Annotated in this window: 49 protein-coding genes, 5 tRNA genes and 3 pseudogenes (2 of these 57 only partly in view); 38 read left to right on the top strand and 19 right to left on the bottom strand. The window is 61.0% G+C overall.

Going from position 1 to position 57385, the window contains the following annotated elements:
* From QF043_RS24800 to cysN, 3 genes are all read left to right on the top strand, one after another.
* Positions 1-446 carry the 3' portion of a Nif3-like dinuclear metal center hexameric protein gene (locus QF043_RS24800; RefSeq protein WP_307420515.1) on the top strand. It extends 313 nt beyond the left edge of the window, so the window shows 446 of its 759 coding nt (coding positions 314-759); its start codon lies off the left edge, out of view; the stop codon is at positions 444-446.
* Between the two features lie 255 nt (positions 447-701).
* Complete coding sequence (gene cysD, locus QF043_RS24795) at positions 702-1619, top strand: sulfate adenylyltransferase subunit CysD (protein WP_003171640.1); 918 nt, start codon at positions 702-704, stop codon at positions 1617-1619.
* 9 nt (positions 1620-1628) lie between these two features.
* Entirely contained in the window at positions 1629-3527 is a 1899-nt protein-coding gene (gene cysN / locus QF043_RS24790; protein ID WP_122257411.1) for a sulfate adenylyltransferase subunit CysN, read from the top strand.
* Between the two features lie 176 nt (positions 3528-3703).
* Here cysN and QF043_RS24785 read toward each other — a convergent pair whose 3' ends face one another.
* The 3 genes and pseudogenes from QF043_RS24785 to QF043_RS30895 all read right to left on the bottom strand — a co-directional run bounded on the left by QF043_RS24785 (position 3704) and on the right by QF043_RS30895 (position 7074).
* The gene (locus tag QF043_RS24785; RefSeq protein ID WP_307420514.1) at positions 3704-4603 is read right to left on the bottom strand and encodes an acyltransferase; all 900 of its coding nucleotides are present in this window, start codon (positions 4601-4603) and stop codon (positions 3704-3706) included.
* A pseudogene (gene pta / locus QF043_RS24780) lies at positions 4604-6704 on the bottom strand (phosphate acetyltransferase). It lies immediately after the preceding gene.
* A 79-nt stretch (positions 6705-6783) separates the two neighbouring features.
* Positions 6784-7074 (bottom strand): DUF3565 domain-containing protein, encoded by a 291-nt coding sequence (locus QF043_RS30895; protein ID WP_370694348.1) that lies wholly within the window; start codon positions 7072-7074, stop codon positions 6784-6786.
* On the opposite strand from QF043_RS30895, the gene QF043_RS24770 reads away from it, so the two are divergent.
* Positions 7073-7558: a peptidylprolyl isomerase gene (locus tag QF043_RS24770; RefSeq protein WP_307420513.1), complete on the top strand. Its 486-nt coding sequence runs from the start codon at positions 7073-7075 to the stop codon at positions 7556-7558. The genes QF043_RS30895 and QF043_RS24770 overlap by 2 nt on opposite strands.
* 286 nt (positions 7559-7844) lie before the next feature.
* Here QF043_RS24770 and rpsT read toward each other — a convergent pair whose 3' ends face one another.
* Complete coding sequence (gene rpsT, locus QF043_RS24765) at positions 7845-8123, bottom strand: 30S ribosomal protein S20 (protein ID WP_003171647.1); 279 nt, start codon at positions 8121-8123, stop codon at positions 7845-7847.
* A gap of 253 nt (positions 8124-8376) precedes the next feature.
* Between rpsT and murJ the strand changes: the two genes are divergently transcribed.
* The 6 genes from murJ (at position 8377) to ispH (ending at position 15918) form a co-directional block, all read left to right on the top strand.
* A complete protein-coding gene (murJ, locus tag QF043_RS24760; protein WP_307420512.1) occupies positions 8377-9915 on the top strand; it encodes a murein biosynthesis integral membrane protein MurJ in 1539 nt (512 codons plus the stop codon).
* Positions 9916-10034: 119 nt separating this feature from the next.
* Positions 10035-10973: a bifunctional riboflavin kinase/FAD synthetase gene (gene ribF / locus QF043_RS24755; RefSeq protein WP_016971190.1), complete on the top strand. Its 939-nt coding sequence runs from the start codon at positions 10035-10037 to the stop codon at positions 10971-10973.
* Positions 10974-10987: 14 nt separating this feature from the next.
* Positions 10988-13819 (top strand): isoleucine--tRNA ligase, encoded by a 2832-nt coding sequence (gene ileS / locus QF043_RS24750; RefSeq protein WP_307420511.1) that lies wholly within the window; start codon positions 10988-10990, stop codon positions 13817-13819.
* Positions 13812-14321 (top strand): signal peptidase II, encoded by a 510-nt coding sequence (lspA, locus tag QF043_RS24745; RefSeq protein ID WP_307420510.1) that lies wholly within the window; start codon positions 13812-13814, stop codon positions 14319-14321. Before ileS ends, lspA begins: the two co-directional genes overlap by 8 nt.
* 7 nt (positions 14322-14328) lie before the next feature.
* Positions 14329-14766 carry an FKBP-type peptidyl-prolyl cis-trans isomerase gene (gene fkpB, locus QF043_RS24740; RefSeq protein ID WP_307421511.1) on the top strand — a complete coding sequence of 146 codons (438 nt, stop codon included), beginning with the start codon at positions 14329-14331 and terminating at the stop codon, positions 14764-14766.
* 204 nt (positions 14767-14970) lie between these two features.
* Positions 14971-15918 (top strand): 4-hydroxy-3-methylbut-2-enyl diphosphate reductase, encoded by a 948-nt coding sequence (ispH, locus tag QF043_RS24735; RefSeq protein WP_017137605.1) that lies wholly within the window; start codon positions 14971-14973, stop codon positions 15916-15918.
* Here the strand turns inward: ispH and QF043_RS24730 are convergent.
* Entirely contained in the window at positions 15872-16447 is a 576-nt protein-coding gene (locus tag QF043_RS24730; RefSeq protein WP_307420509.1) for a GspH/FimT family protein, read from the bottom strand. The two genes, ispH and QF043_RS24730, sit on opposite strands and share 47 nt — an antisense overlap.
* 204 nt (positions 16448-16651) lie before the next feature.
* On the opposite strand from QF043_RS24730, the gene pilV reads away from it, so the two are divergent.
* The 5 genes and pseudogenes from pilV (at position 16652) to thiO (ending at position 19960) form a co-directional block, all read left to right on the top strand.
* Positions 16652-17137, top strand: a complete 486-nt coding sequence (gene pilV, locus QF043_RS24725; protein ID WP_307420508.1) for a type IV pilus modification protein PilV — start codon at positions 16652-16654, stop codon at positions 17135-17137.
* On the top strand, positions 17134-17841 hold the full coding sequence (locus tag QF043_RS24720) for a prepilin-type N-terminal cleavage/methylation domain-containing protein (RefSeq protein WP_307420507.1): 708 nt from the start codon (positions 17134-17136) through the stop codon (positions 17839-17841). The genes pilV and QF043_RS24720 overlap by 4 nt, the downstream gene beginning before the upstream one ends.
* 5 nt (positions 17842-17846) lie before the next feature.
* The gene (locus QF043_RS24715; protein ID WP_305457665.1) at positions 17847-18371 is read left to right on the top strand and encodes a PilX N-terminal domain-containing pilus assembly protein; all 525 of its coding nucleotides are present in this window, start codon (positions 17847-17849) and stop codon (positions 18369-18371) included.
* Positions 18372-18385: 14 nt separating this feature from the next.
* Entirely contained in the window at positions 18386-18787 is a 402-nt protein-coding gene (locus QF043_RS24710) for a type IV pilin protein (protein ID WP_307420506.1), read from the top strand.
* Positions 18788-18849: 62 nt separating this feature from the next.
* Positions 18850-19960: pseudogene (gene thiO / locus QF043_RS24705) on the top strand (glycine oxidase ThiO).
* On the opposite strand, the gene QF043_RS24700 reads toward thiO, so the two are convergent.
* Together QF043_RS24700 and QF043_RS24695 are read right to left on the bottom strand one after the other, a co-directional pair.
* On the bottom strand, positions 19947-20180 hold the full coding sequence (locus QF043_RS24700) for a PP0621 family protein (protein WP_307420505.1): 234 nt from the start codon (positions 20178-20180) through the stop codon (positions 19947-19949). The pseudogene thiO and the gene QF043_RS24700 sit on opposite strands and share 14 nt — an antisense overlap.
* Before the next feature lie 126 nt (positions 20181-20306).
* Entirely contained in the window at positions 20307-21332 is a 1026-nt protein-coding gene (locus QF043_RS24695) for an outer membrane protein assembly factor BamD (RefSeq protein WP_307420504.1), read from the bottom strand.
* 149 nt (positions 21333-21481) lie between these two features.
* On the opposite strand from QF043_RS24695, the gene rluD reads away from it, so the two are divergent.
* The 7 genes from rluD to QF043_RS24660 all read left to right on the top strand — a co-directional run bounded on the left by rluD (position 21482) and on the right by QF043_RS24660 (position 26598).
* Positions 21482-22444: a 23S rRNA pseudouridine(1911/1915/1917) synthase RluD gene (rluD, locus tag QF043_RS24690; protein ID WP_017137596.1), complete on the top strand. Its 963-nt coding sequence runs from the start codon at positions 21482-21484 to the stop codon at positions 22442-22444.
* Entirely contained in the window at positions 22441-23166 is a 726-nt protein-coding gene (gene pgeF / locus QF043_RS24685) for a peptidoglycan editing factor PgeF (protein WP_307420502.1), read from the top strand. Before rluD ends, pgeF begins: the two co-directional genes overlap by 4 nt.
* Positions 23167-23315: 149 nt before the next feature.
* Positions 23316-25880 (top strand): ATP-dependent chaperone ClpB, encoded by a 2565-nt coding sequence (gene clpB / locus QF043_RS24680; protein WP_307420501.1) that lies wholly within the window; start codon positions 23316-23318, stop codon positions 25878-25880.
* Positions 25881-26183: 303 nt separating this feature from the next.
* Positions 26184-26259: transfer RNA gene (locus QF043_RS24675), tRNA-Asn, on the top strand.
* Between the two features lie 10 nt (positions 26260-26269).
* Positions 26270-26346 (top strand) — tRNA-Pro (locus QF043_RS24670).
* 5 nt (positions 26347-26351) lie between these two features.
* Positions 26352-26427: transfer RNA gene (locus tag QF043_RS24665), tRNA-Lys, on the top strand.
* Between the two features lie 94 nt (positions 26428-26521).
* Positions 26522-26598 (top strand) — tRNA-Pro (locus QF043_RS24660).
* Positions 26599-26791: 193 nt separating this feature from the next.
* On the opposite strand, the gene QF043_RS24655 is transcribed toward QF043_RS24660, so the two are convergent.
* The 3 genes from QF043_RS24655 to QF043_RS24645 form a co-directional block, all read right to left on the bottom strand.
* Positions 26792-28090, bottom strand: coding sequence for an NAD(P)/FAD-dependent oxidoreductase (locus QF043_RS24655; RefSeq protein ID WP_307420500.1), 1299 nt, complete (start codon positions 28088-28090; stop codon positions 26792-26794).
* A 60-nt stretch (positions 28091-28150) separates the two neighbouring features.
* Positions 28151-28324 carry a DUF3094 family protein gene (locus QF043_RS24650; protein ID WP_017134503.1) on the bottom strand — a complete coding sequence of 58 codons (174 nt, stop codon included), beginning with the start codon at positions 28322-28324 and terminating at the stop codon, positions 28151-28153.
* 89 nt (positions 28325-28413) lie between these two features.
* Positions 28414-29043, bottom strand: a complete 630-nt coding sequence (locus QF043_RS24645; RefSeq protein WP_053254334.1) for a DUF1780 domain-containing protein — start codon at positions 29041-29043, stop codon at positions 28414-28416.
* 129 nt (positions 29044-29172) lie between these two features.
* On the opposite strand from QF043_RS24645, the gene QF043_RS24640 reads away from it, so the two are divergent.
* Both QF043_RS24640 and QF043_RS24635 read left to right on the top strand, forming a co-directional pair.
* Complete coding sequence (locus QF043_RS24640; protein ID WP_307420499.1) at positions 29173-29862, top strand: energy-coupling factor ABC transporter permease; 690 nt, start codon at positions 29173-29175, stop codon at positions 29860-29862.
* Between the two features lie 74 nt (positions 29863-29936).
* Positions 29937-30152 carry a hypothetical protein gene (locus tag QF043_RS24635; RefSeq protein ID WP_003171680.1) on the top strand — a complete coding sequence of 72 codons (216 nt, stop codon included), beginning with the start codon at positions 29937-29939 and terminating at the stop codon, positions 30150-30152.
* Here QF043_RS24635 and yacG read toward each other — a convergent pair.
* From yacG to QF043_RS24615, 4 genes are read right to left on the bottom strand one after another with little or no spacing between them, the layout of a single operon-like run.
* The gene (gene yacG / locus QF043_RS24630; RefSeq protein ID WP_307420498.1) at positions 30149-30349 is read right to left on the bottom strand and encodes a DNA gyrase inhibitor YacG; all 201 of its coding nucleotides are present in this window, start codon (positions 30347-30349) and stop codon (positions 30149-30151) included. The genes QF043_RS24635 and yacG overlap by 4 nt on opposite strands.
* The gene (gene coaE / locus QF043_RS24625) at positions 30346-30969 is read right to left on the bottom strand and encodes a dephospho-CoA kinase (protein ID WP_200432636.1); all 624 of its coding nucleotides are present in this window, start codon (positions 30967-30969) and stop codon (positions 30346-30348) included. Before coaE ends, yacG begins: the two co-directional genes overlap by 4 nt.
* Positions 30966-31832, bottom strand: coding sequence for an A24 family peptidase (locus tag QF043_RS24620; RefSeq protein ID WP_307420497.1), 867 nt, complete (start codon positions 31830-31832; stop codon positions 30966-30968). Before QF043_RS24620 ends, coaE begins: the two co-directional genes overlap by 4 nt.
* The gene (locus tag QF043_RS24615) at positions 31829-33037 is read right to left on the bottom strand and encodes a type II secretion system F family protein (RefSeq protein WP_307420496.1); all 1209 of its coding nucleotides are present in this window, start codon (positions 33035-33037) and stop codon (positions 31829-31831) included. The genes QF043_RS24620 and QF043_RS24615 overlap by 4 nt, the downstream gene beginning before the upstream one ends.
* Before the next feature lie 202 nt (positions 33038-33239).
* Here QF043_RS24615 and QF043_RS24610 point away from each other — a divergent pair, with 202 nt between their 5' ends.
* The 3 genes from QF043_RS24610 to QF043_RS24600 all read left to right on the top strand — a co-directional run bounded on the left by QF043_RS24610 (position 33240) and on the right by QF043_RS24600 (position 34262).
* Positions 33240-33653, top strand: coding sequence for a pilin (locus QF043_RS24610; RefSeq protein WP_307421509.1), 414 nt, complete (start codon positions 33240-33242; stop codon positions 33651-33653).
* Between the two features lie 64 nt (positions 33654-33717).
* Positions 33718-33790: transfer RNA gene (locus QF043_RS24605), tRNA-Thr, on the top strand.
* 166 nt (positions 33791-33956) lie between these two features.
* On the top strand, positions 33957-34262 hold the full coding sequence (locus QF043_RS24600) for a DUF6388 family protein (RefSeq protein WP_307420495.1): 306 nt from the start codon (positions 33957-33959) through the stop codon (positions 34260-34262).
* 54 nt (positions 34263-34316) lie between these two features.
* On the opposite strand, the gene nadC is transcribed toward QF043_RS24600, so the two are convergent.
* Positions 34317-35165, bottom strand: a complete 849-nt coding sequence (nadC, locus tag QF043_RS24595; protein WP_026013482.1) for a carboxylating nicotinate-nucleotide diphosphorylase — start codon at positions 35163-35165, stop codon at positions 34317-34319.
* Positions 35166-35408: 243 nt separating this feature from the next.
* Between nadC and QF043_RS24590 the strand changes: the two genes are divergently transcribed.
* From QF043_RS24590 to QF043_RS24570, 6 genes and pseudogenes are all read left to right on the top strand, one after another.
* Positions 35409-37565 (top strand): DUF1631 domain-containing protein, encoded by a 2157-nt coding sequence (locus tag QF043_RS24590; RefSeq protein ID WP_307420494.1) that lies wholly within the window; start codon positions 35409-35411, stop codon positions 37563-37565.
* 61 nt (positions 37566-37626) lie between these two features.
* Positions 37627-38190, top strand: coding sequence for a 1,6-anhydro-N-acetylmuramyl-L-alanine amidase AmpD (gene ampD / locus QF043_RS24585; RefSeq protein WP_307420493.1), 564 nt, complete (start codon positions 37627-37629; stop codon positions 38188-38190).
* Positions 38187-39023, top strand: coding sequence for a regulatory signaling modulator protein AmpE (gene ampE, locus QF043_RS24580; RefSeq protein WP_065911640.1), 837 nt, complete (start codon positions 38187-38189; stop codon positions 39021-39023). Before ampD ends, ampE begins: the two co-directional genes overlap by 4 nt.
* A gap of 730 nt (positions 39024-39753) precedes the next feature.
* A pseudogene (locus tag QF043_RS30890) lies at positions 39754-40893 on the top strand (HAMP domain-containing protein); the annotation flags it as partial.
* A 144-nt stretch (positions 40894-41037) separates the two neighbouring features.
* The gene (locus QF043_RS30885) at positions 41038-41751 is read left to right on the top strand and encodes a methyl-accepting chemotaxis protein (protein ID WP_373460789.1); all 714 of its coding nucleotides are present in this window, start codon (positions 41038-41040) and stop codon (positions 41749-41751) included.
* 126 nt (positions 41752-41877) lie between these two features.
* Positions 41878-42306, top strand: coding sequence for a hypothetical protein (locus QF043_RS24570; protein ID WP_307420490.1), 429 nt, complete (start codon positions 41878-41880; stop codon positions 42304-42306).
* Here the strand turns inward: QF043_RS24570 and QF043_RS24565 are convergent.
* Positions 42253-43029, bottom strand: a complete 777-nt coding sequence (locus QF043_RS24565) for a TatD family hydrolase (RefSeq protein WP_307420489.1) — start codon at positions 43027-43029, stop codon at positions 42253-42255. The genes QF043_RS24570 and QF043_RS24565 overlap by 54 nt on opposite strands.
* A gap of 2 nt (positions 43030-43031) precedes the next feature.
* Entirely contained in the window at positions 43032-44027 is a 996-nt protein-coding gene (gene cra, locus QF043_RS24560) for a catabolite repressor/activator (protein WP_058419286.1), read from the bottom strand.
* A 294-nt stretch (positions 44028-44321) separates the two neighbouring features.
* On the opposite strand from cra, the gene ptsP reads away from it, so the two are divergent.
* The 4 genes from ptsP to QF043_RS24540 all read left to right on the top strand — a co-directional run bounded on the left by ptsP (position 44322) and on the right by QF043_RS24540 (position 51754).
* Positions 44322-47180: a phosphoenolpyruvate--protein phosphotransferase gene (gene ptsP / locus QF043_RS24555; protein ID WP_307420488.1), complete on the top strand. Its 2859-nt coding sequence runs from the start codon at positions 44322-44324 to the stop codon at positions 47178-47180.
* Positions 47181-48122 (top strand): 1-phosphofructokinase, encoded by a 942-nt coding sequence (gene pfkB, locus QF043_RS24550; protein WP_307420487.1) that lies wholly within the window; start codon positions 47181-47183, stop codon positions 48120-48122.
* 11 nt (positions 48123-48133) lie between these two features.
* Positions 48134-49852, top strand: coding sequence for a PTS fructose-like transporter subunit IIB (locus QF043_RS24545; RefSeq protein WP_307420486.1), 1719 nt, complete (start codon positions 48134-48136; stop codon positions 49850-49852).
* A 360-nt stretch (positions 49853-50212) separates the two neighbouring features.
* Entirely contained in the window at positions 50213-51754 is a 1542-nt protein-coding gene (locus tag QF043_RS24540) for an alkaline phosphatase (protein ID WP_122526981.1), read from the top strand.
* A 131-nt stretch (positions 51755-51885) separates the two neighbouring features.
* Here QF043_RS24540 and QF043_RS24535 read toward each other — a convergent pair whose 3' ends face one another.
* Positions 51886-54411, bottom strand: a complete 2526-nt coding sequence (locus tag QF043_RS24535; RefSeq protein WP_307420485.1) for a sulfite reductase flavoprotein subunit alpha — start codon at positions 54409-54411, stop codon at positions 51886-51888.
* Between the two features lie 136 nt (positions 54412-54547).
* Positions 54548-56833 carry a TonB-dependent siderophore receptor gene (locus QF043_RS24530; RefSeq protein ID WP_307420484.1) on the bottom strand — a complete coding sequence of 762 codons (2286 nt, stop codon included), beginning with the start codon at positions 56831-56833 and terminating at the stop codon, positions 54548-54550.
* A 206-nt stretch (positions 56834-57039) separates the two neighbouring features.
* Here QF043_RS24530 and QF043_RS24525 point away from each other — a divergent pair, with 206 nt between their 5' ends.
* On the top strand, positions 57040-57385 hold the 5' portion of the coding sequence (locus QF043_RS24525; RefSeq protein ID WP_305457718.1) for a Fe2+-dependent dioxygenase. 335 nt of this gene lie beyond the right edge of the window; 346 of the gene's 681 nt are visible here — the first part of the coding sequence; the start codon lies at positions 57040-57042; its stop codon lies off the right edge, out of view.

Genomic DNA, 57385 nt, shown 5'->3' with positions numbered 1-57385 from the left:
ACCCGGAAGTGGGCAACAACGTGCAACTCGCCCGTCAGCTGGACATCACCGTCGAAGGCCCGCTGGACCCGAACAACCCGAAAATCGTCGGCCTGGTCGGCTCCCTCGCCGAACCCTTGTCGCCGCGTGATTTCGCCCGCCGCGTGCAGGACGTGATGGGGCGCGAGCCGCTGCTGATCGAAGGCAGCGAGATGATCCGCCGGGTGGGTTGGTGCACCGGTGGCGGGCAAGGCTACATCGACGATGCGATTGCCGCCGGCGTCGACCTCTACCTGAGCGGCGAAGCGTCCGAGCAGACCTTCCACAGTGCGCGGGAAAACGGCATCAGCTTTATTGCTGCGGGCCATCACGCAACCGAGCGTTATGGCGTGCAGGCATTGGGTGACTATTTGGCACGGCGTTTCGCGCTGGAGCATTTGTTCATCGATTGCCCTAACCCAATCTAAAGAACACCAAGGCTCAAATGTGGGAGCTGGCTTGCCTGCGATTGCATCACCTGGGTTTGCCTGAATGACCGCGGTGCCTGTATCGCAGGCAAACCAGCTCCCACACAAGCCAGCACCCACAGCCAAACTGAGGGGCATATTCATATACCGTTTCGATCTAGCTGGCTCCCTGAATAGAAGAAGGTGCTGTGCTAGCATGCCCCGCTCGAACACGGCCCGCTGGCCGTCCATAAGATCGTTTTTCCGTGAGTAGCCATGGTCGACAAACTGACGCATCTGAAACAGCTGGAGGCGGAAAGCATCCACATCATCCGCGAGGTCGCCGCCGAGTTCGACAACCCGGTGATGCTCTACTCGATCGGTAAAGACTCCGCCGTGATGCTGCATCTGGCGCGCAAGGCCTTCTTCCCGGGCAAATTGCCGTTCCCGGTGATGCACGTCGACACCCGCTGGAAGTTCCAGGAGATGTACAAGTTCCGCGACAAAATGGTCGAAGAGCTGGGCCTGGACCTGATCACCCACATCAACCCGGATGGCGTGGCGCAGAACATCAACCCGTTCACCCACGGCAGCGCCAAGCACACCGACATCATGAAGACCGAAGGCCTCAAGCAGGCCTTGGACAAGCATGGTTTCGACGCAGCCTTCGGTGGTGCCCGTCGCGATGAAGAGAAGTCCCGCGCCAAAGAGCGCGTGTACTCGTTCCGCGACAGCAAACACCGCTGGGACCCGAAGAACCAGCGCCCGGAGCTGTGGAACGTCTACAACGGCAATGTCAACAAGGGTGAGTCGATCCGTGTGTTCCCGCTGTCCAACTGGACCGAGCTGGACATCTGGCAGTACATCTACCTTGAAGGCATCCCGATTGTGCCGCTGTACTTCGCCGCCGAACGCGATGTGATCGAGAAGAACGGCACGTTGATCATGATCGACGACGACCGCATCCTCGAGCACTTGTCCGACGAAGACAAAGCCCGAATCGTCAAAAAGAAAGTACGTTTCCGTACCCTTGGCTGCTACCCGTTGACGGGCGCGGTGGAGTCCGAAGCCGAGACGCTGACGGACATCATTCAGGAAATGCTCCTGACGCGAACTTCCGAGCGCCAGGGCCGGGTCATCGACCACGATGGCGCAGGCTCCATGGAAGATAAAAAACGTCAAGGCTATTTCTAAGGGGCTGTCATGTCGCACGTATCTGATTTGATCAGCGAGGACATCCTCGCCTACCTGGGCCAGCACGAGCGCAAAGAGATGTTGCGCTTCCTGACCTGCGGCAACGTCGACGACGGCAAGAGCACCCTGATCGGGCGCCTGCTGCACGACTCCAAGATGATCTACGAAGATCACCTGGAAGCCATCACCCGTGATTCGAAAAAATCCGGCACCACCGGTGATGATATCGACCTGGCCTTGCTGGTCGACGGCCTGCAGGCCGAGCGTGAGCAAGGCATCACCATCGATGTTGCCTACCGCTACTTCTCCACCGCCAAGCGCAAATTCATCATCGCCGACACCCCCGGCCATGAGCAGTACACCCGCAACATGGCCACCGGTGCGTCCACCTGTGACCTGGCGATCATTCTGATCGACGCCCGCTACGGCGTGCAGACCCAGACCCGCCGCCACAGCTATATCGCCTCGTTGCTGGGCATCAAGCACATCGTGATTGCCGTCAACAAGATGGACATCAATGGCTTCGACCAAAGTGTGTTCGAGTCGATCAAGGCCGATTACCTGAAGTTCGCCGAAGGCATTGCGTTCAAGCCGAGCACCATGGCGTTCGTGCCGATGTCGGCGCTCAAAGGCGACAACGTGGTGAACAAGAGCGAGCGTTCGCCCTGGTACACCGGCCAGTCGCTGATGGAGATCCTCGAAACCGTCGAGATCGCCAACGACCGCAACTACACCGACCTGCGTTTCCCGGTGCAGTACGTCAACCGTCCGAACCTGAACTTCCGTGGTTTCGCCGGCACCCTGGCCAGCGGCATCGTGCACAAGGGCGATGAAGTCGTGGTGCTGCCGTCGGGCAAGAGCAGCCGCGTCAAATCCATCGTCACCTTCGAAGGTGAGCTGGAACACGCAGGCCCAGGCCAGGCCGTGACCCTGACCATGGAAGACGAAATCGATATCTCCCGTGGCGACCTGCTGGTGCATGCCGATAACGTGCCGCAAGTCACCGACGCCTTCGACGCCATGCTGGTGTGGATGGCCGAAGAGCCGATGCTGCCGGGCAAGAAATACGACATCAAGCGCGCCACCAGCTACGTGCCGGGTTCGATCACCAGCATCGTGCACCGCGTGGACGTGAACACCCTGGCCGAAGGCCCGGCAAGTTCGCTGCAACTGAACGAGATTGGCCGGGTCAAGGTCAGCCTCGACGCCGCCATTGCGTTGGACGGCTATGACAGCAACCGCACTACCGGTGCGTTTATCGTCATCGACCGTTTGACCAACGGCACCGTGGCTGCGGGCATGATCATCGCGCCGCCGGTGGGCCATGGTGGCACTGCGCAACACGGCAACCTCGCTCATGTAGCCACCGAAGAGCGCGCCCTGCGCTTCGGCCAGCAACCGGCCACCGTGTTGTTCAGCGGCTTGTCCGGCGCCGGCAAAAGCACTTTGGCCTATGCAGTTGAGCGCAAGCTGTTCGACATGGGCCGTGCGGTGTTCGTACTGGATGGCCAGAACCTGCGCCACGACCTGAACAAGGGCTTGCCGCAGGACCGCGCCGGGCGTACTGAAAACTGGCGCCGTGCCGCTCACGTGGCGCGCCAGTTCAACGAAGCCGGCCTGCTGACCCTGGCCGCGTTTGTTGCCCCGGATGCCGAAGGCCGTGAACAGGCCAAGGCGTTGATCGGCAGCGACCGCTTGCTCACCGTTTACGTGCAAGCCTCGCCGCTGGTGTGTGCCGAGCGTGATCCGCAGGGCCTGTACGCGGCGGGCGGGGATAACATCCCTGGCGAGTCCTTCCCGTACGACGTGCCGTTGAATGCCGACCTGGTAATCGACACCCAGGCCACGTCGCTGGAAGACAGCGTCAAGCAAGTGCTCGAGCTGTTGCGTCAGCGCGGCGCGATCTAAACCTCGCCGCCACAAAAAAGCCCGCCACCGATGATTCGGTGGCGGGCTTTTTCATGGACTCTTGAAAACAACTCGGTCAAATGTGGGAGCGGGCTTGCTCGCGAAAGCGGAGTGTCAGTCAATACATGTGTGGCTGACCCACCGTATTCGCGAGCAAGCCCGCTCCCACAGTTTGATCACTTGTTATCCGGGAAGTCTGTGTGCAGTTTGGCCAGCAGTTGGTCTTTGTCTTCCCACAACTGGTTGATCCACCCCTGGAACGCCAGCCGGTACTCCCCATCCTGCTCATAGTTCTTGCCGATAAACTCGGCCGGAATCTGCACTTCTTCAAAGTGCACCACCACGTCCCTCACATTCCCGCACAACAAATCCCAATACCCTGGGCGTCCGGCCGGGTAGTGGATGGTTACGTTCACCAATGACTTAAGCTGCTCGCCCATGGCATCCAGCACAAACGCAATGCCACCGGCTTTGGGCTTGAGCAGGTAACGGAACGGCGATTTCTGTTGGGCGTGCTTGCCCGGCGTAAACCGCGTGCCCTCGGCAAAGTTGAAAATACCCACAGGGTTGTCGCGAAACTTCGCACAGGTCTTACGCGTGGTTTCCAGGTCTTTGCCTTTCTTCTCCGGGTGCTTCTCCAGGTACGCCTTGGTGTAGCGCTTCATGAACGGGAAGCCCAGCGCCCACCAGGCCAGGCCGATCACCGGCACCCAGATCAGTTCTTGTTTGAGGAAGAACTTCAGCGGGCGAATGCGCCGATTGAGTACGTATTGCAACACCATGATGTCGACCCAGCTCTGGTGGTTGCTGGTCACCAGATACGAGTGCTGGTAGTCCAGGCCTTCAAGGCCGGTCAGGTGCCAGCGGGTGCGGCGTACCAGGTTCATCCAGCCCTTGTTATTGCTCACCCAGGCTTCGTGCGTATGGTTCATCAGCCATTCGCTGAAGCGTTTGGCGAATGGCAGCGCCTTGAACAGCGCGACGATAAACAGGAACGAACACAGCAGGATCGTGTTCAGCGCCAGCAACAGCGAAGCAATTACCCCGCGCACGGCGGCAGGTAGAAAATCCAGCATTTAGATATCCATAGGTCGGTTGGCGGCTTGGATCGCCGTCAGGGCGATGGTGTACACGATGTCGTCCACTTGTGCACCGCGTGGCAAGTCGTTCACCGGTTTGCGCAGGCCTTGCAACATCGGCCCCAGGCTCACGCAATCGGCGCTGCGTTGCACGGCCTTGTGCGTGGTGTTGCCGGTGTTCAGGTCCGGGAACACAAACACCGTGGCCTTGCCGGCGACCTGGCTGTTGGGCGCCAACTGCCTTGCCACGGTTTCATTGGCGGCGGCATCGTACTGCAATGGGCCGTCGATCAGCAGCGAGCTTTGCTGTTCGTGGGCGAGCAGGGTGGCTTCGCGGACTTTTTCGACTTCTTCGCCGCTGGCCGAATCACCGCTGGAATAGCTGATCATCGCCACTCGTGGCGTGATGCCGAAGGCGGCGGCGGAGTCGGCGCTTTGCAGGGCGATTTCCGCCAGCTCCACGGCGCTGGGGGTGCGGGTTCATCACGCAGTCGCCGTACACCAGCACCTGCTCGGGGAACAGCATGAAGAACACCGACGACACCAAGGTGCAGCCCGGCGCCGTTTTGATCAACTGCAGGGCAGGGCGGATGGTGTTGGCGGTGGAGTGAATCACCCCGGAGACCAGGCCGTCCACTTCATCCAGTGCGAGCATCATGGTGGCGATCACCACCGTGTCTTCCAATTGTTGCTCGGCCATCGGCGCGTTGAGGCTCTTGCTCTTGCGCAGTGCGACCATTGGCTCGACGTAGCGTTGGCGAATCAGGTCCGGGTCGAGAATCTCCAGGCCTTCGGGCAATTCGATGCCGTGGGCGCGGGCGACGGCTTCCACATCGGCAGGTTTGGCCAGCAGCACGCAACGCGCAATGCCGCGGGCCTGGCAGATGGCGGCGGCCTGCACGGTCAACGGCTCGCTGCCCTCGGGCAACACGATGCGTTTGTTGGCGGCCTGGGCGCGCTGGATCAATTGATAGCGGAACACCGCCGGCGACAGGCGCATTTCCCGTGGCGTACCGCAGCGTTGGTGCAGCCAGCGCGCATCGAGGTGGCTGGCGACGAAGTCGGTGATGATCTCGGCGCGCTCGCGGTCATCGATCGGGATTTCCTTGTTCAGGCTATTGAGCTGGTTGGCCGTGTCGTAGGAGCCGGTGCTTACCGACAACACCGGCAGCCCGGCCTGGAAGGCTCCACGGCACAAATCCATGATGCGCGGGTCGGGCAGGGTGTCGCTGGTCAGCAACAAACCGGCCAGGGGCACGCCGTTGATTGCGGCCAGGCTGACGGCGAGGATGATGTCGTCACGGTCGCCCGGCGTTACCACCAGCACGCCCGGCTTGAGCAGCTCCACGGTATTACGCATGGTGCGCGCGCAAATGATGATCTTGGTCATGCGCCGGGTTTCGTAGTCGCCGGCGTTGAGGATCTGTGCGCCCATCAGGTCGGCCACGTCGCGGGTACGCGGGGCGTTGAGTTCGGGCTGGTAAGGGATGCAGCCGAGCAGGCGGAAATCGCCACTGCGCAGCAGGGGCGAGTGCTCCTTGAGGCGCGCCGAGAAGGCTTCCATGCTTTCGTCGGTGCGCACCTTGTTGAGGATCACGCCCAGCACTTTCGGGTCTTTGGGGCCGCCAAACAGTTGGGCCTGCAATTCCACACGGCCCGAGAGCTCGGTGAGCACTTCGTTCTCCGGCGCCGACACCAGGATCACTTCGGCGTCCAGGCTCTTGGCCAGGTGCAGGTTGACCCGCGCCGCATAGCTGGCGCTGCGGGTCGGCACCATGCCTTCGACGATCAGCACGTCCTTGCCCACGGCGGCCTGCTGGTACAGGGTGATGATTTCTTCGAGCAACTCGTCGAGCTGGCCGTCGCCGAGCATGCGCTCCACATGGGCCAGGCCCAAGGGTTGTGGTGGCTTCAGGCCGTGGGTGCGCGCCACCAGTTCGGTGGAGCGCTCGGGGCCGGTGTCGCCGGGATGTGGCTGGGCAATCGGTTTGAAGAAGCCGACTTTAAGCCCGGCCCGTTCAAGAGTACGCACCAGCCCAAGGCTGATGGAGGTCAGACCCACACCAAAATCGGTGGGCGCGATAAAAAAAGTCTGCATGCGAATTCTCTGGAGGTGCATGGCTTCGGTGGCGCTCTATGGCTGAGCGCCTACCGGGAATCAGGCACCAAGGTTATCGTTATTCAGGCGCTTGCGCACACCAGCCGCACGTAAAGGGTTGGCCTATTTTTTCAAGGCGTTGCGCAGCATCCAGTACCCAGGCGCGCGACTGCCATGGCGGCTGGTGGCGCAGGTGCTGGGTGTGGCCGCAGGACAGCTCGGCTACCCAGTGGCCGTCGCCATCCTGGTGGAAGCCGATGATGAAGGATGCCGTTGATCGGCTCCGTCTGTCCGGGTTCTGTTCGCTTTCGGGCAAATCCTTGTTTAGACTTGTCCGTTCTTCATTCTTATGCAAAAGGTCTCGCCCCATGACGATCGCCGCTAACAAGGCTGTCTCCATCGACTATACCCTGACCAACGACGCTGGTGAGGTCATCGACAGCTCCGCCGGCGGCGCGCCGCTGGTTTACCTGCAAGGCGCAGGTAACATCATCCCGGGCCTGGAGAAGGCTCTGGAAGGCAAGAGTGTCGGTGACGAATTGACTGTCACCGTAGAGCCTGAAGATGCTTACGGCAAATACGCCGCAGACCTGGTCAGCACCCTGAACCGCAGCATGTTCGAAGGTGTTGATGAGCTGGAAGTGGGCATGCAGTTCCACGCATCCGCCCCGGACGGCCAGATGCAGATCGTCACCATCCGTGATCTGGACGGCGACGACGTGACTGTCGACGGCAACCACCCTCTGGCTGGCCAGCGCCTGAACTTCCAGGTGAAGATCGTTGCCATCCGCGACGCTTCCCAGGAAGAAGTGGCCCACGGCCACGTCCACGGTGAAGGCGGTCATCACCATTGATTGTGGTTTGATCAATAGGTAGCAAAAACGCCCCGACTGGTTCGGGGCGTTTTTTTTGCTCCTGAAAATACACCGCAGTTCAAGTGTGGGAGCGGGCTTGCCCGCAATGAGGGTGTCAGCCACCTTATGCATCACTGACCCACCGCAATCGCGGGCAAGCCCGCTCCCACATTTTGATCAGTGGGCGCCCCCCCTTATTGAGCACAAACAAAAATGCCCCGGACCTTTCGGTACGGGGCATTTCTTAACTGTTACGCAACCTGAGTTACGTGGCAGTTGTTACCACTTAGGCTGCTGCAGCGACGTTCAGAGCCTTGATGTGGCCATTCAGGCGGCTCTTATGACGAGCGGCTTTGTTCTTGTGGATGATGCCTTTATCGGCCATACGGTCGATAACAGGCACAGCCAGAACGTAAGCAGCTTGAGCTTTTTCAGCGTCTTTGGTGTCGATGGCTTTAACTACATTCTTGATGTAGGTACGAACCATGGAACGCAGGCTGGCGTTGTGGCTGCGACGCTTCTCAGCCTGTTTTGCACGTTTTTTGGCGGAAGGTGTGTTGGCCACCGTCGAGCTCCTCGAAAGACTTTTTAGGAAATAGCAAACAAAATAGGCCGCGAATCATGCCGATGACTTGATGGGTTGTCAAGGGCGGCTGATGCGAACTGCTGAGTGGTCGATCTGAAGAGGCGGGTGATTTATTTCCGGCGCTTGACCTGTAAACTCGCGAGCTTTGGCTCTGTGCTGTTGCAGGCGCGCAGTATCGCATAAGTGGGCGCTTTGTTCGCCTGCTCTTTATCTAAAGGCGCAAACTCTTTCAATGAATCTGCTCAAATCGCTGGCTGCCGTCAGCTCTATCACGATGATCTCCCGGGTTTTGGGGTTTGTGCGTGACACCCTGCTGGCGCGCATTTTCGGCGCCAGCATGGCCACGGATGCGTTCTTTATTGCCTTTAAACTGCCCAACCTGCTGCGGCGGATCTTCGCCGAGGGCGCATTTTCCCAGGCGTTCGTGCCGATCCTGGCCGAATACAAAACCCAGCAGGGCGAAGAAGCGACCCGTACCTTTATTGCCTATGTCTCGGGCCTGCTGACCCTGGTACTGATGCTGGTAACCCTCGTCGGCATGCTCGCCGCGCCCTGGGTGATCTGGGCCACGGCCCCCGGCTTTGCCAATACCCCGGAAAAATTCGCGCTGACCACTGACCTGCTGCGCGTGACCTTTCCTTATATATTGCTGATTTCGCTGTCATCCCTGGCCGGGGCGATCCTCAATACCTGGAACCGTTTCTCGGTACCGGCCTTCGTGCCGACATTGCTGAACGTCAGCATGATTATTTTTGCGCTGTTCCTGACGCCGTACTTCGACCCGCCTGTTATGGCCCTGGGCTGGGCGGTACTGGCCGGCGGCCTGGCGCAGTTGCTGTACCAACTGCCGCACCTGAAAAAAATCGGCATGCTGGTGCTGCCACGCCTGAACCTCAAGGACACTGGCGTATGGCGTGTAATGCGCAATATGTTGCCGGCGATCCTGGGCGTGTCGGTGAGCCAGATTTCCCTGATCATCAACACCGCGTTCGCATCCTTGCTGGTGTCCGGTTCGGTCTCCTGGATGTACTACGCCGATCGCTTGATGGAGTTGCCGTCCGGCGTACTGGGTGTGGCCTTGGGCACAATCTTGCTGCCGACGCTGTCGCGCACCTATGCCAGCAAGGACCGCCAGGAGTACTCACGCATCCTCGACTGGGGCCTGCGTCTGTGCTTTTTGCTGGTGTTGCCGTGTTCCCTGGCCCTGGGCATTCTGGCTGAGCCGTTGACCGTGTCGCTGTTCCAATACGGCCAGTTCAGCGCGTTTGATGCGTCGATGACCCAGCGCGCGTTGGTCGCCTACTCCGTCGGCCTGCTCGGCATCATCGTGATCAAAGTGCTGGCGCCGGGCTTCTACGCCCAGCAAAACATCCGCACGCCGGTCAAAATCGCAATCTTCACCCTGATCGTCACGCAACTGCTCAACCTGGTGTTTATCGGCCCATTGGCCCATGCCGGCCTGGCCCTGGCCATCAGCGCGGGTGCCTGCATCAACGCAGGCCTGCTGTTTTATCAACTGCGCAAGCAGCAGATGTATCAGCCGCAGCCGGGCTGGGGCCTGTTTGCCCTCAAGCTGCTGGTGGCGGTGGCGATGATGTCGGCGGTGTTGCTGGGCCTGATGCACGTCATGCCCGCCTGGGATCAAGGCCATATGCTCGAACGCTTCATGCGCCTGGGTGTTCTGGTCGTGGCGGGTGTAGTGGTGTACTTCGGGATGTTGCTGTTGCAAGGTTTCCGCCTGCGTGATTTCAATCGAAAGTCGCTTGGCTAGAGACTTTGCCGTGATAAAACGGTTGTTTTATCGATTCGATCCATTTGGCCTGCGCTGTTGCCTGTCGTCCGGGGCCGGGTGTGGTTATAATCGACCACTTTATGAGCAAGAAGCGCGTTATGCAGCTGGTTCGAGGTCTCCACAACCTGCGCCCCGAGCATCGGGGCTGCGTCGCCACTATTGGCAACTTTGACGGTGTTCACCGTGGCCACCAGGCTATCCTGGGCCGGCTGCGTGAACGTGCGGTCGAGTTGGGCGTGCCCAGCTGCGTGGTGATTTTCGAGCCACAGCCGCGGGAATACTTTACCCCCGAGACGGCGCCGGCCCGCTTGGCCCGCCTGCGTGACAAGCTGCAACTGCTGGCTGAAGAGGGCGTTGACCGTGTGTTGTGCCTGGCTTTCAACCAGCGCTTGCAAAGCCTCAGCGCCGCCGAGTTCGTCGACCGCATCCTGGTCGATGGCCTGGGCGTGCAGCACCTGGAGGTCGGTGACGACTTCCGTTTCGGCTGCGACCGCGTCGGCGATTTCGACTTCCTGCAACACGCCGGTGTGAATCAAGGTTTTACCGTCGAAGCCGCGCAAACCGTCGAACTGGACGGCCTGCGCGTGAGCAGTACCCAGGTGCGTAACGCCTTGGCGGCTGCCGACTTCGCCTTGGCCGAGCGTTTGCTCGGTCGCCCGTTCCGCATTGCCGGGCGGGTATTGCACGGCCAGAAGCTGGCGCGCCAACTGGGCACGCCAACCGCCAACGTGCAACTCAAGCGTCGTCGTGTGCCACTCACCGGGGTTTACCTGGTGAGTGTCGACATCGACGGCCAATCGTGGCCGGGAGTCGCCAACATAGGCGTCAGGCCCACGGTTGCAGGTGATGGCAAGGCCCACCTGGAAGTTCACCTTTTGGATTTTGCCGGTGATTTGTATGACCGGCGTTTAACGGTGGTTTTCCACCAGAAGCTGCGTGAAGAGCAGCGTTTCGCCTCCCTTGAGGCGTTGAAAACGGCGATCAATGCGGATGTCGCCGCCGCCCGTGCACTAGCCGCACCTAGCGCCCATCGCTAACCGAAGAGCCTTAAATGACCGACTATAAAGCCACGCTAAACCTTCCGGACACCGCCTTCCCAATGAAGGCCGGCCTGCCACAGCGCGAACCGCAGATCCTGCAGCGCTGGGACAGTATTGGCCTGTACGGAAAGTTGCGCGAAATTGGCAAGGATCGTCCGAAGTTCGTCCTGCACGACGGCCCTCCTTATGCCAACGGCACGATTCACATCGGTCATGCGCTGAACAAAATTCTCAAGGACATGATCCTGCGTTCGAAAACTCTTTCGGGTTTCGACGCGCCTTATGTTCCGGGCTGGGACTGCCACGGCCTGCCGATCGAGCACAAAGTCGAAGTGACCTACGGCAAGAACCTGGGCGCGGATAAAACCCGCGAACTGTGCCGTGCCTACGCCACCGAGCAGATCGAAGGGCAGAAGTCCGAATTCATCCGCCTGGGCGTGCTGGGCGAGTGGGACAACCCGTACAAGACCATGAACTTCAAGAACGAGGCCGGTGAAATCCGTGCCTTGGCCGAGATCGTCAAAGGCGGGTTCGTGTTCAAGGGCCTCAAGCCCGTGAACTGGTGCTTCGACTGCGGTTCGGCCCTGGCTGAAGCGGAAGTCGAGTACGAAGACAAGAAGTCCTCGACCATCGACGTGGCCTTCCCGATCGCCGACGACGCCAAGCTGGCCCAGGCCTTTGGCCTGTCGAGCCTGCCAAAGCCTGCAGCCATCGTGATCTGGACCACCACCCCGTGGACCATCCCGGCCAACCAGGCGCTTAACGTGCACCCGGAATTCACCTACGCCCTGGTGGACGTCGGTGATCGCCTGCTGGTGCTGGCTGAAGAAATGGTCGAAGCCTGCCTGGCGCGCTACGAGCTGCAAGGTTCGGTCATCGCCACCACCACCGGCACCGCGCTGGAGCTGATCAACTTCCGTCACCCGTTCTACGACCGTCTGTCGCCGGTTTACCTGGCTGACTACGTGGAACTGGGTTCGGGCACTGGCATTGTTCACTGCTCGCCTGCCTACGGCGTGGATGACTTTGTCATCTGCAAGAAGTACGGCCTGGTGAATGACGACATCATCAACCCGGTGCAGAGCAATGGGGTGTACGCGCCGTCGCTGGAATTCTTCGGCGGCCAGTTCATCTTCAAGGCCGACCAGGCGATCATCGACAAGCTGAGCGAAGTCGGTGCGTTGGTGAAATCCGACACCATCAAGCACAGCTACATGCACTGCTGGCGTCACAAGACCCCGTTGATCTACCGCGCTACCGCGCAGTGGTTTATCGGCATGGACAAAGAGCCGACCAGCGGCGACACCCTGCGTGTGCGCTCGCTCAAAGCCATCGAAGAAACCAAGTTCGTCCCGGCCTGGGGCCAGGCGCGCTTGCACTCGATGATCGCCAACCGCCCGGACTGGTGCATCTCCCGCCAGCGCAACTGGGGCGTGCCGATCCCGTTCTTCCTGAACAAGGAAAGCGGCGAGCTGCACCCACGCACCGTCGAGCTGATGGAAGCAGTGGCGCTGCGCGTTGAACAGGAAGGCATCGAAGCCTGGTTCAAGCTGGACGCTGCCGAGCTGTTGGGCGACGAGGCGCCGCTGTACGACAAGATCAGCGACACCCTCGACGTGTGGTTCGACTCCGGCACCACCCACTGGCACGTGCTGCGCGGTTCGCACCCGATGGGCCACGCCACCGGCCCGCGTGCCGACCTGTACCTGGAAGGCTCGGACCAGCACCGTGGCTGGTTCCACTCGTCGTTGCTGACTGGCTGCGCCATCGACAACCACGCGCCGTACCGCGAACTGCTGACCCACGGCTTCACCGTCGACGAGACGGGCCGCAAGATGTCCAAGTCGCTGAAAAACGTGATCGAGCCGAAAAAGATCAACGACACCCTGGGCGCCGACATCATGCGTCTGTGGGTCGCCTCGACCGATTACTCGGGCGAAATTGCCGTGTCGGACCAGATCCTGGCCCGCAGCGCCGATGCCTACCGCCGTATCCGTAATACCGCACGCTTCCTGCTGTCGAACCTGACCGGTTTCAACCCGGCCACCGACATCCTGCCGGCCGAGGACATGCTCGCCCTGGACCGTTGGGCCGTGGACCGTACCCTGTTGCTGCAGCGCGAGTTGCAGGAACACTACGGCGAATACCGCTTCTGGAACGTGTACTCCAAGATCCACAACTTCTGCGTGCAGGAGCTGGGTGGTTTCTACCTCGATATCATCAAGGACCGCCAGTACACCACCGGCGCCAACAGCAAGGCGCGCCGCTCGGCGCAGACCGCGCTGTACCACATCTCTGAAGCGCTGGTGCGCTGGATCGCACCGATCCTGGCCTTCACCGCCGACGAACTGTGGGAATACCTGCCGGGCGAGCGTAACGAGTCGGTGATGCTCAACACCTGGTACGAAGGCCTGACCGAATTGCCGGCCAACTTCGAACTGGGCCGCGAGTACTGGGAAGGTGTAATGGCCGTCAAGGTTGCGGTGAACAAGGAGCTGGAAGTTCAGCGCGCGGCCAAGGCTGTCGGCGGCAACCTGCAAGCCGAAGTCACCCTGTTTGCCGAGGAAGGCCTGACCGCCGACCTGGCCAAGCTGAGCAACGAACTGCGCTTCGTGCTGATCACCTCGACTGCAAGCCTGGCACCGTTTGCCCAGGCCCCTGCGGACGCAGTGGCCACCGAAGTCCCGGGCCTCAAGCTCAAAGTGGTCAAGTCGACCTTCCCCAAGTGCGCCCGTTGCTGGCACTGCCGTGAAGACGTCGGCGTAAACCCGGAGCATCCGGAAATCTGCGGTCGTTGCGTGGACAACATCAGCGGTGCTGGCGAGGTTCGCCACTATGCCTAAAACCAGCCGTTTCGGACGTCTGGGTTGGCTCGTGCTGAGCGTGCTGGTCCTGGTCATCGACCAGGTCAGCAAGGCTCATTTCGAAGGCACCCTGCAGATGTTCCAGCAAATCGTGGTCATTCCTGACTACTTCAGCTGGACCCTGGCCTACAACACCGGCGCCGCCTTCAGCTTCCTGGCTGACAGCGGCGGCTGGCAGCGCTGGCTGTTTGCCCTGATCGCCGTGGTGGTCAGTGCGGTGCTCGTGGTGTGGCTCAAGCGCCTGGGCCGCGATGACACTTGGCTGGCAATCGCCCTGGCCCTGGTGCTGGGCGGCGCGCTGGGCAACCTGTACGACCGCATTGCCCTGGGCCATGTGATCGACTTTATTCTGGTGCATTGGCAGAACCGCTGGTACTTCCCGGCGTTCAACTTTGCCGACAGCGCCATCACCGTCGGTGCAATCATGCTGGCGTTGGATATGTTCAAAAGCAAGAAAACCGGAGAGACCGTCAATGACTGATCAGGTATTGGCTGAGCAACGCATCGGCCAGAACACGGAAGTCACTTTGCATTTCGCATTGCGCCTGGAGAATGGCGACACGGTCGACAGTACGTTCGACAAAGCCCCGGCGACCTTCAAGGTCGGTGACGGCAACCTGCTGCCGGGTTTTGAAGCGGCACTGTTCGGTTTCAAGGCCGGCGACAAGCGCACCCTGCAGATCCTGCCGGAAAACGCCTTTGGCCAGCCCAACCCGCAAAACGTGCAGATCATTGCGCGCTCGCAGTTCCAGGACATGGACCTGTCGGAGGGCCTGTTGGTGATCTTCAACGATGCGGCGAACACCGAGCTGCCCGGTGTGGTTAAAACCTTTGATGACGCGCAAGTGACCATCGACTTCAACCACCCGTTGGCCGGTAAAACCTTGACGTTTGACGTTGAAATCATCGACGTTAAAGCGCTCTAACTGAAGAATTCGGCCTAATGTAGAGGCGGGCTTGTTGTGGCGAGGGAGCTTGCTCCCGCTGGAGTGCGGAGCACTCCCAAAGGGTTCTCCGAGATACACCAGATGTCTCTCGAACACCCAGGTTGGGACTGCTTCGCAGCTCAGCAGGAGCAAGCTCCCTCGCCACACAAGCGCGCTTGCACAGGGCAAGACACGAGGCACAGCATGCAAATCAAACTCGCCAACCCCCGTGGCTTCTGCGCCGGTGTGGACCGGGCGATCGAAATCGTCAATCGCGCCCTGGAAGTGTTCGGGCCGCCGATTTACGTGCGCCATGAAGTTGTCCACAACAAATTCGTGGTTGAAGACTTGCGCGCACGCGGGGCTATCTTTGTCGAAGAACTCGACCAGGTGCCGGACGACGTTATCGTCATCTTCAGTGCCCACGGCGTGTCCCAGGCAGTGCGCACCGAAGCGGCCGGCCGTGGCCTCAAGGTGTTCGACGCCACCTGCCCGCTGGTGACCAAAGTCCATATCGAAGTCGCGCGCTACAGCCGCGACGGCCGTGAATGCATCCTCATCGGCCACGCCGGTCACCCGGAAGTCGAAGGCACCATGGGCCAGTACGACGCCAGCAATGGCGGTGCTATCTACCTGGTGGAAGACGAAAAAGACGTCGCCGAGTTGCAGGTTCAAAACCCGGATCGCCTGGCCTTCGTGACTCAAACCACGCTGTCGATGGATGACACCAGCCGTGTGATCGATGCCCTGCGCACACGCTTCCCGGCGATTGGCGGCCCACGCAAGGACGACATCTGCTACGCCACGCAAAACCGTCAGGACGCGGTCAAGCAATTGGCCGACGAGTGCGATGTGGTCCTGGTGGTGGGCAGCCCCAACAGTTCCAACTCCAACCGCTTGCGCGAACTGGCGGAACGCATGGCCACGCCGGCCTACCTGATCGACGGCGCCGAAGACATGCAGCGCAGTTGGTTCGATGGCGTTGAGCGTATCGGCATCACCGCGGGTGCTTCGGCTCCAGAAGTATTGGTGCGTGGCGTGATCCAGCAATTGCAGGCCTGGGGTGCTACCGGCGCGGATGAATTGGCCGGTCGCGAAGAGAACATCACGTTCTCGATGCCCAAAGAGCTGCGGGTTCGCTCGCTGCTCTGAGTGCCACGGCGCCGGGGCCGCACAGCGCCTGCTCGGTGGCCTCACTGCGCAGGCTGATGCGCCCGCTGGGCGCCAGCACCACTTGATAGCGGCTCTGTGCCGGGTCGGTGCCGCAGATGTGCACCGTACCGGCACGGAAGCCACCCCCCGCAAACACCGGCTCACCCAGCCCGCTGAAGCGTACCTGGTTCTTGACTGGCCCATTGCCCGCCATCAGCACGCGCCCATTGCCCTGCCGTTCCAGCAGTATCGGGTTGTCGGTACCCGGCTCACCGCGCCCGCTTATATCCACGATGACTTGCCATCCTCGGCTCCAATCGTTCTCCAGCGCCTGAATGATCACTGCGCGATTGCGGGTGATTGCCTCCGTGCGCGCCAGCCGCAGGCCTTCGGCAAGCGAGTGTGCCGCGCTGCGTTGCTGCTGCGACGCAAGCAAACCCTTGAAGGCGGGCACTGCCACGGTCACCAGGATGCCACCCAGTAACAGGCCGAACAGAAGTTCGATCAGGGTGAAACCGCGTTGTTGCATAGTCTGTCCCTCCGTGGGCAAGGGTAAAAATGGGGTTGGAGACCTAGGTATAGCGCCCGGCGGCGGGGCTGGATGATGGCCTTTATGTCCAAAGTATTTCCCTTTGTTCCGATTACGGCGCGGGGCAAAAACCGGCGCTAGTCTTGGCTCGTACAGCAGTGCTGCGCTGCTTTTTTTTGGCCTTCGACACGGATGACGACGGTAATGCTTGCCTGCCCGAACAGACTTCTCCCCTGCGCACTGCCTCGACAGCAAACCGGCATGACCTTGATCGAAGTGCTGGTGGCGGTGTTGATTCTCGCCGTCGGGTTGCTGGGCGCCGCAGTGACCCAGCTCAATGCACTCAAGTACACCGACAGTGCAAGGATGACCAGCCAGGCCAGTTTCATTGCCTACGATATGCTCGATCGAATCCGCGCCAACTCCGGCGCCGACTACGCATGGGCACTCATGCAAAGCGCTCCCGCCAATACCTCGACGGCCAGCGTGCGGGACCTGGACCTGCATGACTTCGAAGCCAATATCATCGGCTTCGGCGGCGGCGACGCCAAAGGCTCGGTGGTGATCAGCGGTGGCGAGGTAACCGTGAGCATCAGTTGGGATGACTCCCGTGGGGCAAATACTCGTGGGGCGCGGCAAACCTTCACCCTCACCAGCCGCATTGCCGGCGAACCGCAGGCGCTTCAATGAGACGCTCTATGCGTGGTTTCAGCCTGGTGGAGTTGTTGCTCGCACTGGCGGTCGGGTTGCTGCTGGTATTGGGTGTCAGCCAGGTGGCGATCAGCGCTCGCGCGACTTACGCCAGCCAACAGGCCGCCATGGTGTTGCAGGATGATGCGCGGTTTGTGCTGGGCAGGATGATCCAGGATATCCGCCAGACAGGCATGTTCGGCTGCCTGGCGACAGCCTCTATCGACCACGCACCGCCAGCCTTTGATCGACCTCTCGGCTGGGATTCTGCAGGCAGCGCCTGGTCGCTGACGCTGGTCACCGCCGAGGTTGCAGGCGAGGGCGGCACGCCAGACTGGACGGTGCTCTCTGATTGCCTCGGCACGGCCCAGGCCTACGCGGGGAATTCACCGCTACCGATGCCGGGGCAGCTCCGCTTTGCGCTGCGCCAACTCACCTACACCTTTGAAACTGGGCAACTGAAGGTCAGTACCCCTGCGGCGCCGGCCAAGGCGGTGCTGTTGGACAATGTGCAGGCCTTCGACATCAGTTTCGGCGTGGCAGGCAAACCAGGTTCACCTCAGGTAGCGCGCTATGACGCCCGCCCGACGGATGAATCGCTGATCCGCAGCGTACGCCTGCGCATGACGCTGCAAGACCCGACCGGGCGTGTGAAAGATCAGGCCTACAGCGTGGTAGCAGCCTTGCGAAACCGGCTGAGGTAGGGCGCATGTTCAATCATCACGGTGTTTTTGCGCGGCAAACCGGCATGGTGTTGCTGATCAGCCTGGTGTTTCTGCTGGTGCTGTCATTGATCGGCCTGGCATCGATGCAAGGGGCGGTGTCCCAACAAAAGATTACCGGCAGCGTTTGGCATCGAAACCAGTCATTCCAAAGCGCCGAAAGTGGCCTGCGGTTGGGTGAGTCGGTGATCCGACGGGCCGGCGCGACACTGCCGGTGTGTCGGGCAATCAGCACCTGTGCGCCGCCGGTGGAGTCGGCGTGGGTCGTAGCGGCTGGCACACACCCTGTTTCGGCGGTCACTTGGGTTGCCCTGAAAGGCGGCCTGTATGGCGTGCAATCCCTGGGAATGGGCGTGGAGCTGGCGGGTTTGCCTGCCGGGACACCGGCCGCGTTGTACCGCGTGACCGCAGTTGGGAGCAGTGGCCAGGTGCGCACGGTGCTGGAGGCAGTCTATGCACAGGCAGAGGGAGGCCTGAACGTTCATAGAGTTCTATGGCGACAACTTCAATAGTAAGGAGCATATCAATGGGCAAGGATTGCCAAGGTTTTACCCTGATCGAGTTACTGGGCACGGTCGCCATCATCGCGTTTTTGGCCGGGATTGCGTACCCCGCGTATACCGGGCAGGTGAAAAAAGCCTACCGCGCGCAGATCGTTGCACTGCTGACTGAGCAGGCGCAGCACCTCGAGCGTTTTTACACGCGCCACGGCACTTTTATTGATGCAGGCGGCGCCAGTGCCGGCAATGATCACTATAGAATCAGCACTGCGTTGAGCCCCCAGGCATTCACCTTGGTCGCCTCGCCTGCGGTCGGCGCCCTTATGGCGAATGACCCTTGCGGTGAGTTCAGCTTGTCCAGCACCGGCGTGCGCAGCAATCCGGGCGCGATACCTGAAATGTCGCGCCATGCGTGCTGGGGGCAATGATGAGGGTGCTGGATGAATGGGCGCCGGGTGCGCTTTTTCCTTTTTATCGGCTGGATCAAATGATGGCTAAGCAACAGCAAGTGGTGATTGTCGGTGGCGGTGTTATCGGCTTGTTGACCGCGTTCAACCTCGCCTCCGAGGGGCAGTCCGTGGTGCTGCTGGAGCGCTCCAGGCTGGGGCAGGAGTCTTCCTGGGCGGGTGGCGGTATCGTTTCGCCGCTGTACCCATGGCGCTACAGCCCGGCGGTCACCGCACTGGCCCATTGGTCGCAGGATTTTTACCCGCAGTTGGCCGCAGCGGCTGTTTGCGGCCACCGGGGTTGATCCAGAGGTTCACACCACAGGCCTTTACTGGCTGGACCTGGAAGATGAAGCCCAGGCGTTGGCCTGGGCTGCCCGCGAAGGCCGGCCGTTGAGCAAGGTGGATGTGTCGGCCGCCCACGATGCCGTGCCGGTGCTGGGTGGTGGGTATTCCCAGGCGATCTACATGGCGGACGTGGCCAACGTACGTAACCCGCGTCTGGTCAAATCCCTCAAGGCGGCGCTGTTGGCGTTACCGGGCGTGACCCTTCATGAGCAGTGCGAAGTGGAGGGGTTCGTTATTGAAGGTGGCGACGTTGTGGGTGTGAACACCTCGGCGGGGCCGATCCTGGGCGACCAGGTGGTGCTGGCGGCGGGTGCCTGGAGCGGCGAAATACTCGGCAAGCTGGGCCTGTCGCTGCCGGTGGAGCCGGTCAAAGGCCAAATGATTTTGTACAAATGCGCGTCGGATTTTTTGTCGTGCATGGTGCTGGCCAAGGGGCGTTATGCGATTCCACGGCGTGACGGGCACATTCTGATCGGCAGCACGCTGGAGCACGAAGGGTTCGACAAGACCCCGACTGACTCGGCCCTGGAAAGCCTGAAGGCGTCGGCGGTGGAATTGATTCCCGCGCTGGCAGATGCCGAGGTCGTAGGCCACTGGGCCGGTTTGCGCCCTGGCTCACCGGAAGGTATCCCTTACATCGGTGAAGTACCCGGTTTCAAAGGGCTTTGGCTCAACTGCGGGCATTATCGCAATGGGCTGGTGCTCGCGCCGGCATCCTGCCAACTGTTTGCTGACTTGCTGCTGGGCCGTACCCCGATCATCGACCCGGCGCCGTATGCGCCCGTCGGTCGGATCAACGCTGGATAGACTTCGGCCCTTGTTCCAGGTGCGCCTGGGTGCAGTACCACGCCTGGCCTGAACTGAGTGCGCGGTCCTGCGGCAGGTGCACGCCGCAGCGGGCGCAGCGCACCATCAAGGCCGCGCCCGGCTCGGCGGAGCGTTGCTGTTTAGCCGCCGGGCTTTTGAATTTGCGCCAGAACCATACCGCGGCAGCAATGACGGCAATCCAGAACAGTAGACGAAGCATGATGGGCAGTTTCTCGACAGGGAATGCGCCAGTTTAGCCAAGCGCGTGGCTAGCGCACAGTGCAATAACCAGGCGCCCACAAAAAAGGAGCCTCGAGAGGCTCCTTCTTGATGACGCTGTGTGCAATCAGTCGAACACGCCGAAGGTCATGTAGCTGAACCACGAACGGTCTTCATTGTTGCCCAGGGCCTGCGGTGCTTCTTCTTCGATCACGTCGCCATTGGCGTCATGCGGCTTGAGCTCCGAAGGAATGGCTTCCTTGGCGTCCTGGAACTGCTTCATCACGTCCTGGTTGGCGCGGGTTTCGCCCGGCGGCAGCGGTGGACGGGAACTGATCAGGCCCAGGGTATATTTGCTCAACCAGGAACGGTTGTCTGCTTCAGCTACCCGAGGCACGAACTGGCCGTCTTTCAGATTTGGGGAGTCCGGGTAGTTGAGCTTCAGGGTTTCCAGACTGGTGGTCGCCAATGCATCCAGGTGCAATGCCTGGTAAGCCTGGGTCATGACCGCCAGGCCATCACCTACGGATGGGGTTTCCTGGAAGTTCTCAACTACATAACGGCCACGGTTGGCGGCAGCTACATACGCCTGACGGGTCAGGTAGTAGTCGGCCACGTGAATCTCGTAGGACGCCAGCAGGTTGCGCAGGTAGATCATGCGCTGCTTGGCGTCCGGCGAGTAGCGGCTGTTGGGGTAGCGGCTGGTGAGCTGGGCGAACTCGTTGAAGGAGTCGCGGGCAGCGCCAGGGTCACGCTTGGTCATGTCCAGCGGCAGGAAGCGCGCCAGCAGGCCAACGTCCTGGTCGAACGAGGTCAGGCCCTTCATGTAGTAGGCGTAGTCCACGTTCGGGTGCTGCGGGTGCAGCCGGATAAAACGCTCGGCGGCGGACTTGGCAGCTTCCGGCTCCGCGTTCTTGTAGTTGGCGTAGATCAGCTCAAGCTGTGCCTGGTCGGCGTAGCGCCCGAACGGATAGCGCGACTCCAGGGCCTTCAGCTTCGCTGTGGCACTGGTGTAGCTATTATTGTCCAAGTCTTTTTGAGCTAATTGATACAGCTCGACTTCGCTCAGGTTTTCGTCGACGACTTCCTTTGTTGACGAGCAAGCAGCAGTCATGGCGAGGATGGCGATCAGCAGCAGGTGTTTCACTTGCATGGCGGCTTGCGTCCCTATGACGGCCGCTGTCTTGGGCGGGGCCGTCCTGTTATGATGAGCGCCCCGTTGAAAGCCTCGGGGCAAAAGACGCCGTATTTAACCACAAGCGCGCAGCCGAAACCAAAGGCTGTGCCACGCCTAGTCTGAGCATGTCCGATAAAATTGAACTTCGCGCAGAGGTGCCGTCCGAATTGGGCGGCCAACGCCTCGATCAAGTCGCCGCACAATTATTCGCTGAGCACTCGCGCTCGCGCCTTTCCGCCTGGATCAAAGACGGCCGCCTGACTGTGGATGGAGCGGTTATCCGCCCGCGAGACATAGTCCATGGCGGTGCAATTCTTGAGCTGACTGCCGAGCAGGAAGCCCAGGGAGAATGGGTCGCCCAAGACATCGAGCTGGATATCGTCTATGAAGACGATGACATCCTGGTCATCAACAAACCTGCAGGCCTGGTGGTTCACCCGGCGGTCGGGCACGCTGATGGCACTTTGCTTAATGCCTTGTTGCACCACGTGCCGGACATCGTCAACGTGCCGCGCTGCGGCATCGTGCACCGCCTGGACAAGGACACCACCGGCTTGATGGTGGTGGCCAAGACCATTCAGGCGCAGACGCAGTTGGTCACACAATTGCAGGCCCGCAGTGTCAGCCGGATCTACGAATGCATCGTGATCGGCGTGGTGGTGGCGGGTGGCAAGATCAACGCCCCGATCGGCCGCCACGGCCAGCAGCGCCAGCGTATGGCGGTGATGGAAGGCGGCAAGCCGGCCGTCAGCCACTACCGTGTGCTCGAACGTTTCCGCTCCCACACGCATGTGCGGGTGAAGCTGGAAACCGGCCGCACGCACCAGATTCGCGTGCATATGGCGCACATCAACTTCCCGTTGGTCGGAGATCCGGCCTACGGTGGTCGCTTCCGTATTCCGCCAGCGGCCAGCCAGACCATGGTTGAATCGCTGAAAACCTTCCCGCGCCAGGCACTGCATGCACGTTTCCTGGAACTGGATCATCCGACGAGCGGTAAGCGGATGAGCTGGGAATCGCCTCTGCCGGACGATCTGGTCTGGTTGTTGTCGTTGCTCAAGCAGGATCGCGAGGCATTTGTCGGGTGAATGACTGGCTGATTCCTGACTGGCCCGCGCCGTCGGGAGTCAAAGCTTGCGTCACCACCCGTGCGGGCGGCGTCAGTCTGGCGCCGTTCGACAGCCTTAATCTGGGTGATCATGTTGAGGACAGTCTCAAGGCTGTTCTTGAGAATCGCCGCCGCCTCACCGATGCCTTCTCTATCCAGCCTGCCTGGTTGCGCCAGGTTCATGGGATAACCGTGGTGGAGGCTGACCCTTCGCGTATCGCTGAAGCCGATGCCAGTTGGACCAGCACGCCCGGCGTCGCCTGCACCTCAATGACCGCCGATTGCCTGCCCGCGTTGTTCTGCAACCGCGCCGGTACCCGCGTGGCGGCTGCCCATGCCGGTTGGCGCGGGCTGGCGGCCGGTGTATTGGAAGCTGCCTTCGAAAGCTTGAATGCCGAACCCGACGAAGTACTCGTCTGGCTGGGCCCGGCCATTGGCCCGCAAGCCTTTGAAGTCGGCCCCGAAGTGCGTGAAGCCTTCATGCAGCAACTGCCAGCCACGGCCGAGGCCTTTGTATCCAGCCATAACCCTGGCAAGTACATGGCCGATATCTACCAGCTGGCGCGCCTGCGCCTGGCTGCGCGCGGTGTCACTGCTGTATATGGGGGCGGTTTATGCACCGTCACCGACCCACGCTTCTTTTCCTACCGGCGCAGCCCGCGCACCGGTCGGTTCGCCTCCCTTATCTGGCTTGAGCGCTAGACTCTCCTGACTTGGATCAATGCTGATCCACATCAACGATCAGCTGCTTGAATCTTGCAGAATCCACCCCATCTATAGGGGTATCTGGCAGGTTTCTTCATTCAGGATGTGTATTTCTAGCTCCGGCCTGCTCAAAAGGAAGGTGACTAATGCGTATTGATCGTTTAACCAGCAAATTGCAGTTGGCACTCTCGGACTCCCAATCCCTGGCGGTCGGCCTCGACCACCCGGCGATTGAGCCTGCGCACTTGATGCAGGCGCTGCTCGAACAGCAAGGTGGTTCTATCAAGCCCTTGTTGATGCAGGTGGGCTTTGACGTCAACAGCCTGCGCAAGGAGTTGAGCAAAGAGCTCGACCAACTGCCGAAAATCCAAAACCCTACCGGCGACGTGAATATGTCGCAGGATCTGGCGCGCCTGCTCAACCAGGCCGATCGCCTGGCGCAACAGAAAGGTGACCAGTTCATCTCCAGCGAACTGGTGCTGCTCGCCGCGATGGACGACAACAGTAAGCTTGGCAAATTGTTGCTGGGCCAGGGCGTGAGCAAAAAAGCCCTGGAAAACGCCATTAATAACCTGCGTGGCGGCGAGGCGGTGAATGACCCCAACCATGAGGAGTCGCGCCAGGCCCTGGACAAATACACCGTCGACCTGACCAAGCGCGCCGAAGAAGGCAAGCTGGACCCGGTGATTGGCCGTGACGACGAAATTCGTCGCACCATCCAGGTGTTGCAACGTCGCACCAAGAACAACCCGGTATTGATCGGTGAGCCTGGCGTGGGTAAGACCGCGATTGCCGAAGGCCTGGCCCAGCGCATCATCAATGGTGAAGTGCCGGACGGCCTTAAAGGCAAGCGCCTGCTGTCCCTGGACATGGGGTCGCTGATCGCCGGTGCCAAGTTCCGTGGCGAGTTCGAAGAGCGCCTGAAGTCCCTGCTTAATGAACTGTCGAAGCAGGAAGGGCAGATCATTCTGTTTATCGACGAGCTGCACACCATGGTCGGCGCCGGCAAAGGCGAAGGCTCGATGGATGCCGGCAACATGCTCAAGCCGGCGTTGGCGCGCGGTGAGCTGCATTGCGTGGGTGCGACCACGCTCAACGAATACCGCCAGTACATTGAAAAGGATGCGGCCCTTGAGCGGCGCTTCCAGAAAGTACTGGTGGAAGAACCCAGCGAAGAAGACACCATCGCCATCCTGCGTGGCCTCAAAGAGCGGTATGAGGTGCACCACAAGGTGGCGATCACTGACGGCGCGATCATTGCGGCGGCCAAACTGAGCCATCGCTATATCACCGATCGTCAGTTGCCGGACAAGGCCATCGACCTGATCGACGAAGCGGCCAGCCGCATTCGCATGGAGATCGACTCCAAGCCGGAAGTGCTCGATCGTCTGGATCGGCGTCTGATTCAACTGAAAGTTGAATCCCAGGCGCTTAAGAAAGAAGAGGACGACGCAGCGAAGAAACGCCTGGAAAAACTTCAGGAAGAAATCCTGCGCCTGGAGCGCGAGTATGCGGACCTCGAAGAAATCTGGACCTCGGAAAAAGCCGAAGTGCAGGGTTCTGCGCAGATCCAGCAAAAGATCGAGCAGTCCCGCCAGGAGCTGGAAGCGGCACGTCGTAAAGGCGACCTGAACCGCATGGCCGAGTTGCAGTACGGGGTGATCCCGGACCTGGAGCGCAGCCTGCAAATGGTCGACCAGCACGGCAAGCCCGAGAACCAGCTGCTGCGCAGCAAGGTGACCGAGGAGGAAATTGCCGAAGTCGTGTCCAAGTGGACCGGCATTCCCGTGTCGAAAATGCTTGAAGGCGAGCGCGACAAGCTGCTGAAGATGGAAAGCCTGCTGCACCAGCGTGTGATTGGCCAGGAAGAGGCCGTGGTGGCAGTCTCCAACGCGGTACGGCGTTCGCGGGCGGGTTTGTCCGACCCTAATCGCCCGAGCGGTTCGTTCATGTTCCTCGGCCCAACCGGCGTAGGTAAAACCGAGCTGTGCAAGGCGTTGGCCGAGTTCCTCTTTGATACTGAAGAGGCCATGGTGCGCATCGATATGTCCGAATTCATGGAGAAACATTCGGTGGCGCGCTTGATCGGTGCTCCACCAGGCTATGTGGGCTATGAAGAAGGCGGTTACCTGACCGAAGCCGTGCGGCGCAAGCCTTACTCGGTGATCCTGCTGGATGAGGTCGAGAAGGCCCACCCGGACGTGTTCAACATCTTGCTGCAGGTGCTGGAAGATGGCCGGTTGACGGACAGCCACGGGCGTACGGTGGACTTCCGCAATACGGTGATCGTGATGACCTCCAACCTCGGCTCGGCGCAGATCCAGGAGCTGGTCGGTGATCGTGAGGCCCAGCGCGCGGCGGTGATGGACGCGCTGACCTCGCACTTCCGCCCGGAATTCATCAACCGGGTCGATGAGGTGGTGATCTTCGAGCCTCTGGCGCGGGATCAGATCGCGGGTATTACCGAGATCCAGTTGGGCCGCCTGCGTGGCCGCCTGGCCGAGCGCGAGCTTGACCTGGAGCTGAGCAGCGATGCGTTGGACAAGCTGATCGCGGTGGGCTACGACCCGGTGTATGGCGCACGGCCTCTGAAACGTGCGATTCAGCGCTGGATCGAGAACCCGCTGGCGCAGTTGATCCTGTCGGGCAGCTTCATGCCGGGGACCAGCGTGGCGGCCACGGTGGAAAACGACGAAATCGTCTTCCACTAAGCCCGGCCGGCAGCGCGATAAGAGGAGGCCCCGCATTGCGGGGCCTTTTTTTTCGATAGGGCGTTGAACTGTAAGGCAAAGGCTTGTAAAGTGCGCCCCGCAGCAACGTCAGCCCACGGGTTTCTTCTCCCCAAGAAGAAATCAGAAACAAGCGCAAATCATTGTCTTAAAAGCAATTTAAAGGGTTGACAGGGGTTTTTAAGATTGTAGAATAGCGCGCCTCAGAGACGTGAACGTAGCGATACGGACAAGCCGAAGAGAAGGTTGTAAAGCAGTAGAAGTTGTAAATTTGAAATATGTAGTTCCGTGATAGCTCAGTCGGTAGAGCAAATGACTGTTAATCATTGGGTCCCAGGTTCGAGTCCTGGTCACGGAGCCAATTTCAAAACCGGGGTATAGCGCAGTCCGGTAGCGCGCCTGCTTTGGGAGCAGGATGTCAGGAGTTCGAATCCCCTTACCCCGACCATTTTTGGGTCGTTAGCTCAGTTGGTAGAGCAGTTGGCTTTTAACCAATTGGTCGTAGGTTCGAATCCCACACGACCCACCATTTTTGAGACCAGTTAACGCTGGAATCGAATCTTAAGATCAGAGGCCAAAAGCACTGATCGAAGAAGGCGACTGAAAGGTCGCCTTTTTTTTACCGGGGTATAGCGCAGTCCGGTAGCGCGCCTGCTTTGGGAGCAGGATGTCAGGAGTTCGAATCCCCTTACCCCGACCATATTAAAAATCCTCGTATCGAAAGATACGGGGATTTTTTTTGTGCGCGAAAATCCTTGGCTCACCACAAGACAAATGTGGGAGCGGGCTTGCTCGCGAAGGCGGTGTGTCAGTCAATACATCTAATACTGAACCACCGCATTCGCGAGCAAGCCCGCTCCCACACTTACAAGGTCCCACTCAGGACCGAGTTGTTAATGCAATTTAAGCCGCGGCTCAGTCCCACGCCCAATCTTGCTGCCCAGCATCAGCATCGCCGTGCGAAAGAACCCGTACAGCGCCATCTGGTGCATGCGGTACAGCGACACATAGAACATCCGCGCCAGCCAGCCTTCGAGCATCACGCTGCCCGTCAGGTTGCCCATCAAGTTACCCACTGCCGAAAAACGCGACAGCGAAATCAGCGAACCGTAGTCGGTGTACTTGTAGCTCGGCAGGTCCTTGCCTTCGATCCGCAGTTTCAGCGACTTGGCCAACAGTGAAGCCTGCTGGTGAGCGGCCTGGGCGCGTGGCGGCACATTGCGGTCGGTGCCCGGTTGTGGGCAGGCGGCGCAGTCGCCAAAGGCGAAGATATTTTCGTCGCGAGTGGTTTGCAGGGTGGGCAGCACCTGCAATTGATTGATGCGGTTGGTTTCCAGCCCGTCAATGTCCTTGAGGAAGGCCGGTGCGCGGATACCCGCAGCCCACACCTTCAGGCTCGCTGGAATGACTTGGCCACTGCTGGTGATCAAGGCATCCGCCGTCACTTCGCTGACCGCCGAGTTGGTGAGTACCGTCACCCCAAGCTTCTCCAGGGTTTTGTGCACAGGCCCGCCGATCCGCTCCGGCAGCGCGGGCAGTACCCGTGGGCCGGCTTCGATCAGGGTGATATGCATGTTTTCCGGTTTGATGCGGTCCAGGCCATAGGCGGCCAGTTCATGGGCGGCGTTATGCAGCTCGGCGGCCAGCTCGACGCCGGTCGCGCCAGCGCCGACGATGGCGACGCTGATGTTCTCTTCCACATCGGTCTGGCCTGCGTGGGCGCGCAGATAGTGGTTGAGTAATTGTTGATGGAAGCGCTCGGCCTGTTTGCGGGTGTCGAGGAACAGGCAGTGCTGCGCCGCGCCCTCGGTGCCGAAGTCGTTGGTGGTGCTGCCAACCGCGATCACCAGGCTGTCATAACTCAGTACGCGTGCGGGCACCAGCTCACGGCCTTCTTCATCGAGGGTGGCGGCCAGTTGGATTTTTTTCTGTTCGCGGTCAAGCCCGCTCATGCGCCCCAGTTGGAACTCGAAGTGGTTCCATTTGGCCTGGGCGACATAATTGAGCTCGTCTTCCGAAGAATTCAGTGAGCCGGCGGCCACTTCGTGCAGCAGCGGTTTCCAGATATGGGTGAGGTTGGCGTCCACCAGCGTGATGTTGGCGGTGCCGCGCTTGCCCAGAGTCTTACCCAGGCGGGTAGCCAACTCCAGGCCGCCGGCGCCGCCGCCGACGATAATAATACGATGGGTCATGGGGATATCTCGCAAGGCTAAAAGAAATCGGAGCAGTTACCCTCGCGAGCGCCACGCAGCTCATAGCGTCAGGTAACTCAAAAGGCGGCTCAGCAGACCGAGCCCGATCACCACCAGCAGCACCACACCCAGGAGCAGCCACGGCCGGAAAGGCTTGCGCTCGACTCGGTTTTGGGAGAGTTGCAGGTACTCTTCGACATGCTGTTGGTCATCGGGGTTCAGGCGGCTGGTCATAAAGGCCTCGTCAGGTAGACGTTGCAAAAGGGCGCCACGTTACAGTCAGGAGATTGGCGGGCTTGCCACAAGCGTAGCCGGTGCCCGCGTCACAGGCTGATGCCCACGTCGAATACTATGCTGCGCCCCAGGTTGTTGCGCAAGAAGTCGGGTGCGTCCGGGTGGGCAAACAGCACGCGCGCAAAGGTTGGGCCTACCAGCGACAGCGAGCGCCAGCCTTGGCGCAGGTATTCGGTAGGCGGTGGGAAATGGCTGTTGAGGTCCAGCACTTCGCGTTTGAGGCTGGTGAAGGCGATCAGGTCCAGCTCGCCCAGGTCCATGCCGCGTTCTTTGTAGTTATGCGCTTTTTTGCGCAACGTCGGCGCCAGGCGCAACAAAAACTCGTGCGCGGGGATACGCCGTGGCTTGGCTTCACGCCGCACCAACTGGCTCAAGGAAAACGCACTGCGCCGGCGCAGCAACTCATCGCGCCATTCGTCGTTCAGGCGCCTACCTTCATCCAGCACGAAAAACACTTCGAAACTGGCGTCGCGAAACAACACGTCCGGCGGCTCTTGCCCGGCGGGGTGAAATTCTTCGGCACGGTAGGGCACGTTGAGGCCTTGCAGCAGGCGCTGGCAGACCCAACGCTCACGCTCCCATTTGCGGGCATTGGACAAGAACGCGTTGGCTTGTTCGGCCGCTACGGTGAGCAGGCGCAAATAATCTGAGTCATCCATATTGGCAGCTTAGCGTCCAATTGATGACCACAGGAAGTCTTGCTTTGAAACGCCGGTGTAGACTGGCCACTCAACAGCGACTCCATGGACGAGGTGTGTGGTGAGGTTTTTTGCAAAGGCATTACGCTTGTGATCAGCGCTGCAGTGTTGGCGCCGGAAACGCTCGTCATCGGCTGGCTGTTGTACGCGCCATTGGTCATGTGGGCGACCCTGCGCGCACCGTGGGTCGAGTTGTTTGCCGACCGGCGGCGCCAGCATCTGCTGTTCGGCACTGTGTTTGCGCTGTTTATGCTCTGGCTGGTACGGCGGGATTTCGACACGGGCGTGTCTTACCACTTTATCGGCATGACCGCCGTGACGCTGCTGCTGGATTGGCCCCTGGCAATCGTCGGCGGGTTGGCCGCGCAATTGGCCTTGGTGCTGCTGGGGCGCCAGGATCTTGCAGCCGTCGGGGTCAATGGCCTGCTGCTGATCAGCTTGCCGGTGCTGGTCACCGAGACCTGCGCGCTGCTGGTTGAGCGGGCGCAACCGCGAAACCCTTTTGTGTATATCTTCTGCTCCGGTTTTTTCGCCGCGGCGCTGTCAGCACTGCTGTGCCTGCTGGCGGCGTTGGGGCTGCTGTGGTTTGACGGCCGTTTTGCCATGCCGGAGTGGCTGGAGGACTTCGTCGGTTACCTGTGGCTGATCATCTTCCCCGAGGCGTTTATCAACGGCATGGTCATTAGTGCCCTGGTGGTGTTCTGCCCGGAATGGCTGGAGACCTTCAACCGCACGCGCTACCTGTCGGCGCCGTGGAAGGACGACGATTCGCGGCGTTGACCCAGATCAAATCCCAGGCGGCCGCGCAGGCCCATGCTCTGCGAAATTTTACTGAGCAGGGCGGGGCACGGACTATGAGTGTGTACGAATGGGCGCGGCAAGAGTTGCGCAGAAGCCAGGACGCGGCACAGGAAATCGGCTTTGACCCAGGCCTCACGCTGCGCGCCATGCTCAGTGCGGTGGTGCAGCAGAGCAAGGGTGTGCGCAGTTTTGAAGACCTGGCCGACGAGTTGCAATACCTTGCAGAGAACCTCGACGACCAGCAGGAGTACGCCTTTATGCGGCCTTAGTGACGCGGCGGCAGGTCTTCAGAGAACAGCTCGTCCTCGGCATCCGGGCTCACCGGAATCTTGTGTTCTTCCGCGGCCCAGGCGCCGAGGTCGATGAGTTTGCAACGGTCCGAGCAGAACGGCCGGTTGAGGTTTTCTGTTTTCCATTCCACGGGTGCGCCGCAGGTTGGGCAGTCGACGGTCAAGGGTTGGCTCATGATCGGCCTCCACGCAAAGTAAGGTAAAAGTGGTGCAGTCGCTCGACCTCGCTGTGCAGCCAGGCGAGGTCCTTGTCGTTGACCAGCACGTCATCGGCATGGTTCAGGCGGTCTTCGCGGCTGGACTGGGCCTTGAGGATTGCCTGCACCTGCTGTTCGCTGATGCCGTCGCGCTGCAGGGTACGCTGAATCTGCAGTGATTGCGGCACATCGATCACCAGGATGCGCTGGGTCATGCTGTACTGGCCGGACTCGATCAGCAGCGGCGAGACCAGGATCGCGTAAGGCGATTGCGCACGCGCCAGATGGCTGCGAATTTCTTCGCCGATCAACGGATGCAGCAGGGCTTCCAGCCAGCGGCGTTCTTCGGGGACTTCAAAGATCAGCTTGCGCAGGGCGGCGCGGTCCAACTGGCCATCCGGCTGCAACACGCCCGCACCAAAATGCTCGGCAATGCGTGCGAGTGCCGGCCGGCCAGGTTCGACCACCCAGCGTGCGGCATGGTCGGCATCGACCAGGTCAATGCCTAGGTCGATAAAGTGCTGGGCGGCCGCGCTTTTACCGCTGCCGATGCCGCCGGTGAGGCCTAGAATCCAGGGTGTTGCGACACAAGTGGTCATCTGAAACCGACAGACTGCAAATAGAAGTCGGTTATTTGACCACCCCAGAGCAATGCAATCCAGCCGGCAATTGCCAGGCACGGGCCAAATGGCATCGGCACCGATGCCTGGGACTTACGCAAACGCATCAGGATAAGGCCCGCGAACACGCCCAGCAGCGACGCTATCAACAGCGTCATCGGCAGGATCTGCCAACCACCCCAGGCACCGAGCAAGGCCAGTAGCTTGAAGTCGCCATAACCCATGCCGTCCTTGCCGGTGATCACTTTGAACACCCAGAACACCGTCCACAGGCTTATGTAGCCTATGACAGCGCCCCACAGCGCATCGGGCAGCGTCGCGAACAAGCCGCCGCTGTTGAGGACCAGCCCCAGCCACAGCAGTGGCAACACCAGCACATCCGGCAGCAGTTGATGGTCGACGTCGATCAGGCTCATGGCCAGCAACCCCCAACTCAGCAGCATCACGGCGCCTGCTTGCCAGCCGAAGCCAAAATGCCAGGCGACTATGGCCGAGAGCAGCGCACAGGCCAGTTCGGTGAAGGGGTAGCGGGCGCTGATCGATTCGCTGCAGCGGGCGCAGCGGCCTTTGAGCATCAGGTAGCTGAGTACCGGGATATTTTCCCAGGGGCGAATCGGCTGGCTGCAATGCGCACAGCACGAGTTGGGATGCATCAGGTTGTAGGCCGGGCCGACAGGGTCGGCTGGCAGACCGAGTATTTCCTGGGCCTGGGCGCGCCATTCGCGCACGAGCATCTTCGGCAGGCGCCACACCAGCACGTTGAGAAAGCTGCCGACGATCAGGCCGAGCACCCACGCCATCCCGACAAAGGCCCAGGGGTGTTCACTCAGCAGCAGGCTCAAAACGCCGACCCCAACTGAAACACCGGCAGGTACATGGCAATCACCAATGCGCCGACAATGCCTCCCAGCACCACCATGATCAGCGGCTCCATCAGGCTGGTGAGGTTATCGACCAGGTTCTCCACATCGGCTTCATAGTGGTTGGCGACTTTTTCCAGCATGAGGTCCAGGGTGCCCGACTCTTCACCGATGGCCGTCATCTGGATGGCCATGCCGGGGAACAGCCCGCTGTGGGCCATGGACTGGTTCAACGGCACACCTGTGGATACATCGTGTCGCATATGTTCGATCGCCTTTCTGAACAATCCATTGCCTGCCGCGCCTGCCACGGAGTCCAGAGCCTGCACCAATGGCACGCCCGCGGCAAAGGTGGTTGAAAGTGTACGGGCGTAGCGGGCGATGGCTGAGCGCCTCAGCAGTGTGCCCGCCAGGGGCGCGCTCAATAAAGCGGCATCCAGCCCGTCACGAAACTCCGGGTAAGCCCGATAGGCATGGCGCAGCGCGGCTATTGCCATTCCCAGCCCCAAGGCAAGCATCCACCAGGCGTGCTGCAGGAAGTTGGACAGCGCAATCACCAGTAAGGTAAAGCCTGGCAGTTGGCCGTTTACCCCGGCGAAGAGGTTCTGGAACTGCGGCACCACGTGGATAAGCAAAACTGCACTGACCAGGCAGGCGACGACGATCACGGCGATAGGGTAGGTCATGGCTTTTTTGATTCGCGCCTTGAGCTGCTGGCTTTTCTCCAGGTGAATCGCCACCCGTTCGAGCAATGTTTCCAGGGCGCCTGCCTGTTCGCCTGCGGCAACCAGATTGCAATACAAATCATCAAAGTGACGCGGCTGTTTGCGCAGCGCTGCCGCCAGGCTATTACCGGCGGCAATCTCCTGTTTCAAGGCTTTTATCAGGGTGCGCATCTGCCGGTTTTCGAAGCCTTCGCAAATGATGTCGAACGCCTGCAGCAGCGCAATGCCGGCCTTTAACAGGGTCGCCAATTGGCGCGTGAACAGCGCGATATCGGCGGGTTTTATCGGCGCTGCAAAAGGTGCCAGGTGCGAAGACTTTTTGCGCACGCGGCCAGGGCAAATCCCCTGCTGGCGCAATTGCGCCTTGATCAGTGCCGGGTTATGCGCGGTGCTTTGCCCGGACACCCGGCGGCCTTTGCGGTTGGTGCCTTCCCAGGCGTACATCGTTGAAGCGTCATTCATGGCACAGGTCCGCACACAGGTCGTCGTAGATTTATAGCTTAGTCAGGTGGCGGATTCGGACCGCTCGTTGGCGCACGATAAAATGTCAGAATGTGCGTCTTACCCACAATTGGGCGCTCACGGATGAGTACACTGGCGCCGCTGCACACTGCGGGGCGCAGGACGCGCCTTGATAAGGTTTTTATTCTGGAGAGTGAATGTGATGCGTCAGAAAGGCTTTACCTTGATCGAGTTGTTGATCGTCGTGGCAATCATCGGCATTTTGGCCACCATCGGTCTGCCGATGTACACCAAGCACCAGGCCAAGGCCAAGTTCACGGCGGGGCTGGCTGAAATTGCGGCGTTGAAGGCGGGTTTTGAAGACACCCTTAACCAGGGCACCGTGCCGAAGCTGGACCTGATCGGTGGCACCAGCCCGACCGCCAATTGCACGATCACCGTAGCCGGTGATGTGGCCACGGGCGCCGGTTCCATCACCTGCGAAATCCTCGACGCGCCGGCGCCGGTGCTGGGCAAAACCATCACCTTGACGCGCAGCGCCACCCAGGGGTGGGCCTGTGCCACTACCGTCGAGGCGCAGTACGCCGCCAAGGGTTGCGGCGCCGACGGGGCGTAATGCCTGCCGGGCGGTCAGCGAGTTTGTTGCTGCCTGCCCAATGCGGTGCTAGCTTTAGCCCACCGCCCGTGTAGCTCAGTTGGTAGAGCAGCGCACTCGTAACGCGAAGGTCGCAGGTTCGACTCCTGTCTCGGGCACAAGGCAACACTGTTTCAACGGCGACACTGTTTCAAAGGCAACGTTTTCAGATGATCCCAGAATGGTTCTGAAGGCCAGACGAGGCGGCATTCGTGCCCACTCTTTTGTATCTGCGCAACCTTGATGACCCAGATGCATCCCCATTCCATGATCTAAGAGAACAACATGACCACACAAGAAATGACCCAGGAACAGCGGCACGAAGCAGCCCTCAAAAAATACGTCGCGGAATCCCCGGAACTGCTCGACGAGATCAAGGACCTGAGCGCCGATGATCAAAAGGACCAGATCCAGTGGGCATTCGAGGATGAGGCCGATGCCCAGGGCCTGCAGCCATGGGAGCTGAGCCTCAAGTACACCTCGACGCCGCAAGAGTTCGAAGCGGCGCGCCTGGCCTTGCACAAGGAGGCCGCCGAGGTACTGGGCGTTGACTGGAACGAGTATTGCGGGATGAATAATCTCGCGATCTGAGCGCGAAATTGAAGGAGCGAGCAACCTCGCTCCTTTTCTTCGGATGTTGCTTGCTCAGATGCTCAGGCGCATCGACAAATCCACCGCCTTCACATCCTTGGTCATTGCACCGATGGAAATGTAATCCACCCCGGTCTGCGCGATTGGCAGCAAGGTGGTTTCATTGATCCCGCCGCTGGCTTCCAGCTTGGCTTTGCCGGCATTCAGGCGCACGGCCTCACGCATGTCATCCAGGCTCAATTCGTCGAGCATGATGATATCGGCGCCCGCCGCCAGTGCTTCACGCAGCTCCTCCAGGCTTTCCACTTCGATTTCCACCGGCTTGCCCGGCGCGATCTTGTGGGCGGCGGTGATCGCCTCGGCAATCCCACCACAGGCGGCGATATGGTTTTCCTTGATCAGGAACGCGTCATACAACCCGATGCGATGGTTGTGGCAACCGCCGCAAGTCACGGCGTACTTCTGCGCCAGGCGCAGGCCCGGCAGGGTTTTTCGGGTGTCCAGCAACTTGACCTGAGTGCTGGCGACAAAGTCCGCCAAGTACTGCGCGCGCGTGGCGACGCCTGACAACATCTGCAGAAAATTCAGCGCACACCTTTCGCCGCTCAGCAGTGAGCGTGCCGGGCCTTCCAGGTGGAACAGCACTTGATTGGGGCTGACACGCTCGCCGTCGGCCACCTGCCAATGCACCGCAACCCGTGGGTCGAGCTGGCGGAACACCGCGTCCACCCAGGCAGTGCCGGCGATAACGGCCGCATCGCGGGTAATGATGGTGGCCTTGGCCAGCCGTTCGGCCGGGATCAGTTGCGCAGTGATGTCGCCGCTGCCGATGTCTTCCAGCAGTGCGCGGCGCACGTTGGCTTCGATTTCGGCGGTGAGGTCGGCAAGACGGAGATTCGGCATAACAGGCTCCACAAACAAAGTGCCTCGATTATAGGGGCAGCGCGCCGCCGAACCCATACTCGCCACTCATTTACAGCGCATCGGCAGAGTTCACTGGCGCAACAGCCCCCATTTGCAAGATAATCTCGCGCCTTGCGATTGGCGTCATAGCTTTGACGTCCTGGAGATAACCGGTGTTTACCGCCCGATGGGGCCTGTAGCCGATTTTTCCCCAACTCAACACCGCCGTTTCAGGAGGCCAGGATGCACATTGACGGAAAGGTGGTGCCCATCAATCGGGCACAGGCCACGCCATCGCCGCTCGCGCGCCTGCCGGTGGTGTTGCTGCAGGTTCGCGACAAGGCTGCGCAGCAGTTGCAGCAAGGTTTGCAGGAGCTGTTCGATAACGCTGACGACACCTTGTTTGAAATGGCCGACAAGGCTCGCAGCAACGTTGACCACCATATTTTCTTTGAAGCCATGCGTGACCTGCGCCTCAAGCGCAAGAATTTCGAGCGCGTGTTCATGGAGCAATTGTTCGCCGCATTTATCGACCTGGGCCAGGCCGAGCGCGGTGAGTTTCACCTGGTACCGGTGGTGTCCTATGAGGCGGCGCCGGGTACGTCCAGTGATGCGCTGGAAAAAGCCGTCGCGCTGGAGGCCATGCTCGGCCGGGTGCGCCATCGCGATGGCCTGGCGCTGGGGCAATTGACCGCGCGCCTGGGTGCGTTGCTCGGCACCCCCCTGGATGAGCGCGATAACCCGCTGGGCCCGGCACTGCTGTGCGAGTTCTTCCTGCGTGCGGGGCGCAGCCTGGGGGTGGAGATTCGCGTCAAGCTGATCATGCTCAAGCTGTTCGAAAAGTATGTGCTCAGTGACGCCGATCAACTGTACGCCGAGGCCAACCAACTGTTGGTCGCCACTGGCGTCTTGCCGCAGCTCAAGGCCGTGCCGTCGCGCCGCCCCGGTGGGTGTGCGGCGCGTGAACAGCAGCCTGAAGGCACCCTCCCGATTGTCGACCAGCCCATGGATGAAAACGGCCAGCAAGCCTTCGCCGCGTTGCAGACGTTGCTCGCTGCCGTGCGTGGCAGCGTCGCGCCCACCCTGGAAGCCAGCGCCGAACCCCAGCCCATCGCCACCCGCGATTTGCTGCGCCTGCTCTCCCACCTGCAGCAATATGTGCCGGAGCCCGAGGCCGAAGACGACTTCGACCTGCGTAACCAGCTTGAGCAGTTGTTGACCCGCGTGAGCGTCAAGAGCGGCAAATCCCGTGTGGTGGAAGACGCCGATGAGGATGTGATCAACCTGGTCGCGCTGTTGTTCGAGTTCATCCTCACGGATCACTGCGTGCCTGACGTATTCAAGGCCTTGATCGCACGTTTGCAGATTCCGCTGTTGAAAGTGGCGGTGCTGGACAAGAGTTTTTTCAGCCGCCCCAGCCACCCGGCGCGACGCTTGCTCAATGAAATCGCCGGCGCGGCCATGACATGGAGCCCGCGCGATGACTATCAGCGTGACAACCTGTACCTGCGCACCGAGCAGGTGGTGCAGCGGCTGTTGAATGAGTTCGTCGAAGACCTGGGGATTTTTCCTCAGGTGCTGGCGCAGTTCAGCGCCTTTACCGCCGACGAGCGCCAGCGCAGCGAATTGCTCGAACAGCATACCTGTGAGGCTGAAGAAGGTCGGGTGCGCACAGACGCGGCGCGTCAGCGGGTGGCCGAGGTGCTCAATCGACGACTGGTGGGCCGGGTGTTGCCCCAGGCCGTGGTGCAGTTTGTTCAGCAGGCCTGGAGCCAGGTGTTGTTGCTGGCCAGCCTCAAGCAGGGCGAGCAGTCAGTGCAATGGCAGGCGGCCGTGCGCACCCTGGACGAATTGATCTGGAGCGTCAGCCTGAAAAAAGACACCGAGGCCGGCCGGCACTTGCTCGAGCAACTGCCCGGCCTGCTCAAAGCCTTACGTGATGGGTTGACCAGTGCAGCGTTCGACCCCTTCAGCACCCGCGAATTTTTTGTACGTTTGCAGGCCATGCACCTGCAGTCATTCGAAGGCGAGTGCCTGGACACACTGATCGAAGTGCGTGAACCGTTCTCGCTCAGTAGCGACGTGCGTGACCTCACCCCGAGCCTGCCCAGTGATGACCCGGCGTTGCTCAAGGTCCAGCAGTTGCGCATTGGTAACTGGTTTGAGTTCCAGCAAGACGATGGCAGCCGGCTGCGTTGCAAGCTGAAGGCCATTATGGCGCCGACCAATCGCTATATTTTTGTCAGCCGCACGGGGCTCAAAGTCCTCGATAAAAGTGCCGGCCAATTGGCCATGGCCCTCAAGCAGGGCGCGCTGCGCAACCTTGACGAGGGGCTGCTGTTCGACCGCGCGCTGGCTTCGGTGATTGGCACGCTGCGCCAACTCAATCGCGGCAAGTGATCGCAACCGCAGGGCCGAACGCGGCATACTGGTAACACCTCGACTTATTCAAGGAACCCGTATGCAGTTGGACCCCACCAGCGGTTGGTGTAAGGGCATCCGTCATTGCCCGTCGCCTAACTTCAACGAGCGCCCCGCCGGCGAGATCTCACTGTTGGTGGTGCATAACATCAGCCTGCCACCAGGGCAGTTTGCCACTGGCAAGGTGCATGAGTTTTTCCAGAATCGCCTGGATGCTACGGAACATCCTTACTTTGAAGGTATTGTCGACCTACGTGTGTCTGCGCATTTTCTGATTGAACGTGACGGTGCGGTGACACAATTTGTGTCGTGCCTTGACCGTGCCTGGCATGCTGGTATTTCCAGCTTCGAGGGGCGTGAAGTGTGCAATGACTTCTCCCTCGGGATCGAACTGGAAGGCACGGACGAACTGCCGTTTACCGATGCGCAATATGTGTCGCTGATCGACCTGGCACGAAAGCTGTTGGCGGCCTACCCAGGCATTACCCCGCAGCGTATTTGTGGTCACAGTGATATCGCACCGGGACGCAAGACCGATCCGGGCCCGGCTTTTGATTGGACGCGCTTTCGCAGCGCCCTGCAGGATGGAGGACACGCACGATGAGTTTCCTGGTATTGGTGCTGGCAGTGTGGATCGAGAAGTTCTCGGCCCTGCGTCGGCGGTTGCAACGTGATGGCGGATGGCTGCGCGAACTGGCCAAGCTGGAAACGAGCCCGCGCATGGGCAAGCAGCCTTGGCTGATCCTGGTACTGCTGGTGTTGTTGCCGGTGGCCTTGCTGGGGTTGTTGCTGTTGGTACTGGAGCCCGTGGCGTATGGTCTGTTGGCGTTGCCGGTGCATTTGCTGGTGGTGATCTACAGCCTGGGGCGCGGCGATCTGCTGGGCGAGCTTGGGCCGTTTCGCGACGCCTGGCGGCGCGGTGACCTGCAGGCTGCCGAGCACGTGGCCGAGCGCGACCTGAAGGTGGCCGCCGACAGTGGCGAGCAACTGCTGGAGCGGGTTCAAGGCCATTTGCTGTGGCAGGCCTACCAAAGCTTTTTTGCGGTGATTTTCTGGTATTTCCTGCTCGGCCCGGTCGCGGCCCTGGCTTATCGCTTGTTGGCATTGGCCAGCGAGAACAGCCAGAACCCGTTGGTCGCCGAGCGCGCGGGGCAATTGCGTCACGCATTTGATTGGCTGCCGGTGCGTCTGCTGGCGGCGAGCTTTGCCCTGGTGGGTAATTTTGTCGCGGTCAGCCGGGTGATGCTGCATGAGTTGTTGAGCTGGGACATCAGCGCCGCGCAACTGATGGAAAAAGTCGGCCTAGTGGCGGCTGAAATTCCACCACCGGTGGTGGGGGCCGATGGCATCAACAGTTTGGATCGGCTGTGGGAGCTGCTGCTGCGGGCCGCCGTGCTGTGGTATGCCGGTTTTGCGATCTGGACGGTGTTGCCTTAGCTCCTCGCAACAGGAAGGCTGCATGTGGTCAAAATGTGGGAGCTGGCTTGCCTGCGATGGCGGCTTGTGGGTGTACATATCCATTGCTGCGGTAACGGCTGCTTAGGGTTCCGCCCTTACGGCGGGTCACTTTTGTAAAGACACAAAAGTAACCAAAAGGTCTTCGCCCCAACACTCGGTGCCTCGCTGTGGCTCGGCATGCCCGTAATCCGCCAGTGATTTGGGGGGCCGCCGCGATGGGCCATCCTTGGCCCAGCGCGGCTAAACCGGCATCCCTGCCGGTTTACCCCCCAAATCCCTGTCAGATTCCGGCCATCGTGTTTGACGGGGCGATTTCAGATCAAGATCAAGATCAAAAGCGTAGATCAAAAGACCGCTGACTTCGTCATCGAAAAGGATGTAAGGGCTAGAGCAACAGCAACAGCAACAGCAACAGCAGACCGCATCGTTCAGACTCTACTCGGTCAAATGTGGGAGCTGGCTTGCCTGCGATAGCATCACCTCGGCATGACTGAAAAGCCGCGGTGCCTGCATCGCGGGCAAGCCCGGCTCTCACACAAGTCTGTGGTGAATTTCCAAGCCATTAACCTTACGTTACAAAACTCCCTTTCAAATTGAGCTATACAGTCAGAGCGCCTAATAGTGGCTATCTGCCGCCGCCCTGCGCCTCAATAAAAATAAGAAAGGGAGCTCACCCGTGAAGCGCTTGCTCTATCCCGCTGTCGCCCTGATGAACCGCCTGAGTTTCGGCATGAAATTCAGCCTGATCAGCGTGCTGTTCCTGCTGCCGATGCTGGCGACCAACTATTTTCTGGTGCGCGACTCCTGGTCGCAATTCCAGGGCACCCGTATCGAACTGCAAAGCCTCGATTTGCTCGGCAGCAGCCTGGCGTTGCGGCGTGACCTGGAAACCCTGAACAATCAGGTGCAGATCAACGCGGTGCTGGGGCAATCAGGTAAGGCCGGCGATCTTGAAGGCCAGATCAGTGCCCTGGAGCAGGGCGTGCTGAGCCGTCTGCAAAGCCTCAACGCCATGACCGCCGACCCCGAACAAGCCAGCGCCTTCGAGGGCAAACGCGACGAGTTAATCGCCGCCTTCAAGGCCCAGCAGCAGGAAACCTCGCTGCTGAGCAAAAGCGCGCTGATCGGCAAATTACTCAACAAGGCGCAGATGCTCAGCCAGATCATTGCCAGCCAATCCGGGTTGAGCCGCGACCCCCAGAGTGATTTGCGCCAGCTCAGTGAGCTGCTCACCAGCGTCACCGCGCAAGTCACCCAAACCCTCGGCGAGGGGCGGGCCATGGGCGCGTACTCCCTGGGCCAGGGTTTTCTCAATTCATCCTCCAGCACGCGCTTTGACGAACTGTTGCAACAGTTGGAAAAACTCCAGGCTGAATACGCCTTGAAGCTGCAGGATGCCCTGGGCGCCAGTACCGCCGCGCACACGGCGCTCGACAGCTTGGCCCAGGCCAGCAGTGCCAGCCTCAAGCAAGGCAGCGAGTTGTTTGAAGAGCAGGTTGTCATGGCGCAAACCCTCGATGCGCCGTGGCAAGGTTTCTACGACGATGTCAGCCGACTGATGGCTCAGACCTACCAGCTCAATGACGCCACCCTGACGTTCCTTGAGCAGCAACTGCAGCAGCGCCTGGCGCAAAACCGCACGCACATGGTGGTGCTGGTGTGCGCCCTGGTGGCGGTGTTCCTGCTGATCTTCTATTTGTATGCAGGCTTCTATGCCTCCACGCGTACCACCTTGCGCCGCCTGGGCGCGATGATGGACACAGTGGCGGCCGGCGACATGACCGTCACGTTTGAGGCCCACAGTCGCGATGAACTGGGCGACCTGGGCCAAGTGTTCAACGGCACTGTGGCCAAGATCCACGACTTGATCGAACGCGTGGGGCACACCGTCAGCCAGGTCGAGCTGCAAGCCGGCCAGGTGCAGGCCGTGTCTTCGCAAAGCAGTCAGGCAGTTTCCGGCCAGCGCAGCCAGATTGAACAGGTGGCGACGGCGATGAACCAGATGTCTTCCACCGCCCAGGAAGTGGCACGCAGCGCGGCGGCGGCAGTCAACAGCGCCCAAAGCGTCAACGACGAAACCGTCACCGGCCGTGGGCTGGTGCAATCCCAGCAAGGCAGCATTGCACGCCTGGCCTCGGAGATTGATGAATCGGTGCGGGTGATCAACCAGTTGGCCACCGACAGCCAGTCCATCAGCAGCGTGTTGGAGGTGATCAAAAGCATCGCCGAACAAACCAACCTGCTGGCGCTCAATGCGGCGATCGAGGCGGCGCGTGCCGGTGAGCAAGGGCGTGGTTTTGCGGTGGTGGCCGATGAGGTGCGCACCCTGGCCCGACGCACCCAGCATTCCACTGAAGAAATCGAACAGATGATCAGCCGTTTGCACAGCGGTGTCGGCGCGGCGGTGAAGACCATGGGCACCAGCCATACCATGGCAAACGGCACCGTGGCTCAGTCGGAAAAGGTCCAGCAGGCCCTGGAAAATATCCTTGGCGCCGTGGGCATGATCGTCGACCAGAACCAGCAGATTGCCGCTGCCGTCGAGCAGCAAACCGCCGTCGCGCACGATATCGATCAGAACATCGTCGAAATCAATCGAGCCGGCGAACATGCGGCCCAGGGCGCGCAGCAGACCGAGGCCGCCAGCCGGCAGCTGTCATTGCAGGTTATTGAGCTGAAGCACTTGATCGGGGCGTTTCGCGTGTAAGACCTGCGCGTAGGAATAGACTCGATAGTTTGTGGTGCCTGTCCTGATTTTTCGCTGTGCCTGTTTTGAGGCTGTGGTTGGGTGAGAATTTGTTTCACCCACTCAGGGGTCTCGGGAGGCAACGCGATGACGGCGGTTATCGGCATCAAAGGGCACTGCGCCCATTGCGACATCACCTTCGAACTCAAGCCCTGGCAATTGAACGCCATTGCCATCCGTGAGCCGTTCGATTGCCCGTATTGTCAGTGGGTCCTGGAATTGAATTGCCCCAGGCAACTGCGCCAGTTCAGATCCCTCGACCACTGGGCCATGGTGCACCCAAGCTTGATGGTATTGACCAGCGTGGTGCTGATCGTGGCGATGGTGGCCGAGTGGCTGGGCCTGATCAGCATGGTCGGGCAGCTCAACGTTTCATTGCTGGTGGTGCTGATCCACTTTCTGATGTTGCGCTACGTGCGCCACCGGCAGCGGCTGACCTTGGAACTGCAGGCGGTCAATGGGCTACCAGTTGAAGAGCTCGTACGCGTTGCGTGTGCTCGTTTCGGCCAGCACTGAAGGGCTGATGCCCATGCGTTCGGCCAAGGCCTTGCAGATGTCCGGTAAGTGTTGCGGGCTGTTGCGCTGGCCGGGGTACATGGCCGGGGCCATGTCTGGCGCATCGGTTTCCAGCACCAGCGCCTCAAGCGGCAGCTGGGTCAGCACCTTGTGCATGCGCAGCGCCTGGGGCCAGGTGGCCGCGCCGCCCAGGCCCAGTTTGAAACCGAGTTTGATGTACTCGCGGGCCTCCTCAACGCTGCCGGCAAACGCATGAATGATGCCGCCCCGTGGCAGGCGGATGCGTTTGAGGGTGGCAATCACTGCCGCGTGGCTGCGGCGTACGTGCAGCAGGGCCGGGAGCTGGAAGTCCACGGCCAGTTTCAGCTGCGCTTCAAACAGGCTTTGCTGGCGTTCGCGGTCCAGCTGTTGGAGGAAGTAATCCAGGCCGATCTCACCGACGGCGCACAGTTGCCGATGGCCGTGCAGGCGGGTCAGCCAATCACCCAACTCGATCAGGTCGGCGGGGCGATGCTCATCCAGATACACCGGGTGCAGGCCGAAGGCGGCGAATAAACTTTCATCGTCCTGGACCAGATTCCACAGCCGTTGCCAGTTCTGCTGATACACACCCAGCACGACCATGCGTTGCACGCCGAGTTGGCGGCTGTTAGCGAGGACTTCCCGGCGATCCATGTCGAAATCCGGGAAGTCCAGGTGGGTGTGGGTGTCGATCAGCTCCACGCTCAAGCCTCGTGAATGCGCTGCTTGAAGGTCCGGCCGATAGCATGCACGCCGGGCTCGTACTGTTCTTCTTCGATGGCCGCCAGGGCCAGGCGCAGGGCGGTGTCGGCGATCAGTTGATGTTGCTGGGCCATGGCGTTGACCGGCAAGGGCAGGAAGTCGAGCAGTTGGGTGTCGCCGAATGTGCCCAGGCGCAACGGCCGGGATTTGAGCGGGAAGTCATGCAACGCATCGAACACACCTTGCAGCAGCACGTAGGACGTAGTCACCAGCGCGTCAGGCAAATGCCCCAGGCGTTGCAGGAGTTCTTCCATCAACTGGCGGCCACAGTCACGGCTGAAGGCTTCACCTTGTTCGATCAGCACCTCGCCCTTGAAGTCGCGCAAGGCTTCACGGAAACCCGCGGCGCGTTCCTGACTGATGCTCAGTTCCGGGTGCGCACCGATCAGGGCGATCTGCTTGGGCAGCGGCTGCAACAGGCTGCTGGTGAGTTGCTGGCAGGCCTGGCGGTCGTCGCTGACCACCGAGCAGAAGTGCCCGGGTTCCATCACCCGGTCGATGGCGATCACCGGCAGGCCCTTGGCTTGCAGCTCCCGGTAGCTGTCATCGCTGGCCGGCAAGCAACTGGCCACGAACAGCGCATCGCAGCGCCGCGCGCGGAACAGTTGCAGCAGTTGGCGTTCGCTGTCGGCTTCATCATCGGAGCTGGCGATCAGCAGTTGGTAGCCGCGCGCCCGCGCGCCTTGTTCCAGCAGTTTGGCAATGCGTGCGTAACTGGGGTTTTCCAGGTCGGGCAAGATAAAGCCCAAGGTGCGCGTGTGCCGACTGCGCAGCCCGGCGGCCTGAGGGTTGGGCGTAAAGCCATGGGCTTCGACCACGGCACGCACCCGCTCGACGGTGGCGTTGCTGATGCGTTGCTGTTCGGCTTTGCCGTTGATGACATAGCTGGCGGTGGTAACGGACACACCGGCCAGACGTGCAATATCACTGAGTTTCAAACCGGGATTTCCTTGTTTTTTAGAGCTTGCCCCGACATTTTGTCCAATCGTAACCGATTCCTGCACACGACTATTGTCTGAGCTCAAGGGCCGAGTGGTCCTTCAAGCTTGCATAATTAGCGCATAATCTGCCATAAATTCTAGATTAAACGTTTCAGCAAGCGTATTTTTACGATGTTCGCCGCTGAGTGGCTACTGCCAATTGACCACTCAGTCAGCTATTTTTGAACGCGCCTGCGCTGATTTATTCAAAACAATACCTAGTGCCCACAGTGCACTAACTAGGAGAACGGCATGCTTGAGCTCACTGTAGAGCAGATTTCCATGGGCCAGGTGGCTGTGGATAAATCTGCTGCCTTGCACCTGCTCGCGGACAAACTGGTGGCCGACGGCCTGGTCGCCGAGGGTTATCTGAGCGGCTTGCAAGCCCGTGAAGCCCAAGGCTCGACCTTTCTCGGCCAGGGTATCGCCATCCCCCACGGTACGCCGGAAACCCGCGACCAAGTGTTTTCCACGGGCGTGCGCCTGCTGCAATTCCCCGAAGGGGTGGATTGGGGCGACGGCCAGATCGTCTACCTGGCGATTGGCATCGCGGCCAAATCCGATGAACACCTGCGCCTGCTGCAACTGCTCACCCGCGCCCTCGGTGAAACCGACCTGGGTCAGGCGTTGCGCCGTGCCGGCTCGGCCGAAGCCTTGCTGAAGCTGCTGCAAGGCGCACCGCAGGAACTGGCGCTGGACGCGCAGATGATCAGCCTGGGCGTGTCGGCCGACGATTTTGAAGAGCTGGTCTGGCGCGGCGCACGCCTGTTGCGTCAGGCCGACTGTGTGAGTAATGGTTTCGCCGCCGTCTTGCAGCAAGTCGATGCGCTGCCGTTGGGCGATGGCCTGTGGTGGCTGCACAGTGAGCAGACGGTGAAACGCCCCGGCCTTGCGTTCGTGACGCCGGACAAACCGATGCGTTACCTCGGCCAACCCCTCAATGGCCTGTTCTGCCTGGCCAGCCTTGGGGAAGCCCATCAAACATTGCTCGAACGCCTGTGCGCCTTGTTGATTGAAGGGCGCGGCCAGGAATTGGGCCGTGCCACCAGCAGCCGTGCAGTGCTTGAAGTGCTTGGCGGCGAGTTGCCACCGGACTGGCCGAGTGCGCGCATCACCCTGGCCAATGCCCATGGTTTGCATGCACGGCCGGCGAAGATTCTTGCGCAGTTGGCGAAAAATTTTGATGGCGATATCCGCGTGCGCATCGTCGACGGCCCGGTGGGTGCGGTGTCGGTAAAAAGCCTGAGCAAGTTGCTGAGCCTCGGCGCCCGTCGCGGCCAGGTGCTGGAGTTTGTCGCCGAACCTGCGATTGCCGGCGATGCATTGCCCGCGCTGTTGGCAGCGGTGGAGCAAGGGCTTGGCGAAGAAGTCGAGCCGCTGCCGACCGTCAGTGCACAGCCAGCGCCTCTTGATATTGAACCCGCGATCAGCGCGCCCGTGTCCGGCAGCCAGGTCCAGGCTATCGCCGCCGCGCCTGGCATTGCCATTGGCCCGGCGCATATCCAGACCCAACAGGTTTTCAATTACCCGCTGCGTGGCGAGTCTGCAGCCATTGAGCGCCAGCGCCTGCACGCTGCGCTCACCGATGTGCGCGCTGATATCCAGGGCTTGATCGAGCGCAGCCAATCCAAGGCGATCCGCGAGATTTTCATCACCCACCAGGAAATGCTCGACGACCCGGAGCTGACCGACGAAGTCGACACGCGCCTCAAGCAAGGCGAGAGCGCGCAAGCGGCGTGGATGAGCGTGATCGAAGCCGCCGCCAAGCAGCAAGAGTCATTGCAGGATGCCTTGCTCGCCGAGCGCGCCGCCGACCTGCGTGATATTGGCCGCCGGGTGCTGGCGCAATTGTGCGGCCTTGAAACCGCCCAGGAGCCGAGCGAACCTTACATCCTGGTGATGGATGAAGTCGGCCCCTCTGACGTTGCGCGCCTGGACCCCACCCGCGTCGCCGGCATCCTCACCGCCCGTGGCGGCGCCACCGCCCACAGTGCGATTGTTGCGCGTGCCTTGGGCATCCCCGCGTTGGTAGGCGCCGGCGCGGCGGTGTTGTTGCTGGCCGCTGGCACACAGCTATTGCTCGACGGCCAGCGCGGTCGATTGCATGTCGACCCCGACGCAGCCACGCTGCAACGCGCCACGGTTGAGCGCGATACCCGCGAACAGCGTCTGCAAGCGGCCTCGGCCCAGCGTCACGAACCGGCCATGACCCGCGACGGCCATGCGGTGGAAGTGTTCGCCAATATCGGTGAAAGCGCCGGCGTTGCGGCGGCGGTGGAGCAGGGCGCCGAAGGCATCGGGCTGTTGCGCACCGAACTGATTTTCATGGCCCACCCGCAAGCACCGGATGAGGCCACCCAGGAAGCCGAATACCGCCGTGTGCTCGACGGCCTTGGCGGTCGCCCGCTGGTGGTGCGCACCCTGGATGTGGGCGGCGACAAACCGCTGCCGTATTGGCCGATTGCCGAAGAAGAAAACCCCTTCCTCGGTGTGCGCGGCATTCGCCTGACCTTGCAGCGCCCGCAGATCATGGAGGCGCAATTGCGTGCGCTGTTGCGCTCGGCGGACAACCGCCCGCTGCGCATCATGTTTCCCATGGTCGGCAGCGTCGATGAATGGCGTGCCGCCCGCGATATGACCGAGCGCCTGCGCCTGGAAATCCCGGTGGCCGACCTGCAACTGGGCATCATGATCGAAGTACCGTCCGCCGCCTTGCTCGCGCCGGTACTCGCCAAGGAAGTCGACTTTTTCAGCGTCGGCACCAACGACCTCACCCAGTACACCCTGGCCATCGACCGTGGCCACCCAACCCTGTCGGCCCAGGCCGATGGCCTGCACCCGGCCGTGTTGCAACTGATCGACATCACCGTGCGCGCCGCCCATGCCCATGGCAAATGGGTGGGGGTGTGCGGCGAACTGGCGGCGGACCCGCTGGCGGTGCCGGTGCTGGTCGGCCTGGGTGTGGATGAGTTGAGTGTGTCGGCCCGCAGCATTCCCGAAGTGAAGGCGCGGGTGCGTGAATTCAGTCTGAGCGAGGCCCAGGGCCTGGCGCAAAAAGCGCTCGTGGTGGGCTCGCCCGCCGAAGTACGAGCCCTAGTGGAGGCCGTGTAAATGGCGAAGATTCTGACCCTGACGCTGAACCCGGCGTTGGACCTTACCGTACGTCTGGCACACCTGGAACCGGGTGCCGTCAACCGCAGCGAAACCCTGCTGACCCATGCTGCCGGCAAGGGCGTGAATGTCGCCCAGGTGCTGGCGGACCTCGGGCATGACGTGAGCGTGGGCGGTTTTCTCGGCGCGTCAAACCCTGAGGCTTTCGAGGCACTGATCGCCAGCCGCGGGTTCGGCGACGCGTTCATCCGCGTGCCGGGCGAAACCCGTAGCAACATCAAGATTGCCGAGCAGGATGGTCGGGTCACCGACATCAATGCGCCGGGGCCGTTGGTGAGTGAGCAGGCGCAAAAACAACTGCTCAAAATGGTCGCGATCATCGGTCCTGAATTCGATGCGGTGGTGGTCGCCGGCAGTTTGCCGCGTGGCGTCAGCGCACAGTGGTTTCAGGAACTGATACACGAATTGAAAGACCTTGGTTTGAAAGTCGCCCTCGATACCAGCGGCGAAGCCTTGCGCGCAGGCATCAAGGCCGGCCCGTGGTTGATCAAACCCAACACCGAAGAACTCGCCGAAGCCCTCGATTGCGCCACCGACGCCATCGCACAACAGGCCCAGGCCGCCGAGCGTTTGCACGCTCAAGGCGTGGAGCATGTGGTGGTCTCCCACGGCGCCGACGGTGTGAACTGGTTCAGCCCAGGCACCGCGCTGCAGGCCACACCGCCCAAGGTCAGCGTCGCCAGCACCGTGGGTGCAGGCGATTCGTTGCTGGCCGGGATGCTGCACGGTTTGCTCAGCTGTGATCTGCCGGAAGTCACCTTGCGCCGGGCCACGGCGATTGCCGCCATGGCGGTCACCCAGATCGGTTTTGGCATCAGCGATGACGCGCAGTTGGCGCGCCTCGAAAGCGGCGTCCGTGTGCGCACGCTGACAGAACAATAAGAGGGTTTGTGATGAAGTTAGCCATTGTTACCGCCTGCCCGAACGGCATGGTCACCAGTGTGCTGTGCGCCCGCTTGTTGGACGCCGCCGCGCAGCGCCAGGGTTGGAGCACCAGCACCGAAGTCGTGGATGTGCAGCGCCCTGAGCGCCAGTTGTCCCAAGCCACCATCGATGCGGCCGAGTGGGTGTTGCTGGTCAGCAGCACACCGGTGGACATGCAGCGGTTTGTCGGCAAGCGTGTATTCCAGAGCACGCCGGCCCAGGCGCTGGCGGATGTCGACGCGGTGCTGCGCCGTGGCGCCGAAGAGGCCCAGGCGTACGTCGCCAGCCAAGCCCCGGTGGCAGCGAAGAATGCCCCGCGCATCGTCGCGATCACAGCCTGCCCGACCGGCGTGGCCCACACCTTCATGGCCGCCGAAGCCTTGCAGCAAACGGCCAAGCGGTTGGGTTATGACTTGCAGGTCGAGACCCAGGGTTCGGTGGGCGCACGCACGCCGTTGAGCGCGCAGGCCATTGCCGATGCCGATGTGGTGTTGCTGGCGGCGGATATCGAAGTCGCCACCGAGCGTTTCGCCGGCAAGAAGATTTACCGCTGCGGCACCGGCATCGCCCTCAAGCAGTCCGAGGCCACGCTCAACAAGGCGCTGGCCGAAGGCGCGGTGGAAAACGCCGGCAGCGGTGCGGTCGCCAAAAAAGAAAAAACTGGCGTGTACAAACACCTGCTCACCGGCGTGTCGTTCATGTTGCCGATGGTGGTGGCGGGCGGGCTGTTGATCGCTTTGTCGTTTGTGTTCGGCATCCATGCTTTTGAAGAAAAAGGCACCTTGGCCGCCGCCCTCAAAACCGTCGGCGACCAGGCCTTTATGCTGATGGTGCCGTTGCTGGCGGGCTACATCGCTTATTCGATTGCCGACCGTCCGGGCCTCGCGCCGGGCATGATCGGCGGTTTACTGGCGGGCACCTTGGGCGCCGGGTTTATCGGCGGCATCCTGGCCGGTTTTCTTGCGGGTTACTGCGTCAAACTGATCACCCGCGCGGTGCAGTTGCCGCAAAGCCTAGAGGCGCTCAAGCCGATCCTGATCATCCCGCTGCTGGCGAGCCTGTTCACCGGCCTGGCGATGATTTACCTGGTTGGCCCGCCGGTGGCGCGGTTGCTCACGGGGCTGACGGATTTTCTCAGCACCATGGGCACCACCAATGCGGTGCTGCTGGGCATTTTGTTGGGCGGCATGATGTGTGTGGATTTGGGCGGGCCGATCAACAAGGCAGCGTATGCGTTTTCGGTCGGCCTGCTGGCGGCGTCCAGCGGTGCACCGATGGCGGCGACCATGGCCGCTGGCATGGTGCCGCCGATTGGCATGGGCATCGCCACCTTCCTGGCGCGGCGCAAGTTCGCCCAGACCGAACGCGAGGCGGGCAAGGCCGCGATGATCCTGGGCCTGTGCTTTATCTCTGAAGGCGCGATTCCATTTGCCGCCAAAGACCCGCTGCGGGTGATCCCGGCCAGCATCGCCGGTGGCGCCTTGACCGGCGCGCTGTCGATGTATTTCGGCTGCAAACTCGCCGCGCCCCATGGCGGTTTGTTTGTGTTGGTGATTCCGAATGCGATGAACCATGCGCTCCTGTATTTGCTGGCGATTGTGGCGGGCAGCTTGGTGACCGGGCTGGTGTATGCGCTGATCAAACGCCCGGAGGCGGCGGAGCTGTCGGTCACTTCAGCCAAGGCCTGACACTGTTCAAAATGTGGGAGCTGGCTTGCCTGCGATGGCATCAACTCGGTGTGCCTGATGTACCGAGGTGTCTGCATCGCAGCGGTGCGACGATTCGACAAGCCAGCTCCCACAGAAAAGCAGCTCTTCAGTGCATGCAAATCCGCAGTCGACCTCATATTCAAAACTGCATGCGGTCAACTGTGGGAGCGGGCTTGCTCGCGAATGCGGTGTGTCAGTCAATTCATCTGTAACTGACCCACCGCATTCGCAGGCAAGCCAGCTCCCACCTTTGATCTCCAGCGTTCTTTCGGGCGGTGTCACATCCGCTTCATGCTCCCGTGTTTAAGTTTCCCTTTTGATACTCAAGAGGGCACCTGCATGAGCCACTTCGATCTCGGCCGTCGCCGTGTGATGCAAGCCGTTGGCGCCGGGCTGTTGCTGCCGGGGCTGGCGCCGGCGGTGATCGCCTCGGTCAAAGACCGTCCGCAACTCACCGATGGCGTGCAGTCCGGCGACTTGCTGGGCGACCGCGCGATGATCTGGAGCCGCAGCGACCGCCCGGCGAAGATGGTGGTGGAGTGGGACACCCGCAGCGTGTTCAGCAACCCGCGCAAATTCATCTCGCCGCTGGCCGACAGCCGCACCGACTTTACCGCCCGCGTCGAACTCACCGGGCTGCCGGTCGATCAGGCGATTTTCTACCGTGTGCACTTTGAAGACGCCCAGACCGGCGTCGCCAGCGAGCCGTGGTTCGGCCACTTGCGCAGCGTGCCGCAGCAGCGTCGTGATATCCGTTTTGTGTGGAGCGGCGACACTGTCGGCCAAGGCTTCGGTATCAACCCGGACATCGGCGGCATGCGCATTTATGAAGCCATGCGCCTGCGCCTGCCGGACTTTTTTATCCACAGCGGCGACACCATCTACGCCGACGGCCCGGTGCCGGCGCAGCTGACCGTTGAAGACGGGCGCATCTGGCGCAACATCACCACCGAAGCCAAAAGCAAAGTCGCCGAAACCCTCGACGAATATCGCGGCAATTACCGCTACAACCTGTTGGATGAAAACGTGCGCCGCTTCAATGCCGAAGTGCCGCAGATCTGGCAGTGGGACGACCACGAGGTGATCAACAACTGGTCGCCGAGCAAGGTGCTCGATGAGCGTTACCAGACCAGGGACATCAACACCTTGGTCGGCCGCGCACGCCAGGCCTGGCTGGAATATTCACCGATGCGCCGCCAGAGCGCCGATGGCGGTGGGCGCATCTACCGCAAGCTCAGCTACGGGCCGTTGCTGGATGTGTTTGTGCTGGACATGCGCAGCTATCGCGGGCCTAACGACGACAACCTGGGCGGCGAAAAGCCCTTTATGGGCCGTGAGCAACTGGACTGGCTCAAGCGCGAACTCAAGGCCTCCCAGGCGCAGTGGAAAGTCGTGGCTGCCGACATGCCTATCGGCCTCGGCGTGCCTGACGGTGAAGTCAGCCCCGGCGTGCCACGTTGGGAAGCCATCGCCAACGGCGACCCAGGCCCGGCCCAGGGCCGTGAGTTGGAGATTGCTGAACTGTTGGGCTTTTTGCGCGCGCAGCAGGTGCGCAACCATGTGTGGCTGACGGCGGATGTGCATTACTGCGCGGCGCATCATTACCACCCGGACCGCGCGGCGTTTCAGGATTTCGAGCCGTTCTGGGAGTTTGTGGCGGGGCCGCTGAATGCGGGGAGCTTCGGGCCTAATCAGTTGGACAAGACTTTCGGGCCGGAGGTGGTGTTCCAGAAGGCACCGCCTGCGCAGAACACCTCGCCGTTTGCCGGTTTTCAGTTTTTTGGTGAGGTGCAGATTGATGGGCAGACCGCGGAGTTGACCGTGATCCTGCGCGACTTGGATGGGGTCTCGGTGTTCGAGCAAAAGCTGCAGCCCGCCTGACCTGCGATGCACTTAAAACTGTGGGAGCTGGCTTGCCTGCGATGGCATCACCCTGGTGTCACTGATACACCGAGGTGCCTGCATCGCAGGCAAGCCAGCTCCCACATTTGCTCCTCGGTGTTTATGAGGGCTTAGTACACATCCCGACGATAGCGGCCCTGCTCAATCAAGCGCTCCACCGCTTCGCTGCCCAGCACCTCGTGCAGCACCTGATCCACACCCGTGGCCATGCCCTGCAAGCTGCCGCACACATAAATCGCGGCGCCTTCGGCCAGCCATCTACGCAATACGTCTGCCGATTCGCGAAGGCGGTCCTGTACGTAGATTTTCTCTGCCTGGTCGCGGGAAAACGCCAGGTCCAGCAGGGCCAGGTCACCGCTGGCCAGCCAGCCTTGCAGCTCGTCCTGGCACAGGTAGTCGTGGGCAATATTGCGTTCGCCGAACAGCAGCCAGTTGCGCTGTTGGCCATCGGCAATACGCGCTTTAAGCAAACTGCGCAGGCCGGCCAGGCCGGTGCCGTTGCCCAGCAGGATCAGCGGCACCGGCGCTTCGGGCAAGTGGAAGCCACTGTTGCGGCGCAGGCGCAGGCTGATGCCGGAGCCGATGGCGGCGTATTCGGTCAGCCAGCCAGAGCCCAGGCCCAGGCTGCCGTCGGGGTGGCGTTCCTGGCGCACGATCAGCTCCAGCACACCATCGCTGGCGATCGAGGCGATGGAGTATTCGCGCATGCCCAAGGGCACCAGTGCGTTGACCAGCGCTTGTGCGTGCAGGCCGACCAGGTGCGCGCGGTTGTCCGGCAGTTGGCGGGTGGCCAAAGCCTGGTTGAGGGTTTGCGCCAGGCCGTCGATCAACACACCATCGCTGCCGACCAGGCCCAGGCCGGCGAGGAAATGCTCGATGGCCCACGGGCAATTGCGCGGCAGCACTTCCACCAGGTCACCGGCCAACCAGCTTTGCGGCGCAGGCGATGTGAGGCCCAGCAGGTAGATGTCTGAGCCTACGCTGTCGCGGTTAAGCAGGATGCGATGGCTAAGGGTCCAGTTTTCAAACTGAGGCGCCTGCCAGGCCGCTGCCGGCGCGTGGCCGGTGAGTTGGCCCAGTTGCTGTTGCCATATCAGCAGTGCTTGGCTGTCGCCGCTGTCGACTTCCACCGGCGCGAACAACGGCGTGCCGCCCTGGTGGGTCAGCCAGAAATGCAGGCGCCGGGCAAAGCCGCAGAAGTGTTCATATTGGCGATCACCCAGGGCCAGCACCGAGTAGTTCAGGCCTTTGAGCGACAAGTCCTGGCCCAGTACGTTGCGCTCAAACCCCCGGGCGCTGTCGGGCGCTTCGCCATCGCCGAAGGTGCTGACCACGAACAGCGCGTGCTGCGATTGGCGCAAGTCGTCCTGACTGACGCTGCCCAGCGGCTGCACCTTCACCGGCAAACCGGCGGCCTGCAATTGCCCGGCGGTTTGCCAGGCCAACTGTTCGGCGAAACCGCTCTGGCTGGCAAAGCCGATCAGCCAGGCCGGCGCGTCGCTGTGGTTGGCGCCGAGGCCTTTACGGGCGTCGCGCACCTGGCGTTTTTTGCGGCGACGATCCAGGTACAGCAGCCAGCCGGTAATAAAGAACAACGGCATCATCAGCGAGCTGAGGGTGAGGATAATCCGCCCGGTCCAACCGAAATAGCTGCCGGTGTGCAACGCATAAATGCTGGTGAGCAACTGGGACTTGAGCGTTTTGCTGGCGTACGGGTCGTGGGATTTGACCTCGCCGGTGCCCGGGTCCAGGTTGATCTGGTTCAGCGCGCGGTCGTGGGGCGATGAGTTGAGCAGGTAATACACGATGGCCGGCTGCCCGGCGACGGCCGGCATGCGAATGTTGTAGGCGATCAAACCGGGGCCGGCGTTGGCGTAGATGCTGCTCCATATGGCGTCGTAGTTGGCCACCGGCGCCGGGCCTTCGGGCGGCGGGCCCCGCTTGCGCAGGCGCTCGTTTTGCGGGGCGTCGGACAGCAGTTTGTTCAGGCCCTGGCTGTACCAGTCGTAGGACCAATACAGGCCGGTGAGCGCCGAGAACAGGTAGAACAGCAGGCACCAGGTGCCGAATACCGAGTGCAGGTCCCAGTTGAAACTGCGACCTTTCTTGCGCCAGTCCAGCGTCAGCCAGGCGCGCCAGCTCGCCACCTGACGCGGCCAGCGCAGGTACAGGCCCGAGAGGCAGAAGAACACCAGGAGCAGGGTGCAGGCGCCAGTGATGTTACGCCCGGTTTCGCCCATGGAGAGGAAGCGGTGCAACTGCAAGATAAAGCCGAGCACATCCTGGCCGACGGCGTCGCCCATGTAGTCGCCGGTGTAGGGGTCGAAGTAGCGCATCTGGCCACGCCGTTCGCCCGGCGGGGCGGTGAAGAACACGCGCGCGGCGTTGCCGCTGTCGCTTTCCACCCACAGCATCGACACAGTCTCGCCTTCGGTTGCCTCAAGTTTGCGCACCAGTTCGGCAGGCGGCAGCACACCGGCTTCGCGTTTTTCGACCTTCAAGACTGTGGGGTTCAGCGCCCGCAGGATTTCATCCTGAAACGAGACCGCAGCCCCGGTCATCCCCATCAACGCCAGCACCAGCCCGGCAGTGATGCCGAAGAACCAGTGCAATTGGAACAGGGTTTTTTTCAACACGTCGGACCGCCTCGCTCATCTGGATGTCGTTGCCACGGCGCGCATTATGCCGTGGGCTAACGAGAAATATTCTGTTTTACACGCAAAAGCCCCACGCATCCGATGCGTGGGGCTTGTGGTCGAACGTTGACCGGGTTTAGAAGTGGAAACTGGTGGTCAACAGCGCCGTACGCCCGGCGGCCTGGTTGGCAAAGTGCGCCGCGTAGGCTTTGTCGTAGTAGGTCTTGTCGGTCAGGTTCTGTACGTTCAATTGCAGGTCGACGTTCTTGGTCAGCTTGTAGCTGGCCATCGCGTCGTAGCGGGTGTAGGCCGGGACGTAGACGGTGTTGGCCGGGTCGCCGTACACCTGATCGACGTAGAACGCGCCGCCGCCGATGGTCAGTTTTGGCGTGATGTCGTAAGTGGTCCACAGGCTGAAGGTATTTTTCGGCGTGTTAGGCATTTGGTTGCCTTTGTTGGAGCCGGCAGACACTACGTTTTGACGGTTGCCGATTTTGCCTGGGTCGACCAGTTCGCTTTTCAGGTAGCTGTAGCCGGCAAACACTTGCCATTGATCGGTGAGCTTGCCGCTGGCCGACAGTTCCAGGCCATCGACGCGGGATTCGCCGCCGTTTTCGAAGGTGTTGGAGTCCACCAGGATTCGCGTGTTTTTCTTCTCGGTACGGAACACTGCTGCCGTCAACGACAGGCGGTTGTGGAACAGGTCCCACTTGGTGCCCAGCTCATAGTTGACGGTTTCTTCGGGTTTCAGGTCGCTGGTGTTGATGCCGGTGACGAAACCATTGGTTTCTTGCCCTTCACCCACCAGGCCGCCGACCGGCTGCGCCGAGGTGGCGTAGGAGGTGTAGATGCTGCCGTTTTCCAGCGGCTTCCAGACCAGACCCGCCTGCCAGTTGAAGAATTGGCTGTCGTCCTTGAGCTTGCTGCGGCCAGCAGCGGCGTTGGTGTTGGCTTCTGTATCAAACGTGTCGTAACGCACGCCGACGTTCAGCAGCCATTTCGGGTCCAGCTCGATGGTGTCGAACACATAGGCGGCGCGGCTGGTGGCCTTGGTGTTGGTGCCCATGTAGTTGCGGGCTACGCTGCCGGTCCAGGCGTCATCCGGTGTCGGGTTGCTCAACGAGGTGCACTGGCCGCCCAGGCTGCCTTTGGCCACGGTGCAGGTCGGGTTGCTGTTCGGGCTGACGGTGTAGCCGTTGACGCGGGTTTCTTCACCGGTGAATTCCAGGCCGGTGGAGTACGAGTGCTTCATGCCCGCCAGTTGGAAGTTGCCGAACAGATCGGTCTGGTTGGTGGTGGTGTCGGTGGTCGACACGCGGGAGTTGGCGCGGCGCCACACGGTGCCGAAACGGCTGACGTTGCGCTGGCTGTCATCCGGCTGAGTGAGTACGTAATCCTGGCCGGTGCTGCCATGGCGCAGGGTGTTTTTCAGCGTCATGTTGTCGTTCAGGTCGTGCTCGATGGAGAACGTGCTGATGTCGGCGCGGGTCTTGCGAAAATCGCGGTCTTTCAAGCCGTAGAAATTGTTGCTGTCGCCGCCGTCGGTGGGTTTGTCATGCCCATGGGCAGTGGCGGTCGGCGAGCTGTAGCCATACGGAATGCCCGAGTCCGGGAGGTCGTTGCTTTCCATGTGGTAGTAGCTGAAGTTGACGCGCGTCGGTGTGCCCAGGCCGAAGGTCAGCGACGGTGCCACGCCCCAGCGGTCGTAGTTGATGGTGTCGCGGCCGGCCACATTCTGTTCGTGACTCATCAGGTTCAAACGGAACGCGGCGTTGTCGAGGAACTGACGGTTCACGTCAAGCACGTAGCGGCGGGTCTGGTCGGAGCCGTAGGTAAAGCCGCCGTTGGTGAAGTCACGCGCTTGTGGCGTCTTGCTCACCAGGTTGATGCTGCCACCGGCCGAGCCACGACCGCCGAACGAGGAGTTGGGGCCCTTGCTGACTTCGATCGATTCGATGTCGAAGATCTCGCGGCTCTGGCCACCGGTGTCGCGCACGCCATCCAGGTAGGTGTCGCCCTGGGCGTCAAAACCACGGATGAACGGGCGATCGCCCTGGGGGTTGCCGCCTTCGCCGGCGCCAAAGGTGATGCCCGGTACGGTGCGCAAGGCATCCTGCAGCGAGGTGGCGGCGGTGTCTTTGAGCACTTGCTGCGGCACCACGGTGACCGAGCGCGGGGTGTCCACCAGCGGCGCGGTGTACTTTTGCGACGAGGCTTTTTCGACCTGGTAGGAGGTGTTGTCCTGTTCCTGGCCGGTAATGCTGGTGGCGCCGAGGGAGATGCTGTTGCGCTCGCCTTTTGGTTCGGTGCTTTCGGCCGCTTGCGCCAGTTGGGCGGCAGAGCTGGCACTGAGTGCAACGCCGATGGCCGAAGCCAGCATGCGTGGTGAACTGGCAGGTGTTTTTAGCGTAGTGCGCGACATAACGAATCCTTTCCCCAAGGAGGTGAGGCCGCGGAATATAGGGTCAACAAGACTTTCTATCAATTGCGATACATTACTATTCGCACTGGATTTACATTCTTTACACTTTTGCCTTACGGTTTTTACCCACTCATTCGTCCGCCGTGTTTTACAGGGCAGATAAGAATCAATACCATTAGCGCCTCTCTGTTTTCAGGTATTGCCTCATGTTGCTGCATATTCCCGGCCTGTTCTCTCGCGAGGAGGTGCTGCGCATTCGCCAAGCCCTGGAAAACACTGAGTGGGCCGACGGTAAAATCACTGCCGGGCACCAATCCGCCAAAGCCAAGCACAACCTGCAGTTGCCCGAAGGCCACCCGCTGGCCAAGGAAATCGGTGCGGCGATGCTCGAGCGTTTGTGGAACAACCCGTTGTTTATGTCGGCGGCGTTACCGCACAAAGTCTTCCCGCCGTTGCTCAACTGCTACACGGCCGGTGGCAGTTTTGATTTCCATATCGACAACGCCGTGCGCCAGGCGCGGGGCAGTCATGAGCGGGTGCGCACGGATTTGT

Origin of the sequence: Pseudomonas sp. W3I7 (assembly GCF_030816095.1) — a bacterium.
GTDB lineage: Bacteria > Pseudomonadota > Gammaproteobacteria > Pseudomonadales > Pseudomonadaceae > Aquipseudomonas > Aquipseudomonas salomonii.
Note: the sequence above shows the minus strand (reverse complement) of the source record. Positions and strands in the feature narration are given on the sequence as shown.

Excerpts from the sequence above, each read along its gene's own strand:
- QF043_RS24615 (WP_307420496.1), bottom strand. The coding sequence starts at position 33,037 with ATGAATGACGCTTCAACGATGTACGCCTGGGAAGGCACCAACCGCAAA.
- ileS (WP_307420511.1), top strand. The coding sequence starts at position 10,988 with ATGACCGACTATAAAGCCACGCTAAACCTTCCGGACACCGCCTTCCCA.
- QF043_RS24770 (WP_307420513.1), top strand. The coding sequence starts at position 7,073 with ATGACGATCGCCGCTAACAAGGCTGTCTCCATCGACTATACCCTGACC.
- ptsP (WP_307420488.1), top strand. The coding sequence starts at position 44,322 with ATGCTTGAGCTCACTGTAGAGCAGATTTCCATGGGCCAGGTGGCTGTG.
- cysN (WP_122257411.1), top strand. The coding sequence starts at position 1,629 with ATGTCGCACGTATCTGATTTGATCAGCGAGGACATCCTCGCCTACCTG.
- QF043_RS24545 (WP_307420486.1), top strand. The coding sequence starts at position 48,134 with ATGAAGTTAGCCATTGTTACCGCCTGCCCGAACGGCATGGTCACCAGT.
- pfkB (WP_307420487.1), top strand. The coding sequence starts at position 47,181 with ATGGCGAAGATTCTGACCCTGACGCTGAACCCGGCGTTGGACCTTACC.
- QF043_RS24610 (WP_307421509.1), top strand. The coding sequence starts at position 33,240 with ATGCGTCAGAAAGGCTTTACCTTGATCGAGTTGTTGATCGTCGTGGCA.
- lspA (WP_307420510.1), top strand. The coding sequence starts at position 13,812 with ATGCCTAAAACCAGCCGTTTCGGACGTCTGGGTTGGCTCGTGCTGAGC.
- QF043_RS24720 (WP_307420507.1), top strand. The coding sequence starts at position 17,134 with ATGAGACGCTCTATGCGTGGTTTCAGCCTGGTGGAGTTGTTGCTCGCA.
- QF043_RS24710 (WP_307420506.1), top strand. The coding sequence starts at position 18,386 with ATGGGCAAGGATTGCCAAGGTTTTACCCTGATCGAGTTACTGGGCACG.
- QF043_RS24730 (WP_307420509.1), bottom strand. The coding sequence starts at position 16,447 with ATGCAACAACGCGGTTTCACCCTGATCGAACTTCTGTTCGGCCTGTTA.
- ribF (WP_016971190.1), top strand. The coding sequence starts at position 10,035 with ATGCAGCTGGTTCGAGGTCTCCACAACCTGCGCCCCGAGCATCGGGGC.
- QF043_RS24645 (WP_053254334.1), bottom strand. The coding sequence starts at position 29,043 with ATGGATGACTCAGATTATTTGCGCCTGCTCACCGTAGCGGCCGAACAA.
- cysD (WP_003171640.1), top strand. The coding sequence starts at position 702 with ATGGTCGACAAACTGACGCATCTGAAACAGCTGGAGGCGGAAAGCATC.
- ampD (WP_307420493.1), top strand. The coding sequence starts at position 37,627 with ATGCAGTTGGACCCCACCAGCGGTTGGTGTAAGGGCATCCGTCATTGC.
- QF043_RS24785 (WP_307420514.1), bottom strand. The coding sequence starts at position 4,603 with ATGCTGGATTTTCTACCTGCCGCCGTGCGCGGGGTAATTGCTTCGCTG.
- ispH (WP_017137605.1), top strand. The coding sequence starts at position 14,971 with ATGCAAATCAAACTCGCCAACCCCCGTGGCTTCTGCGCCGGTGTGGAC.
- QF043_RS24600 (WP_307420495.1), top strand. The coding sequence starts at position 33,957 with ATGACCACACAAGAAATGACCCAGGAACAGCGGCACGAAGCAGCCCTC.
- QF043_RS24540 (WP_122526981.1), top strand. The coding sequence starts at position 50,213 with ATGAGCCACTTCGATCTCGGCCGTCGCCGTGTGATGCAAGCCGTTGGC.
- QF043_RS30885 (WP_373460789.1), top strand. The coding sequence starts at position 41,038 with ATGAACCAGATGTCTTCCACCGCCCAGGAAGTGGCACGCAGCGCGGCG.
- clpB (WP_307420501.1), top strand. The coding sequence starts at position 23,316 with ATGCGTATTGATCGTTTAACCAGCAAATTGCAGTTGGCACTCTCGGAC.
- QF043_RS24530 (WP_307420484.1), bottom strand. The coding sequence starts at position 56,833 with ATGTCGCGCACTACGCTAAAAACACCTGCCAGTTCACCACGCATGCTG.
- coaE (WP_200432636.1), bottom strand. The coding sequence starts at position 30,969 with ATGACCACTTGTGTCGCAACACCCTGGATTCTAGGCCTCACCGGCGGC.
- rluD (WP_017137596.1), top strand. The coding sequence starts at position 21,482 with ATGTCCGATAAAATTGAACTTCGCGCAGAGGTGCCGTCCGAATTGGGC.
- pilV (WP_307420508.1), top strand. The coding sequence starts at position 16,652 with ATGCTTGCCTGCCCGAACAGACTTCTCCCCTGCGCACTGCCTCGACAG.
- murJ (WP_307420512.1), top strand. The coding sequence starts at position 8,377 with ATGAATCTGCTCAAATCGCTGGCTGCCGTCAGCTCTATCACGATGATC.
- QF043_RS24695 (WP_307420504.1), bottom strand. The coding sequence starts at position 21,332 with ATGCAAGTGAAACACCTGCTGCTGATCGCCATCCTCGCCATGACTGCT.
- QF043_RS24635 (WP_003171680.1), top strand. The coding sequence starts at position 29,937 with ATGAGTGTGTACGAATGGGCGCGGCAAGAGTTGCGCAGAAGCCAGGAC.
- QF043_RS30895 (WP_370694348.1), bottom strand. The coding sequence starts at position 7,074 with ATGGGGCGAGACCTTTTGCATAAGAATGAAGAACGGACAAGTCTAAAC.
- QF043_RS24590 (WP_307420494.1), top strand. The coding sequence starts at position 35,409 with ATGCACATTGACGGAAAGGTGGTGCCCATCAATCGGGCACAGGCCACG.
- nadC (WP_026013482.1), bottom strand. The coding sequence starts at position 35,165 with ATGCCGAATCTCCGTCTTGCCGACCTCACCGCCGAAATCGAAGCCAAC.
- QF043_RS24715 (WP_305457665.1), top strand. The coding sequence starts at position 17,847 with ATGTTCAATCATCACGGTGTTTTTGCGCGGCAAACCGGCATGGTGTTG.
- QF043_RS24700 (WP_307420505.1), bottom strand. The coding sequence starts at position 20,180 with ATGCTTCGTCTACTGTTCTGGATTGCCGTCATTGCTGCCGCGGTATGG.
- QF043_RS24650 (WP_017134503.1), bottom strand. The coding sequence starts at position 28,324 with ATGACCAGCCGCCTGAACCCCGATGACCAACAGCATGTCGAAGAGTAC.
- QF043_RS24570 (WP_307420490.1), top strand. The coding sequence starts at position 41,878 with ATGACGGCGGTTATCGGCATCAAAGGGCACTGCGCCCATTGCGACATC.
- ampE (WP_065911640.1), top strand. The coding sequence starts at position 38,187 with ATGAGTTTCCTGGTATTGGTGCTGGCAGTGTGGATCGAGAAGTTCTCG.
- QF043_RS24655 (WP_307420500.1), bottom strand. The coding sequence starts at position 28,090 with ATGACCCATCGTATTATTATCGTCGGCGGCGGCGCCGGCGGCCTGGAG.
- yacG (WP_307420498.1), bottom strand. The coding sequence starts at position 30,349 with ATGAGCCAACCCTTGACCGTCGACTGCCCAACCTGCGGCGCACCCGTG.